Annotated in this window: 49 protein-coding genes, 1 tRNA gene and 1 pseudogene; 38 read left to right on the forward strand and 13 right to left on the reverse strand. The window is 65.8% G+C overall.

From position 1 onward, the window contains the following. Positions 1-293: 293 nt before the first annotated feature. Complete coding sequence (locus V8201_RS17550; protein WP_336546088.1) at positions 294-2,138, reverse strand: ABC-F family ATP-binding cassette domain-containing protein; 1,845 nt, start codon at positions 2,136-2,138, stop codon at positions 294-296. A gap of 146 nt (positions 2,139-2,284) precedes the next feature. Then, entirely contained in the window at positions 2,285-2,848 is a 564-nt protein-coding gene (locus tag V8201_RS17555) for a helix-turn-helix domain-containing protein (protein WP_336546089.1), read from the reverse strand. Positions 2,849-2,943: 95 nt separating this feature from the next. Here V8201_RS17555 and V8201_RS17560 point away from each other — a divergent pair, with 95 nt between their 5' ends. The 4 genes from V8201_RS17560 (at position 2,944) to V8201_RS17575 (ending at position 4,983) form a co-directional block, all read left to right on the forward strand. Beyond that, positions 2,944-3,372 carry a DUF6456 domain-containing protein gene (locus V8201_RS17560; protein ID WP_336546090.1) on the forward strand — a complete coding sequence of 143 codons (429 nt, stop codon included), beginning with the start codon at positions 2,944-2,946 and terminating at the stop codon, positions 3,370-3,372. A gap of 74 nt (positions 3,373-3,446) precedes the next feature. Next, the gene (gene dapF / locus V8201_RS17565) at positions 3,447-4,406 is read left to right on the forward strand and encodes a diaminopimelate epimerase (RefSeq protein ID WP_200870435.1); all 960 of its coding nucleotides are present in this window, start codon (positions 3,447-3,449) and stop codon (positions 4,404-4,406) included. A gap of 63 nt (positions 4,407-4,469) precedes the next feature. After that, entirely contained in the window at positions 4,470-4,652 is a 183-nt protein-coding gene (locus tag V8201_RS17570; protein ID WP_037535114.1) for a hypothetical protein, read from the forward strand. A gap of 94 nt (positions 4,653-4,746) precedes the next feature. After that, a complete protein-coding gene (locus tag V8201_RS17575) occupies positions 4,747-4,983 on the forward strand; it encodes a hypothetical protein (RefSeq protein ID WP_336546091.1) in 237 nt (78 codons plus the stop codon). Here V8201_RS17575 and V8201_RS17580 read toward each other — a convergent pair whose 3' ends face one another. Beyond that, positions 4,984-5,682, reverse strand: a complete 699-nt coding sequence (locus tag V8201_RS17580) for a PAS domain-containing protein (RefSeq protein ID WP_051583509.1) — start codon at positions 5,680-5,682, stop codon at positions 4,984-4,986. It lies immediately after the preceding gene. Positions 5,683-6,042: 360 nt separating this feature from the next. On the opposite strand from V8201_RS17580, the gene V8201_RS17585 reads away from it, so the two are divergent. From V8201_RS17585 to V8201_RS17675, 19 genes are all read left to right on the forward strand, one after another. Beyond that, the gene (locus tag V8201_RS17585; RefSeq protein ID WP_336546092.1) at positions 6,043-6,453 is read left to right on the forward strand and encodes a type III secretion system chaperone family protein; all 411 of its coding nucleotides are present in this window, start codon (positions 6,043-6,045) and stop codon (positions 6,451-6,453) included. After that, on the forward strand, positions 6,450-7,769 hold the full coding sequence (locus V8201_RS17590) for a DNA-packaging protein (protein WP_336546093.1): 1,320 nt from the start codon (positions 6,450-6,452) through the stop codon (positions 7,767-7,769). Before V8201_RS17585 ends, V8201_RS17590 begins: the two co-directional genes overlap by 4 nt. A gap of 131 nt (positions 7,770-7,900) precedes the next feature. Then, positions 7,901-9,004, forward strand: coding sequence for a phage portal protein (locus V8201_RS17595; RefSeq protein ID WP_336546094.1), 1,104 nt, complete (start codon positions 7,901-7,903; stop codon positions 9,002-9,004). Beyond that, entirely contained in the window at positions 9,001-9,303 is a 303-nt protein-coding gene (locus V8201_RS17600) for a DUF6127 family protein (protein ID WP_037535118.1), read from the forward strand. The genes V8201_RS17595 and V8201_RS17600 overlap by 4 nt, the downstream gene beginning before the upstream one ends. Continuing rightward, complete coding sequence (locus V8201_RS17605; RefSeq protein ID WP_336546095.1) at positions 9,300-9,671, forward strand: HK97 family phage prohead protease; 372 nt, start codon at positions 9,300-9,302, stop codon at positions 9,669-9,671. The genes V8201_RS17600 and V8201_RS17605 overlap by 4 nt, the downstream gene beginning before the upstream one ends. Before the next feature lie 32 nt (positions 9,672-9,703). Next, positions 9,704-10,705 carry a phage major capsid protein gene (locus V8201_RS17610; RefSeq protein ID WP_336546096.1) on the forward strand — a complete coding sequence of 334 codons (1,002 nt, stop codon included), beginning with the start codon at positions 9,704-9,706 and terminating at the stop codon, positions 10,703-10,705. Positions 10,706-10,741: 36 nt separating this feature from the next. Then, positions 10,742-11,215 carry a head-tail connector protein gene (locus V8201_RS17615; RefSeq protein WP_336546097.1) on the forward strand — a complete coding sequence of 158 codons (474 nt, stop codon included), beginning with the start codon at positions 10,742-10,744 and terminating at the stop codon, positions 11,213-11,215. Further along, complete coding sequence (locus V8201_RS17620) at positions 11,212-11,622, forward strand: hypothetical protein (RefSeq protein ID WP_336546098.1); 411 nt, start codon at positions 11,212-11,214, stop codon at positions 11,620-11,622. Before V8201_RS17615 ends, V8201_RS17620 begins: the two co-directional genes overlap by 4 nt. Before the next feature lie 133 nt (positions 11,623-11,755). Continuing rightward, positions 11,756-12,163 carry a phage major tail protein, TP901-1 family gene (locus V8201_RS17625; RefSeq protein ID WP_271299961.1) on the forward strand — a complete coding sequence of 136 codons (408 nt, stop codon included), beginning with the start codon at positions 11,756-11,758 and terminating at the stop codon, positions 12,161-12,163. Next, the gene (locus tag V8201_RS17630) at positions 12,160-12,474 is read left to right on the forward strand and encodes a gene transfer agent family protein (protein ID WP_081793105.1); all 315 of its coding nucleotides are present in this window, start codon (positions 12,160-12,162) and stop codon (positions 12,472-12,474) included. The genes V8201_RS17625 and V8201_RS17630 overlap by 4 nt, the downstream gene beginning before the upstream one ends. After that, positions 12,471-12,671 carry a phage tail assembly chaperone gene (locus V8201_RS17635; RefSeq protein WP_271299963.1) on the forward strand — a complete coding sequence of 67 codons (201 nt, stop codon included), beginning with the start codon at positions 12,471-12,473 and terminating at the stop codon, positions 12,669-12,671. The genes V8201_RS17630 and V8201_RS17635 overlap by 4 nt, the downstream gene beginning before the upstream one ends. Then, positions 12,664-13,257: a tail tape measure protein gene (locus tag V8201_RS17640; protein ID WP_336546099.1), complete on the forward strand. Its 594-nt coding sequence runs from the start codon at positions 12,664-12,666 to the stop codon at positions 13,255-13,257. Before V8201_RS17635 ends, V8201_RS17640 begins: the two co-directional genes overlap by 8 nt. 12 nt (positions 13,258-13,269) lie before the next feature. Beyond that, positions 13,270-15,534, forward strand: coding sequence for a phage distal tail protein, Rcc01695 family (locus tag V8201_RS17645; RefSeq protein ID WP_336546100.1), 2,265 nt, complete (start codon positions 13,270-13,272; stop codon positions 15,532-15,534). After that, the gene (locus V8201_RS17650; protein ID WP_336546101.1) at positions 15,531-16,328 is read left to right on the forward strand and encodes a phage/gene transfer agent baseplate hub protein; all 798 of its coding nucleotides are present in this window, start codon (positions 15,531-15,533) and stop codon (positions 16,326-16,328) included. The genes V8201_RS17645 and V8201_RS17650 overlap by 4 nt, the downstream gene beginning before the upstream one ends. A gap of 4 nt (positions 16,329-16,332) precedes the next feature. Next, on the forward strand, positions 16,333-16,722 hold the full coding sequence (locus tag V8201_RS17655; RefSeq protein ID WP_336546102.1) for a peptidoglycan endopeptidase: 390 nt from the start codon (positions 16,333-16,335) through the stop codon (positions 16,720-16,722). Beyond that, entirely contained in the window at positions 16,722-18,878 is a 2,157-nt protein-coding gene (locus V8201_RS17660) for a phage tail protein (RefSeq protein ID WP_336546103.1), read from the forward strand. Before V8201_RS17655 ends, V8201_RS17660 begins: the two co-directional genes overlap by 1 nt. Then, the gene (locus V8201_RS17665; protein ID WP_336546104.1) at positions 18,875-19,381 is read left to right on the forward strand and encodes a DUF2793 domain-containing protein; all 507 of its coding nucleotides are present in this window, start codon (positions 18,875-18,877) and stop codon (positions 19,379-19,381) included. The genes V8201_RS17660 and V8201_RS17665 overlap by 4 nt, the downstream gene beginning before the upstream one ends. 114 nt (positions 19,382-19,495) lie before the next feature. Then, on the forward strand, positions 19,496-20,617 hold the full coding sequence (locus V8201_RS17670) for an OmpA family protein (protein WP_336546105.1): 1,122 nt from the start codon (positions 19,496-19,498) through the stop codon (positions 20,615-20,617). A gap of 174 nt (positions 20,618-20,791) precedes the next feature. Then, a complete protein-coding gene (locus V8201_RS17675) occupies positions 20,792-22,093 on the forward strand; it encodes a UDP-glucose dehydrogenase family protein (protein WP_271299970.1) in 1,302 nt (433 codons plus the stop codon). Here V8201_RS17675 and ygfZ read toward each other — a convergent pair. Further along, positions 22,072-22,800 carry a CAF17-like 4Fe-4S cluster assembly/insertion protein YgfZ gene (gene ygfZ / locus V8201_RS17680; RefSeq protein WP_336546106.1) on the reverse strand — a complete coding sequence of 243 codons (729 nt, stop codon included), beginning with the start codon at positions 22,798-22,800 and terminating at the stop codon, positions 22,072-22,074. The genes V8201_RS17675 and ygfZ overlap by 22 nt on opposite strands. Before the next feature lie 71 nt (positions 22,801-22,871). Between ygfZ and pyrC the strand changes: the two genes are divergently transcribed. After that, positions 22,872-23,909, forward strand: a complete 1,038-nt coding sequence (gene pyrC / locus V8201_RS17685) for a dihydroorotase (RefSeq protein ID WP_037531716.1) — start codon at positions 22,872-22,874, stop codon at positions 23,907-23,909. 10 nt (positions 23,910-23,919) lie between these two features. On the opposite strand, the gene V8201_RS17690 is transcribed toward pyrC, so the two are convergent. Next, a complete protein-coding gene (locus tag V8201_RS17690; protein WP_336546107.1) occupies positions 23,920-24,663 on the reverse strand; it encodes a DUF1134 domain-containing protein in 744 nt (247 codons plus the stop codon). 162 nt (positions 24,664-24,825) lie between these two features. Between V8201_RS17690 and V8201_RS17695 the strand changes: the two genes are divergently transcribed. After that, positions 24,826-24,915 (forward strand) — tRNA-Ser (locus V8201_RS17695). Positions 24,916-25,522: 607 nt separating this feature from the next. On the opposite strand, the gene V8201_RS17700 is transcribed toward V8201_RS17695, so the two are convergent. Together V8201_RS17700 and V8201_RS17705 are read right to left on the reverse strand one after the other, a co-directional pair. After that, positions 25,523-27,631 (reverse strand): DEAD/DEAH box helicase, encoded by a 2,109-nt coding sequence (locus tag V8201_RS17700; protein ID WP_336546108.1) that lies wholly within the window; start codon positions 27,629-27,631, stop codon positions 25,523-25,525. Next, positions 27,631-28,560, reverse strand: a complete 930-nt coding sequence (locus tag V8201_RS17705; protein WP_336546109.1) for a HamA C-terminal domain-containing protein — start codon at positions 28,558-28,560, stop codon at positions 27,631-27,633. The genes V8201_RS17700 and V8201_RS17705 overlap by 1 nt, the downstream gene beginning before the upstream one ends. Before the next feature lie 36 nt (positions 28,561-28,596). Between V8201_RS17705 and V8201_RS17710 the strand changes: the two genes are divergently transcribed. From V8201_RS17710 to V8201_RS17725, 4 genes are all read left to right on the forward strand, one after another. After that, positions 28,597-29,163 (forward strand): hypothetical protein, encoded by a 567-nt coding sequence (locus tag V8201_RS17710; RefSeq protein ID WP_336546110.1) that lies wholly within the window; start codon positions 28,597-28,599, stop codon positions 29,161-29,163. 200 nt (positions 29,164-29,363) lie between these two features. Next, positions 29,364-30,023, forward strand: coding sequence for a hypothetical protein (locus tag V8201_RS17715; RefSeq protein ID WP_336546111.1), 660 nt, complete (start codon positions 29,364-29,366; stop codon positions 30,021-30,023). A gap of 89 nt (positions 30,024-30,112) precedes the next feature. Further along, complete coding sequence (locus tag V8201_RS17720) at positions 30,113-30,937, forward strand: hypothetical protein (RefSeq protein WP_336546112.1); 825 nt, start codon at positions 30,113-30,115, stop codon at positions 30,935-30,937. A gap of 21 nt (positions 30,938-30,958) precedes the next feature. Continuing rightward, positions 30,959-32,272 carry a hypothetical protein gene (locus V8201_RS17725; protein ID WP_336546113.1) on the forward strand — a complete coding sequence of 438 codons (1,314 nt, stop codon included), beginning with the start codon at positions 30,959-30,961 and terminating at the stop codon, positions 32,270-32,272. Between the two features lie 38 nt (positions 32,273-32,310). Here V8201_RS17725 and V8201_RS17730 read toward each other — a convergent pair. From V8201_RS17730 to V8201_RS17740, 3 genes and pseudogenes are all read right to left on the reverse strand, one after another. Continuing rightward, positions 32,311-32,478 (reverse strand): annotated as a pseudogene (locus V8201_RS17730) (cation efflux transmembrane domain-containing protein); the annotation flags it as partial. A 660-nt stretch (positions 32,479-33,138) separates the two neighbouring features. After that, positions 33,139-33,855: a hypothetical protein gene (locus tag V8201_RS17735; protein ID WP_336546114.1), complete on the reverse strand. Its 717-nt coding sequence runs from the start codon at positions 33,853-33,855 to the stop codon at positions 33,139-33,141. Positions 33,856-33,948: 93 nt separating this feature from the next. Continuing rightward, positions 33,949-34,806 (reverse strand): pPIWI-associating nuclease domain-containing protein, encoded by an 858-nt coding sequence (locus tag V8201_RS17740; RefSeq protein WP_336546115.1) that lies wholly within the window; start codon positions 34,804-34,806, stop codon positions 33,949-33,951. Between the two features lie 573 nt (positions 34,807-35,379). Here V8201_RS17740 and V8201_RS17745 point away from each other — a divergent pair. Further along, positions 35,380-35,874, forward strand: coding sequence for a metallophosphoesterase family protein (locus tag V8201_RS17745; RefSeq protein WP_336546116.1), 495 nt, complete (start codon positions 35,380-35,382; stop codon positions 35,872-35,874). 317 nt (positions 35,875-36,191) lie between these two features. Then, on the forward strand, positions 36,192-37,442 hold the full coding sequence (locus tag V8201_RS17750; protein ID WP_336546117.1) for a type II restriction endonuclease: 1,251 nt from the start codon (positions 36,192-36,194) through the stop codon (positions 37,440-37,442). Here the strand turns inward: V8201_RS17750 and V8201_RS17755 are convergent. Both V8201_RS17755 and dcm read right to left on the reverse strand, forming a co-directional pair. Continuing rightward, the gene (locus V8201_RS17755; RefSeq protein ID WP_336546118.1) at positions 37,434-37,937 is read right to left on the reverse strand and encodes a very short patch repair endonuclease; all 504 of its coding nucleotides are present in this window, start codon (positions 37,935-37,937) and stop codon (positions 37,434-37,436) included. The genes V8201_RS17750 and V8201_RS17755 overlap by 9 nt on opposite strands. Continuing rightward, a complete protein-coding gene (gene dcm / locus V8201_RS17760; RefSeq protein ID WP_336546119.1) occupies positions 37,930-39,165 on the reverse strand; it encodes a DNA (cytosine-5-)-methyltransferase in 1,236 nt (411 codons plus the stop codon). Before dcm ends, V8201_RS17755 begins: the two co-directional genes overlap by 8 nt. 274 nt (positions 39,166-39,439) lie before the next feature. Here dcm and V8201_RS17765 point away from each other — a divergent pair, with 274 nt between their 5' ends. The 7 genes from V8201_RS17765 to V8201_RS17795 are packed head-to-tail and all read left to right on the forward strand — an operon-like array spanning position 39,440 to position 49,188. After that, entirely contained in the window at positions 39,440-40,429 is a 990-nt protein-coding gene (locus tag V8201_RS17765; RefSeq protein ID WP_336546120.1) for a helix-turn-helix transcriptional regulator, read from the forward strand. Beyond that, a complete protein-coding gene (locus V8201_RS17770) occupies positions 40,429-42,045 on the forward strand; it encodes an ATP-binding protein (RefSeq protein ID WP_336546121.1) in 1,617 nt (538 codons plus the stop codon). The genes V8201_RS17765 and V8201_RS17770 overlap by 1 nt, the downstream gene beginning before the upstream one ends. Next, positions 42,042-44,801 carry a Z1 domain-containing protein gene (locus V8201_RS17775; RefSeq protein ID WP_336546122.1) on the forward strand — a complete coding sequence of 920 codons (2,760 nt, stop codon included), beginning with the start codon at positions 42,042-42,044 and terminating at the stop codon, positions 44,799-44,801. Before V8201_RS17770 ends, V8201_RS17775 begins: the two co-directional genes overlap by 4 nt. Beyond that, positions 44,794-45,780: a PD-(D/E)XK motif protein gene (locus V8201_RS17780; RefSeq protein ID WP_336546123.1), complete on the forward strand. Its 987-nt coding sequence runs from the start codon at positions 44,794-44,796 to the stop codon at positions 45,778-45,780. Before V8201_RS17775 ends, V8201_RS17780 begins: the two co-directional genes overlap by 8 nt. Beyond that, entirely contained in the window at positions 45,764-47,830 is a 2,067-nt protein-coding gene (locus V8201_RS17785; protein ID WP_336546124.1) for an AIPR family protein, read from the forward strand. Before V8201_RS17780 ends, V8201_RS17785 begins: the two co-directional genes overlap by 17 nt. Before the next feature lie 37 nt (positions 47,831-47,867). Next, positions 47,868-48,287, forward strand: a complete 420-nt coding sequence (locus tag V8201_RS17790) for a hypothetical protein (protein WP_336546125.1) — start codon at positions 47,868-47,870, stop codon at positions 48,285-48,287. Next, on the forward strand, positions 48,280-49,188 hold the full coding sequence (locus V8201_RS17795) for a tellurite resistance TerB family protein (RefSeq protein WP_336546126.1): 909 nt from the start codon (positions 48,280-48,282) through the stop codon (positions 49,186-49,188). The genes V8201_RS17790 and V8201_RS17795 overlap by 8 nt, the downstream gene beginning before the upstream one ends. A gap of 730 nt (positions 49,189-49,918) precedes the next feature. On the opposite strand, the gene V8201_RS17800 is transcribed toward V8201_RS17795, so the two are convergent. Then, on the reverse strand, positions 49,919-50,959 hold the full coding sequence (locus tag V8201_RS17800) for a DUF3987 domain-containing protein (RefSeq protein WP_336546127.1): 1,041 nt from the start codon (positions 50,957-50,959) through the stop codon (positions 49,919-49,921). Between the last annotated feature and the right edge of the window lie 82 nt (positions 50,960-51,041).

The following is a 51,041-nucleotide window of genomic DNA, read 5'->3' on the forward strand; positions in this document are numbered from 1 at the left end:
CATCCTCGACTCCTCAGCCAGACGATGCCCCGTTCTACACCTTCCCGGTCCAACCAGTCTCCCGAAACTGTACACCTTCGCGGGAGCCCAGGGTCGCAGAGATTACACGCCGTTACTCTGCTTGACCCCGGGTTCCTGCATGCGCAGGAACACGGGTGCTTGGGCAAGCGACGCCGGCTTTCGTCACGGCCTAGCAGGGTCTCCGGCCGCGCTGCCACACCCGGATGAACGCGACGATCGCGCCGTCAGCGATCGCCGGGAGCTGTCGCAGCCTTAACGCCCGTCGTGCCCCCTCACGCCGCCTCCAGCGCCTCGGTCGCCTCCAGCCACGTCGCTTCCGCCGCCTCGATCTGCGCCTGCACGTCGGCGCGACGCTTCATCAGCTCGCTCATCGCCAGTTTGGCGAATTTGGGCTCGGCGGTCTTGGGATCGAACATCGCGCGGTCGATCGCGTTGCGGTCGGTGGTGAGGCGGGCGATCTCCGCCTCGCAGTCGCGGATCGTCTTGCGGCGGGCCTTGTCGGCGTCGCGGTCGAACGGCTTGGCCTTGGCCTTTTTCGCCTTGGGCTCGTCCTGCTTGTCGCCGGCGAGCACGAAGGCGATGTAATCGTCGAGGCTGCCGTCGAATTCGCGCGCGGTGCCGCCGTCGACCAGCACCAGCCGGTCGGCGGTCATCTCAAGCATGTGGCGATCGTGGCTGACCAGCACGACCGCGCCGGTGTAGGAGTTGAGCGCCTGGATCAGCGCCTCGCGCGCATCGACGTCGAGGTGGTTGGTCGGCTCGTCGAGGATGAGCATGTGCGGTGCGTCGCGGGTGATCAGCGCCAGCGCGAGCCGCGCCTTCTCGCCGCCCGACATCCGGCCGACCTTGCCGACCGCCTTGTCGCCGGAAAAGCCGAAGCGGCCGAGCTGCGCGCGCACCGCGGCCGGGCTGGCGCCCTTCATGATCCGCGTCATATGTTCGAGCGGCGTATCGTCGGCGTCGAGCTCCTCCACCTGATATTGGGTGAAATAGCCGACCTTCATCTTGCCGCTCGCGTTCATCGCGCCGTCCATCGGCGCCAGCTGCGCGGCGAGCAGGCGGGCGAGCGTCGTCTTGCCGTTGCCATTGCGCCCCAGCAGCGCGACGCGGTCGTCAGGATCGAGCCGCATGTTGAGCCGCTTGAGGATCGGTGTCTCGGCATAGCCGACGCTCGCCATGTCGAGCGTGATCAGCGGCGGGCGCAGCTCGCTGGGATCGGGGAAGTCGAACGACAGCGTCGGATCGTTGGCGAGCTCGGCGATCGGCTGCATCTTGGCGAGCATCTTCTGCCGGCTCTGCGCCTGTTTGGCGGTCGAGGCGCGCGCCGAGTTGCGTGCGACATAATCCTGCAGCTTGGCGCGCTGCGCATCCTGATTGGCTTTGGCGGCGGCGAGCTGCGCCATCCGTTCGGCGCGCTGCCGCTCGAAACTGTCGTAGCCGCCGGCGTAGAGCGTGATCTTGCCGTTCTGCAGGTGGAGGATGTGATCCACGACATTGTTGAGGAAGTCGCGCTCGTGGCTGACCACGACGATCGTCGCCTTGTAGCCGACGAGGAAGTCCTCCAGCCACATCACCGCTTCGAGATCGAGGTGGTTGGACGGTTCGTCGAGCAGCAACAAATCGGGCTGAGAGAACAGCAGCGCGGCGAGCGCGACGCGCATCTTCCAGCCGCCCGAGAAGCTGTCGAGCGGGCGCTGCTGCATCTCTTCGTCGAAGCCGAGGCCGAGCAGGATCTGCGCGGCGCGCATCGGCGCGGTATAGGCGTCGATCGCGATCAGCCGCTCGTAGACGTCGCCGAGCCGGTCGGGGTCCTCGCTCGTCTCCGATTCGAGCATCAGCGCGGCGCGCTCGGTGTCGGCGGCGAGCACCGTCTCGAACGGCGTCGCGGTGCCCGACGGCGCTTCCTGCGCGATATAGCCGAGCCGCGCGCCCTTGGGCATGTCGGCGGTGCCGTCGTCGGGTTCGAGCATGCCGGCGATGACGCGGACCAGCGTCGACTTGCCGGCGCCGTTGCGGCCGATCAGGCCGACGCGACTGCCCGGCGGCAGCGCCGCGGTCGCGCCGTCGAGGATCGTGCGGCCGCCGAGGCGCACGGTGATGCCGTTGAGGTTGAGCATGGCGTGCGCTGTAGCAGATGTTGCGTTGCAGCTAAAGCGGTGCGGGCGGACCGGCGTGCGGTCGGGAGCGGGCCCGCTCCTGGGCTTTCCGTCGCGGCGGCCGGCGCTTCGACAGGCTCAGCGCGAACGGCATCGCTACCGAATCGTCACAGCGCGCGGATCAGGCGGGCGGCCTGCGCCAGCCAGGGGGGCGAGGGGATCGCGGTCGGGCGGGCGTTGGGGGTGAGGGGGAGGAGGAGCAGGGCGTCGCCGTCGCGGCCGATCAGGCGGGCGAAGAGGAAGCGGCCGGCGGCGACGGGGACGAGCACGTCGCGGTTGAGCGCCTCGCCGAACCGGTCGGGCGTGCGCAGCTCGCACCAGATCGCGTCGCCGGCGCGATAGTCGCCGACGCTGCCGTCGACCGAGATCGCGATGCTGCCCGCGGACGGCTCGGGCGGCACCAGGGTGAGCGACTGGCGCGGCGCATGCGCACCGTCGGCGTCGAGCGTCGCGGCGACGGGCAGGGTGGCGCGATCGGGCAGAGTGACGAGATCGGCGGGCGCGACGCCGAGCGCGGCGGCGATGCGGTTGAGCCAGGCGACCGAGACGGTGCGCGTTCCCGTCTCGAGCCGGCCGATCGTCTGCGCCGTGGTCGGCGGGATACAGGCCCGTGCGACCGCATCGAGCGTCATGCCCTTGGCACGGCGGACTTCCCGGATGGCGGTGATCATCGAACGCCCCTTTTTTTAACCGATGTGGTTATTCACCTGTCCTACAAAGCTGACGTTGTGGCAAGAGACCGGCGACTCGGCAATAGGAGGACAGGATGCGGGATCTGGTCGATCAGGTGCTGGCGAGCGGGCGTCACGTCACAGTGAACGTCACCGAATCGCCGCTCGGCTGGCTGCGCGCGCGCGGGCTGGTCGATGTGCGGCAGTTCGAGGCGGGGGAGCGGTTGCGCGACGATTATGAGACGGCGGCGCTCGGACCGCGGGTGACGATGCGCTGGGCGGATCGCGTTGACGGCGGCGGCGAGGGACTCGACCCGACCCCCGCGCAGATCGCCGCCAAGCGCCGGTTCGATGCGGCGCTGGCGGCGGCGGGGCGGGGACTCGCCGACGTCGCGTGGCGGGTGATCTGCGCGGGCGAAGGGCTGCCCGCCGCCGAAAAGGCGCTCGGCTGGCCGGCGCGCGCCGGGCGGCTGGTGCTGACGCTCGCGCTCGACCGGCTGGCGGATCATTATCGTTTGCCGTGAGCGGCCCGGCGGGTGTAACGGCGCCGCCAGAGAGAACATAAGCGGCCCGCAGGGTCGCAGCGGGAATGGATGTGGTGCGCTTCGACTTCGTCAAATGCCATGGATCGGGCAACGACTTTCCGCTGATCGACGCGCGCGGCATCGCCCTGCCGGCGGCGGAATGGGCGGCGGTGGCGCGGGCGCTCGCCGATCGGCGCGGGCCGGTCGGCGGCGACGGGCTGCTGCTGTTCCGCGACGCCGGCGACGGCGCCGACTTCGCGATGACGATGCTCAACTCCGACGGCAGCGAGGCGGAGACATGCCTCAACGGGCTGCGCTGCGTCGCACGCATGGGGTTCGAGGCGCTGGGCATCGATCGGGCGACGGTGCAGCTCAAGACCTCGCGCGCGACGGTGGCGCGCGACGCGGCGCTGGCGCCCGACGTCTATACGATACGCGAGACGGCGGGGCCGGCGGATCTCGACGCCGCCGCCTGGCCGCTGCACGGCGCGGGCGGGCGGATCGTCGATGCGCCGGTGGCACCGCTCGGCTCGGACCGGCACTTCACCGCGGTGGCGATGCCCAATCCGCATCTCGTCGCCTTCGTCGACCGGATCGACGAGGCGGAGCTGGTCGCGATCGGCGAAAGCTGCGAAGCGGCGCCCGACTGGCTGCCCAACCGCGCCAATGTCTCGTTCGTCGAGCTGCGCGACGCCGACGCGGATACGCAGGCGCTGTTCGTGCGGACGTTCGAACGCGGCGTCGGGCTGACCGACAGTTGCGGCAGCGCGATGGCCGCCTCGGCCTTCGCCGCCTGTCTGACCGGGCGGCTGGCGTATGACGCGGCGATCACCGTGTTCAACAAGGGCGGACTGGTGCGGGCGCAGGTGGCGCGGGATGCGATGGTCAGCCTGTCGGGCAATGCGACCTGGGAATGGCGCGGCTCGGTCAGCGTCGACACGGCGCAGGCGCGGGCGGGCGACCTGACGGTCGCGGCGCATTGCGACGCCGAGATCGCCGCCTGGGCCAGGCTCGCCGATGCGGCGAGCCGTTGATCCGGCAGGGCGCCGAAACGTTATAGGAATTGCGATACGCGGTATCGCCGGAAAGCGACGGACATGCGCGACGACACGAACTACTTCTACGCACGGGCGGAAACCGAACTGGAACTGGCCCAGCGCGCGACCCATCCCGAAGCGGTGCGGGCCCACTATATCATCGCCAATCACTATCTCGATCGCTGCTACGGCGGCGGCGAGCCGACGGCGGACGCGGGCAGCGAGGACGATGCGGCCGATTGACCGATGAACCCTTGCCCGCGCCAGTCGTTCAAGGATGCGGACGAGGGCGGCAATCATGGATGGCGGCGACGACGGCAGTAACGGACGGGACCCATTGCGCCTTCGGCAGGAGGCGAAGCTGCAACCGCTCGGCCAGGCGCTGCGCGCGACCTATGACGCCGAGAATCACGCGACCCTGTCGAAGGACGTGACCGGATTGATGCTCGACCTGGCGCATGTGCCGTTCGAGCCGCATGAGTTCGAGCCATTGATCGCGCCGCTGCGGCCGCCGCTGCCGCGCAGCTGGCTGGCGCGGATGCGGCTGGCGCTGCGCCGGCGCAAGGCGCGCTGATCACGCCTCGACGGGCATGCCCTGCGCGACCGAGAGCAGCGAACCGAAGATCGTCTCCAGCATCGCCAGCGCCTGCGGGCTGAGGCGGATCGGCGTATCGTCGGTGATCGGCCCGGGGCGTTCGAGCTCGATGAAACCGGCATTGCCGAGCGCGAGCAGCCAGCGGCGCGCGAGCAGCCAGTCGACGGTGATCCGCCGCGCGATCTCGCCGCCGTTGATCGCGCGGGCCTCCGCCTCCGCGACATAGGCGCTGAGCATGATCTCGGTGGCGGGATTGCCCATCAGCGCCTGGCCGAAGGCGCGCTTGCCGTGGCCGATCGCGGTCAGCAGCATCCGCGCCATCCGCCATTGCGCCTCGACCGCCGACGGCGAGACGTCGGGTTCACGCAGCGGCTGGCAGGTCACCGCCAATTGCCAGTCACCCTGTGCACCGATCCGCGAGACGTGGAGGTTGACCCACAGGATGCTGCCGTCGGCCCGCGCATGGCGATGGGTGAAGAATCGCGCCTCGCCGCTGTCGAGGATATGGCGGAGCTGGCGTTCGCCGGCGGGGCGATCGGCGGCGGCGAGCGTGTCGAGGACGCTGTGACCGATAATCGCGCCACGCGGCAGGCTGAGGATCGACTCATAGGCCGAGTCGATGTCGACGACGGTCAGATCCGAGCGGATCAGGCCGTGCGCCGCGGGTCCCAACGCCATCCTCATAAAAAATCATTTCGGTTTAATCGGTTATGATCGTGCGTCATGCCGTCTCTGCCGTTCCCGCCGGAAAGCTGACCGTCGCCCGCACCGATCCGCCCGCGCGTGCCGTTGGCCGTCCTCTCCGCCTGTATCTGCAATGAAACCGATTGTGACACAATTAGTTGGACAGGTCGATCAAAGATTGTGAGCGTTCACAATAGGTCGTGATCCGACAAAACCTATCTGGTACAAAATGCTTGACATCGTCACGCTGTTCGAGTACAAAACAGGAACGATGAGGAATTGCGGGCGGGGCCGCGGCATCGGGCGACACCGTCCGGCGCCGCGGCCTTTCGTTTGCGGAGCGGGAGGCGGGCGATGGCGCGAGGCAGGGCGGCGGGCGGTCGGCAGCGGTGGACGCCGACACGGACGTCGGTGTTTCTCGACCGGATTGCCGCGGGGCAGGATGCCGCGGCGGCGGCCGAGGCGGCGGCGGTCGACGTGACGCAGGCATATCGCCGGCTGCGTGACGACGACGGCTTCGCCCGCGGCTGGCGGGCGGCGACTGAGGCCGCGCGGCTGCTCGTCGAGACGCAGATGATCGCGGCGATCCTCCACGGTGACGGCGGCTTCGATCGCGATGCCGCGATGCGGCTGGTGCTGGCGGGGCGCCGCGCCCCGGCGGGCGATGCAGCGCCGGCGGTGGCGACGCGCGAGGAGACCGATGCGCTGATCCTCGACCGGCTCGCCAAGGTCGCCGGGCGGTCGCGGCAGGGCGATGCGGCATGAGCGGGGCCGCGGGGGATATGGTCGCGGCGCTCGCCGCTCTGCCGGAAGCGGAGCGGCGGTGGGTGATCGGGTCGCTGCCAACCGCGGCGACGCGCGAGCTGGCCGAACGCTGGCAGGGCGGCTGGGCGCGCGCCGGGCAGGTGGCGCCCGACGGCGATTGGCGGATCTGGCTGATCCGTGCCGGGCGCGGCTTCGGCAAGACGCGCGCCGGGGCCGAATGGGTCAGCGCGGTGGCGCGCGATCCGGCGGCGCGTATCGCGCTGGTCGGCGCGACCGCGGCGGAGGTGCGGCGGGTGATGATCGACGGGCCGAGCGGCCTGCGCGCGGTCGCCAAGACGCAGCAGGTGCCGAGCTATCGGATCAGCCACGGCGAATTGCGCTGGCCGAGCGGCGCGCTGGCGCGCGTCTATTCGGCGGATGCGCCCGATCAGCTGCGCGGCCCCGAACATAGCGCGGCCTGGTGCGATGAACTGGCGAAGTGGCGGCGCGGCGATGCCGCATGGGACAATCTGATGATGGGGATGCGGCGCGGACCGGCACCGCGCGTGGTGGTGACGACGACGCCGCAGCCGACCGCGTTGATGAAGCGCCTGCTGCGCACCCGCGGGCTGATCGAGACGCGGGGCGCGACGCGCGACAATCCGTACCTGCCGGCGCGCTTCGTCGCGCAGGTCGAAGAGGCCTATGGCGGCACCGCACTCGGCCGGCAGGAGCTCGACGGCGAGTTGATCGAGGATCTCGGCGGCGCCTTGTGGACGCGCGGCGGGATCGAGGCGTGCCGGGCGGAACCGCCGTCGGCGCTGGTCCGCACCGTCGTCGGCATCGATCCGCCGGCGGGCGGCGACGGCATACCGGGCGACGCCTGCGGCATCGTCGCGGTCGGACGCGACGATGCCGGCATCGGCTATGTGCTGGAGGATGCGAGCCTCGTCGCGCGGACGCCGGAGGAATGGGCGCGGGCGGCGGCGGAGTGCGCGGCGCGGCATCGCGCCGACCGGGTGGTGGCGGAGGCCAATCAGGGCGGGGCGATGGTGCGATCGGTGCTGCTCGCCGCCGACGTGACGCTGCCGGTGGTGCTGGTCCATGCCAGCCGCGGCAAGGTGGCGCGGGCCGAGCCGGTCGCGACGTTGTACGAACGCGGGCGGGTCAAGCATGGCGGGCGCTTTCCCGCGCTTGAGGACGAGCTGTGCGGGCTCGTCGCGGGCGGCGGCTATCATGGGCCGGGCCGGTCGCCGGACCGCGCCGATGCGCTGGTATGGGCGCTGAGCGAGCTGATGCTCGGCCGGCGTGCGCAGGCGGGGGTGCGGGGATTGTAGCGCTCCGGCGCGGGCAGACCAACGCAGGCTTGTCCGTGTGATCCTGGGCTCCTGCCTTTGCGGAAGCACGGACGTTTTACGCGCGCGTCGGTCGGCGACGTTTGCGCTCCTATCGATGGCGGGAGACGATCATGCGGTTGTTCGGACGCAAGCCGGCGCGCGAGGGCGCGCGGCCGGCGCTGTCGCGGGCGGCGACGGGGGTGTCGGTCGGCGACTGGCCGCGCTCCTATGAGGCGCAGGTGCGCGACGGCTATGGCGGCAATGCGATCGCGCAGCGCGCGGTCAAGCTGGTCGCGGAAAGCGTCGCGGCGGCGCCGGTCGTCGCCAGCGCGCCGGCGCTCGCCGCGCTCGTCCAGGCGCGGACCGGCGGCCAGGCGCTGCTGGAGAGCGTCGCCGCGCAGATGCTGCTGCACGGCAATGCCTATGTCCAGCTGCTGCGCGATGGCGAGGGCGAGGTCGCCGCGCTCTACGCCTTGCGGCCCGAGCGGGTCACCGCCGAGCTCGACGCGGCGGGCTGGCCGACGGCGTACGTCTATCGCGTCGGCGAACGGCGGACGCGGCTCGATGCCGAGGGTCCGCGGCCGGCGGTGGTGCATCTGCGCGGCTATAACCCGACCGACGATCATTACGGCATGGGCTGCCTCGGCGCGGCGGCGGGCGCGGTGGCGGTGCACAATGCCGCGGCACGCTGGAACAAGGCGCTGCTCGACAATGCGGCGCGGCCGTCGGGCGCCCTGGTCTATGATCCGCAGGATGGCGCGGCGCTGTCGCCCGACCAGTTCGCGCGGCTGCGCAGCGAGATGGAGGCGGGCTTCGGCGGTGCGGGCAATGCCGGGCGGCCGATGCTGCTCGAGGGCGGACTGCGCTGGCAGCCGCTGTCGCTGAGCCCGGCGGATATGGACTTCGTCGGCCTCAAGGCGGCGGCGGCGCGCGAGATCGCGCTCGCCTTCGGCGTGCCGCCGATGCTGCTCGGCCTGCCCGGGGACGCGACCTATGCCAATTACCGCGAGGCCAATCGCGCCTTGTGCCGGCTGACCGTGCTGCCGCTCGCCGAGACGATCCTCGCGGGCCTGGCGCAGGGCCTCGCCGGCTGGTTCGCGGACGCGCGCCTGCGCGTCGACCTCGATCGCGTGCCGGCGCTGAGCGAGGACCGCGAGCGGCTGTGGGCGAGCGTCAGCGCCGCGAGCTTCCTGACCGACGACGAGAAACGCAAATTGGTGGGAGTGGAACGATGAGCGAGGTTCTGGCGCAACTGATGGCGCAGGCGGCACGCGAGGGCAGCAATCTCGCGACGATGCGCGCGATCGCCGAGGAGGCGGGCGAATTGTCGGCGATGCGCGCGTTGAAGCGGCTCGGCCTCGCCGACGAGGAGGCACGCGACGATCTCGCCGCGCTGCGCGAATTGCTGGCGACGTGGCGCGACGCCAAACGATCGGCGTGGAAGGCGCTCGCCGGCTGGCTGATGCGGCTGGCGGGGGCGCTGCTGCTCGCCGGCTTCGCGGTCAAGCTCGGCTGGCGGACGTGGCTCGAATGAGCGCGCTGCGCTTCGCCGGCTATGCGGCGCTGTTCGATCACGCCGATCGTGCCGGCGACGTGATCCGCGCCGGCGCCTTCGCGCGGCCGGAGCGCGTGCCGCTGCTCTGGCAGCATCGCGGTGCGCCGATCGGCCGGATCGCGGCGATCGGCGAGGATGCGCGCGGGCTGCGCATCGCGGGCGAGATCGACGATGCCCGGCTTGCCGCTCTGGTGCGGGCGCGGGCGGTCGACGGGCTGTCGGTCGGCTACCGGCCGCTGCGCATCGCGCAGGGTGCGCGGCGCGAACTGCTGCGCGTCGCGCTCGCCGAGGTCAGCCTCGTCGCCGTGCCGATGCAGCCGGGCGCGCGGATCGATCGGGTCGGCTGACCCGGCACAGGGTTTCTGGAGGGAGAATGACGATGGACGTGGTCGATCGGCCGGCGTTGGACGGCGCACGCGTGGCGCCGGCGGACGGGGCTTTCGAAGGCTTCGTGCGGCAGGGCACGATATTGGAAACCAAGGCCTTCACCTCGGTGAGCGACGAAGCGGGCGGCTATGCCGTGCCGCGCGAGATCGATGCCGAGATCGCGCGGGTGCTGACCCAGGCCTCCCCCATCCGCGCGATCGCCAAGGTGGTGACGGTGGGATCGGCGGGCTATCGCAAGCTCATCACCAGCGGCGGCACGCCGTCGGGCTGGGCGAGCGAGACCGGGCCGCGGCCGGAGAGCGCGACGCCGGTGTTCACCGAACTCGCGCCGCCGATGGGCGAGCTGTACGCCAATCCCTCGGCGAGCCAGGCGATGCTCGACGATGCCGCGTTCGACGTCGAGCTGTGGCTGGCGGGCGAGATCGCCGCCGAATTCGCGCGGGCGGAGGGTGCGGCGTTCGTCGCCGGCACCGGCGACAATCGCCCGCGCGGCTTCCTGACGCAGCCGGTGTCGACCGCGAGGGATGGTGCGCGTCCGCTCGGCACGTTGCAATATCTGCCGTCGGGCGCGGCGGGCGATTTCGCCGGCGCGGCGGACGAGCGGCTGATCGACCTGATGCAGAGCCTGCGCGCGCCCTATCGGCAGGGGGCCTGCTGGGTGATGAATGCGAGCACGCTCGCGCGCATCCGCAAGATCAAGACCGGCGACGGCCATCCGCTGTGGCAGCCGGGGCTGGCCGACGGGCGGCCGGCGAGCCTGCTCGGCTATCCGGTGATCGAGGCGGAGGACATGCCGGATATCGCCGCCAATGCCGCGGCGATCGCCTTCGGCAATTTCACCGCGGGCTATCTGATCGCCGAGCGCGGCGAGACGACGATCCTGCGCGATCCCTATTCGAACAAGCCGTTCGTCAGCTTCTACGCGACCAAGCGGATCGGCGGCTGCGTCGCCGACAGCGAGGCGATCAAGCTGATGAAATTCGCCGCCGCCTGAGCGCGGCCGCAGCGGGATGACAGGGGAGGGGGGCATATGGAAGCGGCGATCACCGCCGCCGCCGCGGCGGCGGCGGACTATCTGCGGATGGCGGCGGCGGACCGCGTGCTGGTGCGCGCCGCCGCGGCGGCACTGGCGCTGGCCGAGGCATTCTGCGGGCAGCGGCTGATCGAGCGAAGGTTCGATCAGCCGGTCGTCGCATCGCCCGACTGGCAATTGCTCGACGAGGCGCCGGTGCGGGCGATCGTCGCCCCGGTCGACGGAGTCGCGCTCGACATCGATCGTGGCGGGATCGGCTGGGTGCGCGCCGCGGCGACGGGGACGGTGTCCTATACGGCAGGGCTGGCGGCGGACTGGGCGACGGTGCCCGCGCCGATCGCGCAGGGCGTGGTGCTGCTCGCCGCGCATCTGTTCGAGCATCGCGACGGACGCGGCGAGCCGCCCGCCGCGGTGGCGGCCCTGTGGCGGCCGTACCGGCGGCTGCGGCTGGCGACGGCGGTGCAGCGGTGAGCGCGGCGGCGGTGTTGCAGGCGGCGGCGCTGGCGCAGCTGTCGCGGCGGATGCGGGTGTTCACCGCGCCGCCGCTGCGCGCCTCGCTGCCGCGCGTCGTGCTCGACGACGCGGTGCTCGCCGCGGCGGATGCGGTGGGCGTGAGCGGGCGGATCGGCACGATCGGCGTCACCTGCACCGACAGCGGCGAACAGCCCGACCGGCTGCGCATGCTGGTCGAGCAGGTCGAGACGGCGATGGCGGCGATCCCGCCCGATCTCGGCGCGGGCTGGCGGCTCGCCGCGCTGACGCTGACCCGTAGCCGCATCGTCCACGGCAAGGAGGTGCGCGGCGACGCCCGTTCCGAGCGGGGCGAGCAATGGACCGCGACCTGCCTGTTCGCGGTGCGGATGTTCCGGATCAACTGATCGGGACCGCGCAGAAGCGCGTTTGGCGGCGCCTGCCCGCTCCCCCGCCCCGCCTCCCAGTCATGATGCCGATGGGAGGCGGGGCGGGGGAGCGGGCAGGCGCCGCTCTTTCTATCCAACCAGGAGACGTACGATGGCGGTGGAACGGGGCAGTGCCTTTCTGCTCAAGATCGGCGACGGCGCGGCGGCGCCGGCGTTCGCGACGGTGGCCGGGCTGCGGACGACGCAGATGAGCGTCAACGGCGAGACGGTGGTGATCACCAACAAGGATTCGGGCGGCTGGCGGCAGTTGCTGTCGGGCGCCGGGGTGCGCAGCGTCAGCGTCTCGGGCGCGGGCGTGTTCACCGGATCGGCGGGCGAGGCGCGGATCAGAGCCAATGCGCTCGCCGGGACGATCGACGATTACCGGCTGAGCTTCGAGGGCGGCGACAGCATGACCGGCCGCTTCCTCGTCACCAAGCTCGACTATGCCGGCGATTTCAACGGCGAGCGATCCTATACGCTGAGCCTCGAAAGCTCCGGCCCGGTGGTGGCGGCATGAGCGCGGCGGCCAATCCGGCGCGCGGCGAATGCGCCGTGCGGGTCGATGGATGCGAGCTGGTGCTGCGGCCGTCGTTCCAGGCGTTGGTCGCGGCGGAGCAGGAGCTGGGCTCGCTGTTCGACCTCGTCACCCGCGCCGCCGACGGCAAGCTGGCGATCGGCGAGCTGGTCGCCCTGTTCTGGCATTGCCTGCGCGAGCCGCCGGCGGGGATGACGCGCGAGACGCTGGGCGAGGCGCTGGTCGCGCTCGGGCTCGCCCAACTGACGCCGGTGCTGCGCCACCTGCTCCACCAGATTTTGGCGGGGCGATGAGCGGTTTTACGGCGGCGGCGGTGCGGCTGGCGGGTGCGGCGGGGGCGATCCTGGGGTGGAGCCCCGACGCCTTCTGGCGCGCGACGCCGGCCGAACTCGCGGCACTGGTCGCGGCGATGCGGGACGGCGGCGGGGCGGCGACGCCGCCCGACGCCGCGACGATCGCCGCCTTGCAGGAGGCACATCCGGATGGATGAGGTGGAGCGGATGATGATCGGCGTGCGCGCCGACACGACGGGGTTCGCGCGCGACGTCGAGGCGATGCGGAGCACGCTCGAGGATAGTCTCGGCGCGGGGGCGCAGCGGGTCGGGCGGACGATCGAGGCGGCGCTGCTGCATGCGGCGCGCAGCGGCAGCTTCGGCTTCGAGGAATTGAAGGGCGTCGCGCTGGCGGCGATGGCACAGATCGCCAAGGCGGCGCTGCACGCCGGCGTCGGCGCGCTGTTCGGTGGCGGTGGCGGTGGCAGGGCGCCGGCGGGCGGCGATGCCGGCGGGTGTTTCGGCAACGGCGGTCCCGATGTGTTGGGATCGCTCCTGCAGCGCGGCTGGCCGGGGCGGGCGACCGGCGGGCCGGTGACGGCGGGGCGCGGCTATATCATCGGCGAGCGCGGTCCCGAGATGTTCGTGCCGACCGCGAGCGGACGGATCGAGCCGGCCGCGGCGGCGCCGCGCGACGTCCGCGTGACGATCCACGTCCAGACCGCGCCGGGCGAGGCGCCGGCGGCGATGGAGCGATCGAGCCGGCAGGTGGCGCGCGCGGTGCGCGCGGCGCTGAGCGAATGAGGGGGTGGGCGGATGGCATTCTGGCTATGTACGACGCCGCCGGCGGCGGACGCCGTCCTCTCGCGCTTCGACGGGCGCTTCTGGACGGTCGACTTCCCGCGGCCGATGATGGCGGCGGTGACCAATCCGGCGGCGGATGCGCTGCGCGTTGATCTGGTGTTCCAGACGCGCGGCGACCTCGCCGGGCTGATCTGGGCGGCGGAGGACCGGTTCGATCACCCCTTGCTGCGCTATGCGACGGAGCGCGACTTCCGCGGCTGCCGGCTCCGCTTCCGCTGGCGGTCGCAGGGAATCCTGCCGCTCGACGCGGTCAACGGGCCGACGCTGACGATCGAGGGGCGCGACGCGGCGGGGCAGGCGGCGACCTGGTACGTGCGGCTGTGGAATTATGCCACGGGTACGCCCGAGGATGCGGCGGTGACGCTCGACTTCGCCGATCTCGCCGGCGGGTTCCGGCTGCCCGACGATGCGCGGCCGGTATGGGCGGGCGATATCGACAGGCTGTTCGTATCGATGGTGCCGCCCGGTTATGACGGCAGCGACGCCCTGCTGCCCGCGGCGGCGGAGGGCTGGGTCGAGCTGAGCGACATCGCCTGCGACGGGCCGGGTGCGGTGATCGGGCTCGGCGACGTGGTCGTGCCCGAACACGGCTTCGCCGTCGCCAGCGGGTATGACGACAGCTATCACCTCACCCCGGCCCGGCTGCTGCGCAATGCGCTGCACCTCGGCTATCGCGGTGCGATCACGCATTATGTCGGGATGAGCCATTATTTCCGGCTCGAACCGCTCGGCGCCGGGCTGTACGTCAGCCTGCGCGGCGGGGTGATCAACGCCGCCTGCGCCGCCTGGCATCGCGATTTCGCCGAGCGGGCGCAGCGGTTCGGCTATGCGCTGATCTGGTCGCTGAGCTACGAACTGCTCGACGCGCATTGCTGGAGCGACTGGAAACAGCGCGCGGCGGACGGGACGCCGGCGCAGACCGGCTGGACGCCGCCGTCGGCGCTGCTGTCGCCGGCGCATGACGGGGCGATGCGTTATCTGCGCCAGGTGGCGACGGCGTTCGTCGGACTCGGCGTCGCGGCGGGGCTGGCGCCGCACTTCCAGGTCGGCGAGCCGTGGTGGTGGCTGATGGCGGACGGGCGGCCGTGCCTGTACGACGCGGCGGCGGTGGCGGCCTTCGCGCCGGTTGCGATCCCTTCGGTGCGTGCGCCGCTCGATGCGGTGCAGCGCGCGACGCTCGATCGCGCGGGGGCGGCGCTGGCGGCGTCGACCGCGGCGCTGGTCGCGCAGGTGCGGGGCGCGTTTCCGGGCTGTCGCACCTATCTGCTCGCCTATCTGCCGACGGTGCTCGACGGTGCGGCGCCGGACTGGGCGCGTGCCGCCTTGCCGGTCGGCTGGGCGGCGCCGGCCTTCGACGTGTTGCAGCTCGAAGATTACGACTGGGTCACCGCCGGCGACGGCGCGCTGACCGCGCGCGGCGTCGCGGTGGCGCAGGCGCGGCTCGGCTATCCGCCGGCACAGCAGCAATATTTCGCCGGCTTCGTCGCCGAGGCCGCGCAGGCGGCGGCGCATTGGCCACGCATCGAGGCGGCGGCCCTAGCGGCGCGGGCGCGCGGCGTCGCGGCCGTGACCCTGTGGGCGCTGCCGCAGGTGATGCGCGACGGCTTCGTCCATTTCGAAGGGGAGGATGCGATGCAGGATTACGACGATATCCTCTTTCCGATCGCACTCGGCCGCGAGGCGGCGGTGACGCCGGCATTTTCGACGACGATCCTGACCGCGGCGGGCGGCGCCGAGCAGCGCAACGCCGCCTGGGCGGAAGCGCGCACCAGTTACGACGTCGGGCCGGGGGTGCGCAGCGAGGCGGACATCGCCGTCCTGCTCGCCTTCTTCCGCGCGCGGATGGGGCCGGCGCGCGCCTTTCGCCTGCGCGATCCGTTCGATGCCGAGGGGCAGGACGAGCCGCTCGGCAGCGGCGACGGCGTCAGGCGGCAGTTCGCGCTCGTCCGCCATTATGGCGCGGCGGTCCGGCGGATCGTCCGCCCGGTCGCGGGCAGCGTCCGCGTCGCGATCGACGGGGTGGCGACGCAGGCGTTCAGCCTGGCGGCGGACGGCATGCTGCTGTTCGACACCGCTCCGGCAGCGGGCTCGCGCGTGACGGCGAGCTTCGTGTTCGACGTCGTCGTGCGCTTCGCCGAGGATCATCTGCGCGTCAGCCGCACGACCTTCCTCGCCGGTGAGGCGGTGTCGGTGCCGTTGATCGAGGTGCGGACGTGAGCGCGCTGTCGTGCATCGCCTATTGCTGGCGGATCGAGCGGCGCGACGGGATTTCGATCGGGCTGACCACGCATGACCGCGACCTGACGATCGACGGCATGACCTATCGCGCCGCGCCGGGCATGACGCCCTCGGCGATCGAGCGCCATGCCGGGCTCGAGGCGGATACGATGGACGTGCGCGGCAGCCTGACCAGCGCGGCGATCGGCGAGGCGGACCTGCTCGCCGGGCGCTGGGACGGCGCATGGGTGCGGCTGTTCGCGGTCGACTGGGAGATGGGCGCGATCGTCGCGCCGCTGGGCGCCGGGCGGATCGGCGCGGTCGAGCTGGGCGAGGACGGCTTCACCGCCGAACTCGCCGGCGCGAGCGCGGCGCTCGACCGTGCGGTGGTCGAGGAGACCTCCGCCGCCTGCCGCGCCGAACTGGGCGACCGGCGTTGCCGCGTCGCGATGGCGGCGCGGCGCCGGTTCGCCCGGGTGCTCGCGATCGCCGAGCGGGTGGTGACGCTCGACGCGGCGGAGCCGGTCGCGGGCGCCTATGCCGGCGGCGTGCTGCGCTGGTTCGGCGGCGCGAACGGCGGGCTGGTGCAGGCGATCGACGCCTCGGCGGGATCGACGGTGACGTTGCGCGCGCCACCGGTCTTTGCGGTCGGCGAAGGCGTGCTCGTCGAGCTGAGCGAGGGATGCGACAAGCGCTTCGCGACCTGTGCCGGGCGCTTCGCTAATGCGGCGAACTTCCGGGGCGAGCCGCATCTGCCGGGCATGGACCTGCTGACGCGCTATTCCGGTGGCTAGGGGCGTGGCGGTCGCGGCGGCGGCGCGGGCGCTGGTCGGGGTGCGCTTCCGCCTGCATGGCCGCGATCCGGCGCACGGGCTCGACTGTATCGGCGTGATCGCGGCGGCGCTGCGCGGCGCTGGTTGGCGGGGCACGGTGCCGAGCGGCTATCCGCTGCGCGGTGGCGATCCGGCGCAGGTCGCGGCGCGGTTCGACAGGGTGCTGGCGCGCGGCGACGGCGCGGCGACGGGGGACGTGCTGCTGTTCGCGACCGGGCCGGCGCAGCTGCACGGTGCGGTGCGAGTCGCGGGCGGCATCGTCCATGCCGATGCGGCCCTGCGCCGCGTGGTCGAGCGACCGGGCCGGCCGGACTGGCCGTTGCTCGGCGCCTGGCGGTACGAGGGGGAAGGGTGATGGCGACCTTGGTGCTGAGCACGGTCGGGCGAGCGTTGGGCGGGCCGATCGGCGGCGCGGTCGGCGCAATCCTCGGCCAGGCAATCGATGCGCGGCTGTTCCGCCACGCCGCGCGCGAGGGGCCGCGGCTCGCCGACCTGTCGGTGCAGACGTCGAGCTACGGCACGCCGCTGCCGCAATTGTTCGGGACGATGCGCGTCGCGGGAACGGTGATCTGGTCGACCGACCTGATCGAGACCCGCAACAGCCAGCGCGGCGGCAAGGGGCGGCCGGCGACCAACACCTACAGCTACAGCGCGAGCTTCGCGGTGGCGCTGTCGGCGCGGCCGATCGTCGCGGTGCGGCGGATCTGGGCGGAGGGCAGACTCCTGCGCGGCGCGGCGGGCGACTGGAAGACGCAGACGGGCTTCCGGTTGCATCCCGGCAGCGAGGACCAGCCGGTCGATCCGCTGATCGCCGCGGCGATGGGGGCGACGCCCGCCTATCGCGGTATCGCCTATGCGGTGTTCGAGGGCTTGCTGCTCGCCGATTTCGGCAACCGCATCCCGTCGCTGACCTTCGAGGTGGTCGCCGATGCGGCGGCGGTGCCGAGCGGGACGATCGCCGCGACGATCGCGCCCGAGGTGACGGCGCAGGGCGGGCTGCCGCTCGACGGCTTCGCCGCGGCGGGGGCGAACGTGCGCGGTGTGCTCGAGACGCTGGCGCTGCTCGACGGCGGCTGGTGGCGCAGCGACGGCGCGCGGCTGGTGCGGCAGACCGACACGGGTGCGGCGGTGCCGATCGCCGACGCGGGGCTGGCGGCGGGCGGGCGGACGCCGCGGCGGCGCAGAACGGTCGCCGCGCTCGCCAGCGTGCCGCGCGAGGTGGCGGTGGCGCATCACGACCCGGCGCGCGACTATCAGGTCGGCGTGCAGCGCATGCGGCGGCCGGGACCGGGCGAGCGGATCGATCGCGTCGAATTGCCCGCGGTGATCGACGCGACCGCGGCGAAGGGCGTCGCGGCGGCGCTGCTCGCGCGGGGCGAGATCGAGCGGACGCGGCGGCAGGTCGCGCTCGGCCGGGAGGGACTCGGCATCGCGCCGGGCGCGATCGTCGCACTCGATGGCGAGGCGGGGCGCTGGCGGGTGGCGAGCAGCAGCATCTCGGGCGTGCTGACGACGTTGACGCTGCTGCCGATCGGTACGGTGCCGGTGGCCGGCGCGGCGAGCAGCGGCGCCTGCCTGCCGGCGGCCGATCTGCCGATCGGGCGCACGGCGCTCGCGGCGGCGGAGCTGCCCGGGCTCGGCGAGGCGCCGCTGACGCTGCCGCGGCTAAGCGTCGTGGCGTGCGGCAGCGGGCCGGGCTGGCGACAGGCGACGTTGCTCTACAGCCTCGACGAGGGCGCGAGCTGGAGCGCGGCGCCGGCGAGCGCGGCGCCGGGGATGATCGGCACGGTCGACGTGCCGCCCGCCGCGGCGGCATCCGGCCGGCTGGCCGACCGGCAGAGCGCGGTGGTGGTCACGCTGCTGCGCGACGACATGATGCTGGGCGATGCCGATGCGGTGATGCGCGGGCAGGGCGGCAATCTCGCGCTGGTCGGCGACGAACTGATCCAGTTCGCGACCGCGACGCCGCTCGGCGGCGGGCGCTGGCGGCTGACCGACCTGATGCGCGGCGTGCGCGGCAGCGAGGCGGCGATCGCGACGCATCGTACCGGCGAGCGATTCGTGCTGATCGAGCCCGACGCGATCACCGCGATCGCGCTGCCGGCGGCGGCGATCGGCCGGCGGCTGCGGCTGCTGGCGAGCGGCGTCGGCGATGCGGCGCCGGTGGAGACGGCGGTGACGATCACCGGCGCCTCGGTCGCGCCTCCCGCGCCGGTGCTCGGCTCCGTCACCGTCGAGGCGGACGGCGGCATGACCGTGCGCTGGGTCCGTCGCAGTCGTGCCGGATGGAGCTGGCGCGACGGCGTCGACGTGCCGCTCGGCGAGGAGAGCGAAGGCTATCGCCTCGCCTGGACGACATCGGCAGGACCGCAGGCGGCCGTCACCGACGCGCCCGCCTATCGCTTCACCGCTGCGGCGCGGCCGCCGGCCGGGACGAGCGTCACGGTCGTCCAGCTGGGGACGCTCGCCGTCTCGACACCATTGACGATCATCGTGGGAGACACGGCATGACCACCATCGACCAGAGCGCCCGGCTGGCCTTGCCCTTCCTCGCGCCCGGCCAGGCGGGCAAGGAGCTTACCCACAACGAGGCGCTGGTGCGACTCGACATGCTCGTCCAGCCGGTGGTGGCCGGCGCCGGCGGCAACGTTCCGCCCGCCGATCCGCGGCCCGGCCAGTGCTGGATCGTCGGGGCGGCGCCCGAGGGGCTGTGGGCGGGGCAGGCGCAGGCGCTGGCCGGCTGGACCGGCGACGGCTGGCGTTTCGTCCGGCCCGCCGAGGGCTATGCCGCATGGAACGCTTCGACACGTCAACCGATTGTTTACCACGATGGCGCGTGGCACGATGGCGACGTCTGTGCCGGTCGGCTGGTGATCGGCGGGGAAACCGTCGTCGGCGCGCGCGGCGCGGCGATCGACGACCCTGTCGGCGGAACCATCGTGGATAACGTGGCCCGGGAGGTTTTGACTAGGATTCTCAGTGCTTTGCGACAGCACGGTCTGATCGCGCGGTGAAAATGAGTGTGGGATTCCTGCAACAGGTCCCGGCTTTTGCATTCTTGCGTGGAAACCAACCCTCGGATAGTGAGTTTGCCCTGTCCGTAGTGACACTCAAGAAAGGGGACTTCTATGCGGAAGCTTGCCGTCGTACTGGCACTGGCATCCACCGCGCTCGCCACTCCCGCCCTCGCCCGCGACAAGTCGTGGTACGTTGGCGTCGAAGGCGGCGCGATGATCGTCGAAGACATCAACTATGACATCGGCGCCGTCTCGCGCGCTGCTACCGTCGACCACAACTATGGCTACGACGTCGATGGCGTGATCGGCTACGATTTCGGTGCATTCCGCGTCGAAACCGAAGTCGGCTACCGTTCGGCGACCGTCGACGGCTACAGCTCGACGCTGACCACCCCGGCGTACACCGCCGCTGGCCTGGGCAACGCGGCTGCCGGTTCGTACGACTATGCCGGCGGCAAGACCTCGGCGCTCAGCTTCATGCTGAACGGCCTGCTCGACTTCGGTGACGATGACGGCATCCAGGGCTTCGTCGGCGGCGGTGTCGGCGTCGCTCGCGTCAAGGCGAACTACGCGCTCAACACCCGCGGCAACTTCGTCGACGATTCGGACACCGTGTTCGCGTGGCAGGGTCTCGCCGGCGTCCGCGCTCCGCTGACCGACCACATCGACGCGACGCTGAAGTATCGCTTCTTCAACGCCGACAACGTCAAGCTGGTCGACGTGACCAACCGTCAGTTCGACGGTCGCTTCCGGTCGCACAGCATCCTCGGTGGCGTGACGTACAACTTCGGTACGCCGACCCCGCCGCCGCCGCCGCCGCCGCCGCCGCCGCCGCCGCCTCCCCCGCCGCCGGCTCCCGAGCCGGTCGCTCAGGCTCCGGTCTGCTCGCCTGGTCCGTTCATCGTGTTCTTCGAGTGGGACAAGTCGGACGTCACCCCCGAGGCCGCGTCGATCCTCGACAACGCCATCAGCCAGTACCAGAGCTGCGGCAACGCGCAGGTCATGCTGGCGGGTCACACCGACAAGTCGGGTTCGGCCAAGTACAACGTCGGCCTGTCGCAGCGCCGCGCGGACTCGGTGAAGGCGTACATGACGTCGCACGCCATCCCCGCCGGTGTCATCTCGACGGAAGCGTTCGGCGAGAGCCGCCCGCGCGTCGACACCGCCGACGGCGTTCGCGAAGTGCAGAACCGTCGCGTGGAAGTCACCTACGGCCCGGGCGCCGGTCAGTAAGACCAGCTCCTTTCGTAGGACTACAGATCGGGAGGTCGGCGCGAGCCGGCCTCCCTTTTTGTTGCGCGCATCCCGCGATGGGACGTGCGTCGCGGCGGCGGTTGCCCGAGGCTGGCAATCGCGCCGCGTTTGGTTAGAGACGGTGCCACAATCTCATCCGCCAAGAGGATATCGATGCGTATCACGATGATCGGTTCGGGCTATGTCGGCCTGGTGTCCGGGGCCTGTTTCGCCGATTTCGGTCATGACGTGATCTGCGTCGACAAGGACGAGGGCAAGATCGCCGCGCTCAAGGCCGGGCGCATGCCGATCTACGAGCCGGGGCTCGAATCGCTCGTCGCGACCAACGTCGCCGCGGGTCGGCTGACCTTCACCACCGATCTTGCCGCCTCGGTCGCTGGCGCGGATGCGATCTTCATCGCGGTCGGCACGCCGTCGCGGCGCGGCGACGGCCATGCCGACCTCAGCTATGTCTTCGCCGCCACCGAGGAAATCGCCGCGGCGGTGACCGGGCCGACCGTCGTCGTCACCAAGTCGACCGTGCCCGTCGGCACCGGCGACAAGGTCGAGGCGATCCTGCGCGAGAAGCGGCCGGAGATCGACGTCGCGGTCGTCTCCAATCCGGAATTCCTGCGCGAGGGCGCCGCGATCGGCGACTTCAAGCGCCCCGACCGGATCGTCATCGGCACCGACGACGAGGCCGCGCGCAAGGTGATGCGCGGCGTCTATCGCCCGCTCTACCTCAACGAATCGCCGATCCTGTTCACCGGTCGGAGGACGTCCGAGCTTATCAAATATGCGGCCAACGCCTTCCTCGCGACCAAGATCACCTTCATCAACGAGATCGCCGATCTGTGCGAGGCGGTCGGCGCCAACGTCCAGGACGTCAGCCGCGGCATCGGTCTCGACAATCGCATCGGGGCCAAGTTCCTCCATGCCGGCCCCGGCTATGGCGGCTCGTGCTTCCCCAAGGATACGCTGGCGCTGCTCAAGACCGCCGAGGATTTCGAGAGCCCGGTCCATATCGTCGAGGCGGTGGTCAAGGTGAACGACAGCCGCAAGCGCGCGATGGGCCGCAAGGTGCTGCACGCGCTCGGCGATGCGCCCAAGGGCAAGACCGTCGCGCTGCTCGGCCTGACCTTCAAGCCCAACACCGACGACATGCGCGACGCGCCGTCGATCGCGATCGCGCAGGCGCTGAGCGATGCCGGCGTGACGGTGCGGGCCTATGATCCCGAGGGGATGGAAGCGGCGGAGCGGATGATGCCCGAGCTGGCCTTCTGCAAGGATGCCTATGAGGCGGCGACCGGCGCCGACGCGGTGGTGATCGTCACCGAATGGGATGCGTTCCGCGCGCTCGACCTGCCCAAGCTGGCGTCGATCATGGCCGCGCCGGTGCTCGTCGACCTGCGCAACGTCTACCGCCGCGACGAGGTGGAAGGCGCCGGTTTCGCCTATACCGCGGTGGGCCGCTGATCCTCGGCGAGCGCCGCGGCCAGCCAGTCTGGCCGCAGCGCATCGCCTAACGCCTCGACCCGGCGATGCTCGATCATCAGGCCGAGGTTGGGGTAGGTCGTGCGCGTACGCTCGCCGGCGGCGGTGAGCGGCGCGACGACGAGGCGGCGGTTGACCTTGGCGCGATGGTGCATCCGCGCCGTATTCTCCTGTCCGATATAGCAGCCCTTGGCGAAGCTGACGCCATTGAGCTCGCGCGCATTGCATTCGAGCCACAGCGTCTCGCCATTGCCGAGCTCGGCGACGCCTTCGACCACGCCGAGCGCCAGGCGATGCGCCCGCCAGCCGCGCGCCGGCTCGCCCGCGGGCGCCAGCCAGCGGCGACCGAGCGCGGCGAGGCGCGGATCGGCGACACCCGCCGCACCATCCGGCGCCCAATGGACGGCGCGCGTCTCGTCGCGCGCGATGACGATCGGCCGCCGCAGCCGGTAGAGCGTCAGCCGGCGGATCAGCGCATCGGCGGCGTCCCGCTCGACGTCGAGCAGCAGATCGTCGCCATCCGCCCAGACGAGGAAGTCGAACAGCGCCTTGCCCTGCGGCGTGAGCAGCGCCGCCCAGACCGGCAGCGCGCCGCCGATGTCGTTGGTGACGAGTCCCTGGAGGAAGCCGCGGACATCGGGGCCGGCGAGACGGACGAGCGCGCGATCGCTGAGCGTGGTGGCTTGCATGCGGCTAAGCTAGTGACGCCGCGGGCGTCATCAAGCTGGCGGTGCGGCCGGACGACCGATAGGGAGGCGCAATGACCGACCGCCTGACCATCCGCCGCCCCGACGACTGGCACGTCCACCTGCGCGACGGCGCGATGCTCGATGCGGTCGCGCGCTATACCGCGCGGCAGTTCGCGCGCGCGATCATCATGCCCAACCTGACCCCGCCGGTGACCGACCTGGCCGCGGCGATCGCCTATCGCGAGCGGATCCTCGCGGCGCTCGGCGGGGCGACCGATTTCACGCCGCTGATGACCTGCTACCTCACCGATCACGCCGATGCGGCGATGATCGCGCGCGGCTATGCCGAGGGCGTCTTCGCCGCGTGCAAACTCTATCCTGCGCATGCGACGACCAATTCAGCGCATGGCGTCACCGATATCCGTGCGCTCACCGACGTGCTCGAGACGCTGCAGCGGATCGGCATGCCGCTGCTGATCCACGGCGAGGTGACCGATCGCAGCATCGACATCTTCGATCGCGAGGCGGTGTTCATCGATCGCGTGCTGACGCCGCTGATCCGCGATTATCCCGCGCTCAAGATCGTCCTCGAACATATCACCACGGCGGAGGCGGCGGCGTTCGTCGCCGAGGCGGCGCATCCGATCGCCGCGACGATCACGCCGCAGCATCTGGTGATCAACCGCAATGCGATCTTCGACGGCGGGCTGCGTCCGCATGCTTACTGCCTGCCGGTCGCCAAGCGCGAATCGCACCGGCTGGCGGTGCGCCGTGCCGCGGTGTCCGGCAGCCCGCGCTTCTTCCTCGGCACCGACAGCGCGCCGCACGTCGTCGGCGCGAAGGAATCGGGCTGCGGCTGCGCCGGCATCTTCAACGCGCCCTATGCGCTCGAAACCTATCTCCAGGTGTTCGACGAGGAAGGCGCGATCGACCGGTTCGAGGGCTTTGCCGCCGAACATGGCGCGCGCTTCTACGGCCTGCCGCTCAACACGGGCACGGTGACGCTGGTGCGCGAACCGGTCGCCGTGCCCGCGCGCATCGGCACAGGCGACACCGCCGTGGTACCGTTCCACGCGGGCGAGACGCTCGGCTGGCGGCTCGAGCGATAGGCCGCGCCGCTCAGAAGGGGAGCCAGCGCGCCTTGCGGGTGATCTTCATATAGCCGACGTTGACGCCGGCACGATAGCCGACGCCGAGCCGGATCGGGATCAGCACGATATTGCCGCGGCGCAGATAGGTCGCGGCGAACCCGCCGACGAAATACAGCCGCCCCTCCGCCGCCGGGAAACGGTGGAACAGGTCGGCGGTGTCGTAGAGATTGTAGACGAGCACGAACACCTTGTTGGCGTCGCCGCCGGCGTCGAAGCCGATCGACGGCCCGGTCCAATAGACCGGCTGCTGTCCCTCGACCTTGTGGCTCATGATCCCCGAGCCGTAGCGCAGGCCGACGATGAACGCGCCCGACGCCTCGCGCCCGGCGATATAGGCATTGGGTTCGCCCTGTTCCTTGAGCACCTTCTCGAGCAGCCCGGCGAGGCCCGCCGCTCCCTTGCCGAACACGTCCTCGCCCGCGGCGAGCAGGTCGTCGCGATGATAGGTCTCGGCCGCCCGATTGACCGCCTCGACGCGGCCGCGTTCCTGCACCGGGGTGGAGGAGGGTGCGGCATCGAAGCCGGGTGCCGGCGACGCCGGTTCGACGGGCGGATCGGCGGGGCGCGGGGCGGGGCGCGCCGCGGTCCGTGGCGGTGCCGAAGTGGCGAGATCGCCGTCGATCGCGCGATTGGGATCGATCGTCGTCACCTGCGCCGACGCACTCGCCGCGAGCAGCGCCGCCGCCGTCATCGCATATCCCAACCTACGCATGCCAATCCCCCGCGACCAAACCGCCGCGGACGGGTTAACCATCGACGCGCTTGCCGGGCAATGAACGATTGGCGGATCGCCGCGAAATTACGCCCGGCCGTGCACGCGCGCCCAGTTGATCCGCCCGCCGCGCCTCGCTATAGCGCCCACTCTGCCGCATCCGGAGACGTGGGTGAGTGGCTGAAACCAACGCTTTGCTAAAGCGTCGTACGGGAAACCGTACCGAGGGTTCGAATCCCTCCGTCTCCGCCACTATTCCCCTCGGAAACGACAGATTTCGGCGGATTTTCTGATCAATCAGCTTTGTGTTCCCTCACATGTTCCCACATTTCGGTGCGACTGCAAGCGGCTAAGGCTGAACGGGGGCGAACTTGAAGCTGACCAGCCGCCATCTTTTTACCGATCTAGTCGCGATGCGGCTTGCTCGTTTGTTGGTGCAGAATGCATCTGCGGCGACCTAGGTCTTCGGCTGCCATTACGGACAGTAGGTTAAGTGCCGGCGAGGCGATCGAGGCGAATCAATCCACATCATAGACGGAGCAGATTTATCGTGGCTCCGAAGGCTATGTCGTTAGCGGAGTGGGTGTAGCGACTACTCTCGGCTAAGATCGCTATCAACAACGGCCTCCGTGCCAGCTGGGCAGCCCACCCCCGGGGGCACGTTGTGCAGTTTGGCCAGCATCAAGCCTAGATGGTTCCATCTCAATCCACTTTGCGACCGGGTAGCGAAGTTGAAAGTACCTAAGCCAAAACCAAAGGCGATGGTGAGGAGCGGACAGGCCGCTTTCGGGCAGCGGTTAGGCTAAGCTGCCGTCCGTTAATAAGGTGGGCTAAGGCATGAAGGGAAGGGGCTGCAGAGCTACGCCGCTGTCGAAGACGTGTCGTCCGGCGTTATGCCATGAAAGAAGAACTTGAGGATGTATCGGTCGAACGCCGTCAGGCCTTCAACTTTGAGTGCGACGTCGAGACCCTTGCTGCGGAACAGATCCAGCGCGCTCCTGAGGTCGAGATCAGGCTGCGAGAAATCCATGTAGCGGGCTTTGTGCAGCTTGCGCGAGATCATCCGGGGAAGGCCGTACTCCTCCAGATTGTGCACGGCCGGAGGCAGGAACGCATGGCTCACCTTTCCAAGGAAGCCACCGATGTCAACGGAGGGGTTCACAATCATCTTGTGAAGTTCGTTAACGTCACTCAGAAGAGCAGATAGCTTGAACGTGACCGTCCTCTCGAGCTGGAAGAAGGCTTCGATTTCGATACCTTCGCCTGACACCTGCCTGAGCATCGTCGGCATGTCGGTCGTCCAATTGGCCGCAAGGGCCTTGACCACCGCGACCACGCGACCATGAGGCGCGTCCCATCCCGAGGGCTTGAGGGCAATCACTTTGTAGAGCATTCGCTCCCAGTCGGAGGGATTGCCCGAGTTCAAGTAGCCGAAGCCTTTCCAATCGTCGGGGTTATCCTTCATGTCACTGGCCGTCTTGAGCAGGAAGTCCGCGTCGCTGTCTTGAAGCAAGTTGTCTCTCTTGATTCGCGCGAGGTTGTCCGCACCAACAATGTCTGAAAGCTGACGCTTATACTCAATAATTCTCTCAATCTGGCGCTCGGTGAGACTTTCACGGTCTTGAGTCTCGTCCAGGCCTCCCAGAAGCGTATCCGGGAACTCGATCTGGAGTTGCGTATCCTCCTCCTTCGGCGGCGAGTCCAGAAGGTAGATGTGGCCTACGAAGTGCTTGAACATTCGACCGCCTCGACCGATGATGTTCTTATACGTGAAATCCTTCAGGTTGTTCTGTCCGAGCTTGCTCTTCCAAATCACAACGTTCTGCGCGGATGTGTTGACGCCTTCGATAATCGAAGACGTCGAGATGATGCTGTCGAACCCCTTGTCGTGCTCGAACAGCAGGACCTGAAGCTGGCTGAGACACCTGTGCATCCGGCCGTTGTGGACGCCGACACCCCGCTCCACGAGGTCGGCCAGAACCCAGTCCCGCTGATAGTTCTCTCGAAGCCAGCGTGCGAAATGGCTGGTGTGAAGTCGATCGACCTTGTCCAGTCGGGCCACGACGAGATCGGCGATCCTTCTTATCTCCGCGTAGGTCCCGGCGTAGATGAGCGACTTCTCCTTCCGCGGCGAGATGATCGACAGCAGGGCCTCGGACTTCCTCTGCGCGTCGCCGCCGATCTCCTTGTAGATCTCGTGCTTTTCGAGAAAGACGGTGTTGAAATCGAGTAGCTCCAGGAACTCCATGTCGCGCGTGAAGACGTTGTCCTGCAGCTTCTTAATGTTCGGCGCCAGGTAGTAGCGCTGCTCGGATCGACGAGACAGCTGAACGATTGCCTTGATGAGTGACGGTGCCCGCTCCCTGTCGTGGGCGATGCTCGCCTTGTAGAACTCGTCGATGACTAGGAGATCGATCTTCTTCAGCTTCTGAATGTAGCCGAAGGCGCGCTCCTGCGGAAAGATCAGGATGTTCCGCGCTTCCAGTGGGGCGTCAGGCGCGGTGATGATGCCGTATTGCCGCGCGAACTTCTTGTACAGGCGACGTCGGGTCTCGTCCATCAACGCGATCGTAGGCACGATGATCACGACGGTGTCCGGTCGCTTCGCCGCGATGAACGCGTCGATGATGAAGCTCTTTCCGAAGCTGGTCGGGGCGCTCACGGCTATGCTCCTGCCGTCGAGAAGCTTTGACAGGACCGTGGACTGCTCGCGATGCAGCGTGGCGGTCCGGTTGCCGACGTCGACCGCGAACGCCTCATGGACGAACTTCTGATCCCATGAAGCAGTCTCGAGCTGCAGATAGGGGAAGAGCCCCGCCGTCCGGATCAGCTGGTTCAGGACCTGAGGGTAGGGAGTCCTGCTACGGTCCAGATCGCCCAGAAGCCGTATCAGCATGTTTCGCGCGGCGAGGTCGTTGCCGCCTTCGATGAGGTCGTTCACCTCGGAACATGCGGCGAAGACCTCCATTACGCCGCTCCCTTGAAGTAGGAGACCGCTCCCAGGAAGGTCTCGACAACCGCCTTCTTGTCCGGAACTGGGAAGAGGATCAGATGGAACTGGATGTCGCCGTACCTGTGGACCCGGGACGACCCGGATACTTGCCTGGAGAAGTAGGCTTCGGCCCTCTCCCTATGCTGGGCGGAGATCGCGTTCCGATACTCGTTGGAGAGCTGAACGCATTTAGCTGTCTCGGCGCACTGGTGGAGAATGAGGATCGGAACGTGGATTTTCGGCTTCAGATGATCAATCGACACCTGGCTGCTGAGCGCTGCCTTGATCTTCGTCCGCAGGGAACCGGATAGCACCAGCCGGTCGAGATCCGACACGTTGGTAATAATGGCATTTTCTTTCTTGAGCTTGCCCGTGTCGAGGCTCGCGTAGACCGAGTTCACCACCGCATCCAAACGTGCGTCGACGATGGAATTATAAAATTTTGCTTCACCGAACCATAGCGTGAAGTCTTGGCCATCCTCGCTGATCACGATGTGGACGCTATCGGCGCCTTTCGCATTGTCCTGGACGTTCTGCTTGTAGAATATCTTGGGCACGACTGGCAGCGCCCCGAAATGATTTTTCATTATTCCGTAGAGGAAGACCTCAGCGATCTCGCTTCCCTGACCAACCTCGTCCTTGTCAGTGAGCCTGAGATTCCGAGCGGCAGCCACAAGTGCCGAGTGGCTCTGATCCGCTAAGGCAAGTCTTTCCCGCTCCGAGAGCGCGGTTTGGGCGATATTGTCCCATAGATAGCTCTGGAAACGACTGCTGAGCCATTTCCCGTCCTCGAAGTCGTTCACCAAGCTCAGGACGCGCTTGTTCAACATGACCTTCAACTGGGCGACATCCGTGATCCTCGACAGTGAGTCGTCTATGACGGTCTCGAAGGCGATGCTGGTCATCCGGCGGAACGCCTCTGACCAAGTCGAAGGAAGACAATGAAGCGCGTGTCTAAAGGATTGACCACCTGCTGCATCAAGATAAGCGCCAGCCCCCGATCGCCTGATCTCCGGCTCTCAAGAAAAAGACTGGGTGTCAAGCATCTTAGGTGCGGCCACTTGCATCGCTTTTCCTCATCGATGTCGTCCGGCAAGTTCGCGACAGGCGCCGTTCCGGAACAAACATCGAACACTCCATGGGTCAAGCTTCGGCTGCGGACAATTGGGGTTGGTATCGCCGTTCGGAGGATCGCCGCCGCTGCAGGCTTTGATGTTCCCGCCTGGGGCCTGAAACGATTGATCGCCAAAGTTGGAAAGCGAAGCGGCAGCCTGAGTAGCGGCTTCTGGGTCAGCGCCGGTGCGAAGCGGGCGGCAGCTCTCGACCAACTCAAGACATTTGGCGTCATTGATGCGGCCGACAGCTTTTGCCAGGATCCGCCATTCGATCGCTGCTGCCAATGTAAAGTCGCCACCCACCATGCGGAGCTTTGCCATCTGAGCGTCATGCCCCGAACGGAATCCCGGCATAAATTTTTTTCGATCCAGATTCGAGCGTCGGCGATCTAGAAAATCGCCAAGTGCCGCTTGCAACCCCGAGGCCGCCACCCCAAATCCGACGGAGGAGCCGATTGCCCGGGCTGCAAGCGACCCTAAAGGCGGCATACGACCAAACGACACCACGACAATGGCGACTTCTTTCGCCGGCGCATGGTGGTCATGAAGCGCTTGTGATCACCAGAAAGCCGCCGGCCTGAAGGAAGGATCGCATGACCATTCACAAAGATTGCGCGGATCATCTGCGCACACACTATGCGGCGCTTACCGGCGGCAAGCTGTCGTCCGGCCACGCACATGAGCTAGTCGCCGCCTTTTTCGGCTATGGAACAGGCTCGGCGCTCAGGGCAGAGACGCAGCGCCCGCTGGACCTGCTGTCGCAGGCGGACATCATGATCCCCGATCTTCCGCTGCTCGACATCCGGCGTGCAGCGCTTTCCGGCCTGCCGGAAGATCTGCCGGCCAACGACGTCATCGTCGACCTGCTGGTCGAACATCTCGAGGCATCCGGACAGTTCACGGGAACCGTCTGGCTGACGCGCGATCTGGTTGATCACATCGGTGCGGATTTCATTCGGGACAATGCCTTCACGATCGAGGATGCACTGTCTGGGGAGATCGCATCGACCAACGCCTTCTTCGACGAGCTCTACCCTGACGAGGTGACGGTCGAGCACGGCGACGATGCACTGATCGCCACCGTCGACGGCCATCTGAACGGCGAAAACGACCAAGACCGTGCTTTCCACGGCGACTCTATTGCGTTTGAATCCGTGGTGACCTTCGACCGGGTTGCCGGCAGGACTGGCTATTCGAATCCCAGCTTCGCCACGACCGGCGAGGTGGACGATTCTCGCTATTACGACGACTAAGGTTCCTGAGGCGGCCGACCGTAGGGCTGGCCGCCCCCTCGTTTGAAGTCAGAGATGCAGCTGGGGCCTTACACCTGATGACAACGTTGATGTCCTGGATTTCGTATTCAGATACCGGTGAAGCGCCGGACCTGCCGCGAGCCGTGTATTTGGTGTCGGACAGCAAAATCACATGGGGTTCTGCCGATAAGCGCTGGGAAGCCGGACGCAGTATATTCTCCACGAGAACCGAACCCCATCTTTTTGGATTTTGCGGAGATGTCGTGCTCCCCGCATTGATCCTGGGACAGATCGTAAGCGCGATCGACGCCGAGATACTGTTCGAGCCGATCGCAACCGCGCAGGAGCGACAGGCGCTGATCTTCGAGACCGTGAAGCGAGCCATTGCGAGCCCAGTCAACACCCCGACGCTAGATTTTACGATCCATCATCTGTTCCGGGGCCAGCCTTGGCCGAACACGTCGTTCCGCGCTTGGAACATGCAGTTCGACGCCACCGTTCGCACAACGCAAGCTCACGAGGTGCCGATACCCACCTGCACCGACGTCATCGGTTCAATCGGTTCAGCGAAGTCGGCAGCAAAGGCTCACCGTGATCGATGGGAGCAATCGGATGCTGCGGGACGAAGCAGAGCGCTCCTCGCCTCGTTCTGCGATGCGATCAGATCTGGAGATGACCCTCTTTCCGGAGGCACCCCGCAGCTCGCCGCCCTGTACACGCGCGATACGCCGCGCCAGATCGGAATGGTGTTCGACCAAGGCCGCTACTTCAACGGGCTCCCCGTTGAGATAACGCCGACGCTTGAACGAATTGAATGGCGCAATGAGCTCGGCGAGGTCGCTGATCCGGTGACGGGAAAAGCTTCGCCAGGTGCCCGTCGGTTCGGGCGCCCGAACGCCCTTGCAACCGAATGACCGGCCTGTTCTGGAGCCCAAATGACGTTCGATGAAACGATAGAGGCTTTTCGCCGCGGCGATTTTGAGATCGATATGCCGCGCATCGAGATGGTCGCGGGCGATCGCCGAATGCAGGGGCCAGGAAGCCTTCGTCAGAATGCGAGAGGCGACATCGAACTCAAATGCCATGTCGCCTTCAGCGACCTTCAGCCCATGATCGATATGATCAACCGATCGATGAGTTCGGAAGCCGGCGCCCTCGTGCCAGAAGACAATTACCATCTCGCCACGGCAACCGATCCCGCCAGCGCTGCTTGGGATCTCGGCCGGATCTTGACCTACCACTCGATCTCGCTGCCGACGGCCTCAGGGACGATCCGGGCGGTTCCCAAAACGCTGCGCAGGCAAGAGTCCACGCGGAATACAGCGTCGATCCTGGCGCTATACTTTTTCGAACAGGACAAGCGCGACTGGGAAGGTCTGATCGGCGGGCCACACGCGATCAAGATCAATGATACCGATTTGCACGTCACATTTGAGGATCTTACGGGCGAGCAGATAAAGGTCGTAGCGAAGTATGATTTGCCATTCCCACCAGGGTTCGAACGGCGTTTGATCGAGGCGATGCAGTTTGTGGTCGGTCAGTCGCTCAACCCGGCTATCGTCGATGAGGTCGTGTCGTCGTGCCGAACGCTTTCGCTCAGCGGGGCCCGGCCTGACATCCGTCGCGTACCAGCCTACCCGCCGCTGGCAACGAACACCGGCCTGCACAGCAAGCACCTGGTCGAACTATTGCGGTGTTACCTGCAATATCTGGCAGATGCCCCCGACGAAGACATCTGGAGCGCGTCGTCGAGCTTTCTCTCACTGGTACGTCGCTCGAGCGAGAGCTCGATCGACGGGTGGCTCATCGGGATTTGCGTCGCTGTGGAGGGCCTGGCCGGCCTTATAGAATTGGCACCGTCCCCGTTGGCAACCGAATTGGAAGATTTTCAAAAGGCCACGACGGTCTGGATGGACGACAAGGGCATATCCGCAGGCAATCGGCAACGTATTGTGGGTCTAATCGGTCAGCTGAGCGCTATCCGGCCGAGAGATCGCATGATGAGCCTGGTGCCAGGTGGTTGGCTCATCGAGGATGACATCAAGACGTGGACAAAGGCACGAAACTCAGCCGTGCATACCCGAAAATCAAGCGCGGCAGACGTCGAACGGGACAGCTTTCAGAAGCGCGTCGACCAGCTTCATCGTATCTACAGATTGCTCCACACCATCATCTTCCACGTTATCGGCTATACCGGGCAATATACCGACTACGGCGAACGTGGGTTTCCCGACCGCGTGTACCCCTAGCGTGATGAGCGTCGCCCTAGGCTATTGGCGTCTCGCAACCCATACAATAACAGGAGCTGATTGCCTGTATCGACCAAACTGTCGATGCCTTCAGACACCATGGCTGACGAGCCAGTATATGCCGCGCCCAAAAATTTCGCGACCGCTATGCCCGCGTTAGCAGCGAGGGCAGTATAGAGGGTGAGCTTGGAAGCGTGAGCGCCCATGGCAGCACAGCGGGTATGTCAGGTTTTCTGTTCCTACAATTGTCGCGTTCACCGTTGCTCCATAGATTGGGGCATGACCGAGATCGGCTGTAGTACCATGCTCCTACGGGGCAAGACAGATGCAAAGGGGATCGACAATTCGACAAACTGAGCTGGACAACTCTCGGCAACTATTGGCAGGCAACCTGCCTTTCCCGATTATCCTGCGAATGGCAGCAATGTCCCACCGCGGTCTGTTCGCCCGATGCTCAGAGATCGGTGAACGACTGAAAGTTTTTTTTGAGTTGCGCGCGGGGTGCGTAAGTTCGAGTCCCGACCCCGTTACCGCGGCGCGAAGGGAATGATCTTCTGGTGGAGCAGCCATGACAAGAGACCGGTCGGTTGCGGATAGCCAGCTTCTAAGCAATTGGCTTAGGAAAGCTGCCGTCGCCGGTTGGGTGCCGAGCACGGCAGCTACCGACCAAGTCAGGCCTTTCCGTGGCGGATCCTGCAATGGCGGTTCAAGCCCGAACCGGCCGTTTGCTTCCGCGCCCATGACCTACTCTTTTGCCAGCCATGCAAACCGCGTTGCACGGAATGCCAGCAAGACAGTCGGCGCCAAACGCCACCCATACAAAAGCAGACCTGTGCGATCCACTTCTTCCTCGGCCTGATTGCTGCTCAAGAGATCAGCGCGTTGTGCACGTAGATCGGAACGAGCTTCATGTTGATGCCATCCAAACTCACGGGATAGTCGTTTCTGATGAGCTTGCTCGCCGTTATTTTCACCTGCGCCCCGGAAGCGAACAGAACCTCATTTTCGTGACCAAGGTTAGTGCCGCCTCTTCGAAAAACGAACACCGTAGTCGTTGGATTGTGGGCTTCGAGCACGAACAGATCGATGCGACCGCCATGATAGGCTTTCCCCTTGTGCTCGGCATTTCTCAGCGCAACGTCCGGACAGAAGCTCGTCGACAAGGGGCGGCTCGTCACTAATGGTGACGGCAACGCCGACACTCCGGCGTGGAACAGGCATTGCCCATGCGTAAGAACCTGCCCAATCGCAACGATATCGCGAGACACGGCATCTAAGTCGCAGGTCGACAGCGATTTCTGATAGTCTGCGATATTTCTTGGGGTGGTCGAAGGCATCGCATGTCGCCACGCCTTGTACTCGTAGGACGCACTGAGCGTGTCGTTGATGTAGTTGCGAAGAGTTTGGTCCGTGCCCTCGTTGGCGATGTGGACAGCTGCGTCCATCGAACTGCCGATGATGGCCCTCGGCCTTGTTTGAACCCTATACGGCCGCCCATGCTCCAAACTTTCTTCAAGCGTCGATTCCCTCGTCTCCCATAGCGTGAGAGCGGGGGAGTAGATGTCGATCAGGTTCAAACTCACTGCAAACTCCCTGCGCCCCGAACGGCGGACGATACTCGATAGGCGGCCGGCCCCATGCGATACGCGCAAGGCCGCGCCTGGTGGTCGCGGCAGCTATTCGTAGAAGCTGCTGGCATCTACCGTAAGCTGGATCGCCTCCGCGTCGATGTCGAGCGGCTTGGCTGCTGCCGCAATGACCTTCGCTTTGTAGGGGTAGCTGTCGTCTGAGCGCATGCCGATGTCGTTCGCAACATCTGAGTTTGAGCCATATTGCAGCTCCACCTCGACTTCGCCGGTGACGCGGTACTCGATCTCGCCCGCATCGAGCCGCCCCACTTTGATCTGGTCGATTATGTGCCCGTCGACGCGCGTATGCGTCGAGAGTTCGTCGAGTTCTTGGATCGTCTCGAGGATTAGGTTTTCGAACACCGCGTTGTGCAGTGAAGTGCTAACCGCACCCGTGATCGAATGGCGGGCGTTGGCAGCATCTTCGAGCAGCGCATGGATTTCGGTCAACACTTTGTAGAGCATCTCGCGCACCGCGCTGCCCTTATAGACCACCGTCTCGGAGCGGACGTGCGTTGCCTTGTGCAGCTTGTCCATCGCGGCGAGCAGCGGCTTCGCGATCGCGCCGGCATCTACCTTAAGTGTTTCCTTCACAAAGTCGTTGGGAAGTCCAGCTTGGACAATATACCGCGCGCGTTGGCTGCGGGTGACGGTCTTGGTATCCGCGGCTTGTTCGAACCAGATGCAGCGCCGCACCTCGTCGTCCGGCGCTAGATCATGCAGCACATGAGTCGCCAACTCGCGCAACGCGCTCGCCACGAGATTGCCGCGGATCGGGTTCGTCTTGTCGCGGCCGGCCCTGATCGCGCCCTTGCAGATCTTTTTGAGGAACCGGTCGCGCGGGACGAGATTGATCAAACCGCGGCGCGCGCTGTCGACATCTTCCCAAGCAATGCTGTTTGCCATCGATTTCCCCTTTGCCGCGATTCCGGCACTTAGATCGCTGCATAGCATGCAATGGTGGGCATTGAGCGGCTAGATCAGAATGTGGGGTGGGGGCAGTCGCTGGCTGATCCGTGGGCGAATGCCTCGGATAGGGTATTCGCGGCCAAATTTTGGCCCGCCTAACAATGTCCGCTTCGAGCGGAAGCTGGCGTTCGTCGGGGCTTATACGAATGACGGCTCTGTCCCAATCCTCGCCGTTCCGCCGGGCCGGTGGGCACCGTCGCGCGACATGAACCGATGACCGAAGTTGCGGCGGCGAAAGCTGTCCGCGAACGGCTGGGATTGGGTCTAACCCGCCGCGTAGCCGCCGGCCGCAGTCGCTGCTTATCGAATGCGTGGTCTGATGACAAAGTGAGGCAAGAGCCGCGCAGTGACGCTTGCCGCCGGACTTGACATCCAATGGAAATGGCGATCTGCGATTTGCCGAGATCAAGTGGTCAGCGCTTGCGTGGCCGCCATGCAGGATGAGCCCGAGCACGTCATCCCCCGAAGGTTTGGCCGTGGCAAATGTGCCGATTGTTGAGGGGTAGTCAGGTGACGCTGTTTTTTGTGGCTGATATGCACTTCGGCTCGCCTTATCGAAGCTATGCCAAGCCTCGAGGCTTTGCGACGACCGGCGCCATGAATGCAGCGATTGCCGAGGCGTGGCGGTCGCGCGTGACGGAAGAGGACACTGTCTGGATTCTCGGCGACGTGGGCGACCTCGACAGTCTGGCTCCATTGCCTGGAACAAAGCACCTAATCTTCGGCAACGACGACACACCCCGGGCGGCGTTCAGGGATAGTGGGCTGTTTGCAAGCCATGCCATGTCGCACGTTCTGGAGACGGGGTGGGGATCAATCCTGCTGATCCACATCCCGAAAGCGGCCAAGAGAAGCGACCTGCCTGTGTTGCACGGCCATACTCATGCCGCGCCCGACGAGCCTGATGCTCGCTTCGTATCTGTCTCAGTGGACAAAACCGGATGGGGGCCGATCAGCCTTGAGGAAGTAGTCGAGCGATTCAAGGCTCGTGCCGCTGGCTGCTGACTGTGCGAATGAGATCCACACAGGGCCGGCTAGGATAGCCGATGTGGCATATACAATGGCCCGGCGATGCTGAATCTTCGCGAACTCGTTTGCCGTGGTTTGCGCAGGAGGAGTTAGATATTCCTCTTGAGTGTCACGGTAGGATATAGTTTCTGCGAGCAGCATCATCGGTACGGCATGTCTTCGAAGACAAGGCAATTTGGATGCACAGCACTCGGCACCTGTATGCCCTCACTGCCAACAAGCTGGTCGGCCGAACGTTTGAGGCCTGCTGTCGCCGTTCTCGGTGACACGCAACAATTAAGAGGTAACCGAGAATGAAGGCCGGGTCGCTGTCCCAGAATTTCGCCGGTGTGGGGGTGAAGAGGGTCACTGCTACCGAGATCGACCCGACCGTATCCCGCGGACATGAGTTCCAAGGAGTCGACAGCTTCCGGGCTTTCCTCGGGGTTCCGGCGGAAAAAATCAGCGTGCCGGTCAAATATGTGTGGCTGTCTGACGAGGAGCCGCCCCTTGTGGTGCCTTTGGCCGGCACTTGGTACGATAGCCGGCGGGGCAAGGGACATCGTGGTGGGGAGTACCGCCTCTACTATCCGGCAGCTGCCGAGGAGGTGGTCTACCGTGCTCGACAGGGCGACACGCTGTTCCTGTGTATGGGCAAGGACGAGTCGTTGCTCGCGTTGCTCTGCGCAAGCGGCAGCTCAATCGAGCAGCAGCTTCTCTGGCTGTTCGGCCTCGATCTCGGGGGCAAGGATCTTGTCCAGCGCGACCTTCGCAAGGAGCAGGGGCGCACCGTCGACCTTGCCGCCCGATACGTTCTCGAGCTCGCCGATATTGAGGTTATCGCCAGCGCGGATGAGTGGCTGGAGCGGCTCCTTAAGGAATTTCCGGCAGGCCTTCCTCCGACGCGGAAGTTCTCCGCCTTTGCACGCGGTCTCGCCGACGTCGATCCCCGTGCCGACCCCGATCAAGCGCTTCTCACATGGATGGACGTTGAGGAGCGGCTGTTCATGACCTATGAGCGTCACATCGTCGGCGAGCGCCTGCGGCAGGGCTTTGTTGTCGACGGCATTGCCGACGTCGACCGGTTCGTCCGCTACTCGCTCGAAGTCCAGAACCGGCGCAAGTCGAGGGCGGGCTATGCGCTCGGTCACCATGGGGAGGCGCTGCTCGAGGTCCATTCCATCCCGCACAAGCGCGAGGCAACGACGGAGAAGCGCAACGGGCCCGACTTCCTATTCCCTGACGAGACGCGGTATCACGATATGCAATGGTCCGCCGACCGGCTGCTGATGCTGGGCGTGAAAACCAGCTGCAAGGATCGCTGGCGTCAGGTGCTGGCGGAAGCCGACCGTATCGAGCGCAAGCACCTGCTGACGCTCGAGCCCGGCATATCGCCGACCCAGACCGACGAGATGCGCAAGGAGAAGCTGCAGCTGGTTCTGCCGCGTCCGCTCCACGGCTCATATCGCCCGGCACAACAGGCTGAGCTCGCCGGGGTGGCCGACTTCCTCGAACTTGCCAGAGCAATGGGAGCGGAGGCGCAAGGTCCGCTCATGCTATTGTGACGGCTTGTCCTCCGTGTTCGGCGGCAATGCAGACGACACCCGTCGCTCAACGCCGATGCTGCGATAGCGCTCCTCACCCCTGAGAAAGCTGTCGCAGGCGGCGAGCACCTCCTCGAGCGGCCGGCGCTCGCGCCCTTTCAGCGTGCATTCCCAGACCTCCGCTACGCGCCAGTCCTCTTCGCGGAGCTGTTCTAGGACCTTGGCATCGCGCCGGATGTTCGCGCCGATCTTCTCACGCCAAAATTCCGCGCGCGTCTTCGGCCATTTGAATAAATGGCAGTCATGACCGTGCCAGAAGCAGCCGTTGGCGAAGATCAGCGCCTTGCGGCCCGGGAAGACCAGATCGGGCTTACCGGCAATAGTGCGGCCGTGAAGGCGATAGCGCCATCCCAGCGCATGCAGTCCCTTCCTGAGCAGCATCTCGGGGCGTGTGTCCTTGGCCCGGATGCCGGCCATCATCCGGCTGCGGACTTCCGGCGCGACGACATCAGGCAACCTTGCGCTGCCGCACCGGATCGTTCTGGAGCTCGAGTGCCTTTCTGAGCCATGGCTCCATATAGCGCGCTATCGCCTCGACCTTAGGCACGGCGACCGCATTTCCAAATTGGCGGTAGGCTTGGGTGTCGGAAACCCTTTCGGGAATGAACCACTTCCGTGACCCATGCTCGAAGCCCATCAGGCGAGCGCACTCCGTTGGGGTCAGCCGGCGCGGCCGCGTTCCCTTCTGCTCGATCAGGATCTCGGAACCATCTTTGTGGTAGCGCGCCGACAGTGTCCGTGTGACGTCGTCAGGCCCGAACATGCTGTACCCGAAGCCGTTGCCCTTGCTTTCGTGCTTCCGGCGATAGTCCTGCAGATACTGCCAGAGCCGCGGCGTCAGCGTGTATTTGGAGTCGATCTCGTTATGGGACTGCAGGATTGATCCAAGCGTCGGCCACTCCGCCTCGGGCGGCAGCGTCTGGTCGAAATCGTCAAAGCTGAAGCCGACGTCGTCGCGGAAGCCGACGATAAAGATGCGCTCACGCTTCTGCGGAACCCAGGGCGCCGAGCTGATGACCCTGAAGTCTATCGTGTATCCGAGCTCATTCTCGAGTGCCCGCCGGATAACCGCGAAGGTGTGTCCGCCGTCGTGTCGCTGGAGGTGCTTCACATTCTCGAGCAGAAAGGCGGCCGGGCGATGGTAGCGCAGGATGCTTTCGATCTCGAAGAAGAGGTTGCCTTGCTTCTCGTCGTCGAAGCCGTGCTTGCGGCCTAGCGACTTCTTCTTGGAGACGCCGGCAAGGGAGAAGGGCTGGCACGGAAAGCCAGCAAGCAGCACATCGAACTCGGGAATGAGCGACGGCTTTGCACCATAGGGGCGGATGTCACCGGCCATGACATGGTCGTCGCCGTCCGGAAAATTGCGGCGGTACGTCTCCTGCGACCACTTGTCCCATTCGCTGGTGAAAACGCACTTCCCGCCCAGAGCCTCAAAACCGAGGCGAAGGCCACCAATGCCAGCGAAAAGATCGATGAAGCGAAACGCGGGAGGCGCCGTGCGTTGCCTCATCCTCGCCGACGCCAGCTGCCGCACCCGATCCTCAACCAGCTTGGGCACCTTGCACTCGCCGGAGAGATATCGCCGGATTTGACGCCCGGTCAGCCCGAGCTCATCCTCGGCATCCGACATCGACAGTCCAGAGCGGCTAAAATCTCCCGCAAAATCGCCGCCCGCATTGCTCATTCATATTTTCCTGTCAAATGCTCGGCCCGTCTCTGGGTCGGTTTCAGACAGGATGGCAGCAGGCTTCCCGAGAGGCAAGTCTGTTCTATCGATGTTCGCATTTTCGTGTGTCATAAGCCGCGGATATTCGGCGCCAGGTACCCGATTTCGCTGTGTGATAGCGCGACGTCGCTCCGAGATGATGCGAATCCGTAATGTTTTTTTTAGGCCAGCGTTTCTATCCTATTGTGTTCTCTTGTCGGGAACGACAGTTTCGGTCGCCGGGGGGAGAATGTTGGGGGAAGTCGCCAAACCGAGGATGGGCAAGCTGCGGCGCGCGCTCACGCTCGTACATTTGCTGGCGGAGTCAGGCGAGGGTCTGACTCTGGACGAGATCGCGCAGGCGCTCGACGTCAACCGTCGCACCGCCGAGCGCTTGCGCGACGCGTTGCGAGATGAATTCGATATTGAGGCACGTGTCGATGACCGGACAAAGCGCTTCTTTATCCGTGACCGTCTCGGCAGGGCCTATACGCGGCCGAACGCCGAGGAAGTCGCCGCACTCGAGATCGAGGTCACCGCGCGGCGAGTCGAAGGGGCCGGGCACGCGAAGGCGTTGGAGCACCTGCTCCACAAGGTGAAGTCGGCATTCGACGACAGGGAAAAGCGACGGCTGGCGCCGGACCTCGATGCACTGGTCCGACTGCAGCGAAGCCGGATCGTTGCGGGACCGCTGCTCGATGCCTCTCCCGAAACGCTCGGCATTATCCAAGGCGCCATCCTCGGCGGTCAATGTGTCGAGTTCGACTATACGACCGATAGCGCACCCGCCCCGGCATGGCGCAGGGTTATCCCTCACGGACTCTTGCACGGACCGGCAACCTATCTGATCGGAAAGATGCCGGACCGGGAGCAGGAGCCGGTCTTCTTCCGCGTCGACCGGATGAGCGCTGTCCGGATTTCGGAGCGTGTCGGCTGTGCGCCGGACGATTGGGATCTCGATGGATGGCTCGCCCGCAGTTTCGGGATCTGGCGTGAGGAGCATCACGACATCCTGCTGCGAGTGGCACCTGCGGCTGTTGCGCGCGCACGCGCTTGGCGCTTCCATCCCGGCCAGAGTTTTGAGGAAGACGGAGACGAGCTGCTGGTGCGCTTCCGAGCCGGAGGCCTGCGGGAGGTCGCCGAGCATCTCTTCACATGGGGTGGCGACATCCGGATCGAGGCGCCCGAGGCGCTTAGGGCGGTCATGCGCGAGCGGGTGCTGCTCGCTCTGGGCTCGATCTGATGCGTACGACCGGATTTGTCGCACCAATGGCTCAAAGCGAACATGCTCCACCGGAATCGGAGCCGGCTACCGGCGCGGGCGTGCGGCCGGACACAGGTTTGAGGGAAGAAGCGGTGCTGGACGACAGGATTTCCCGGGTGAAGACAGCCGATGCGACGCCGCATGCCGCATCCCTGATCCAGAGCCTGCGGGATATCGGCTATTCGTGCGAGACGGCGCTCGCGGACATCCTCGACAACTCGATCACCGCCGGCGCGAAGCGGATCGAGATCCTTACTGATCTGTCCGCGGCCGACGCTGCGATCGGTATCCTCGACAATGGCAGTGGCATGACCCCGGAGCAGCTCATTGAGGCGATGCGTCCCGGATCGCGCAATCCTCTTGACGACCGGGACGCAGGCGACCTCGGGCGATTCGGCCTAGGGCTCAAGAGCGCCAGCTTCTCCCAATGCCGACGCCTGACGGTGCTCACGCGCAAGGCAGGCGTGACGGCAGGTGCAACCTGGGATCTCGAACTGGTCGCCCGTACCAACCGCTGGGAGATCGAGCTTCACGACACGCTGAACGGCCAGCCTTGGGCAGACCGTCTCGAGGCGGACGGGACGCTTGTGATATGGCGTGATCTCGACCGCCTCGGCGGCGGAATTGAGGGCAACGATGCCGGCCGGGCTGCCCATATCAACCGCGCGATCGCCCAAGCCGAGCGGCACCTCCGGCTCGTCTTCCACCGGTTTATGTCCGACGATCGGCCTCCGCTCGAGCTGTGGCTCAACGGCCGCCGCCTCGAGCCGGTCGACCCCTTCGGCAGAAGCTTCGCGGGCCATCAGGCAGACCGTGCCGACCGCCTCGACATGGCGTTCGGCTCTGTCGAGTTCCAGTGCTTCACGCTGCCCCATCACAAATCCGTGACGCGGAGCGAATGGGAGGATCTCGGCGGACCCGAGGGGCATCTCCGCTCGCAGGGCTTCTACGTCTATCGCGGCCGGCGCCTCATCATCACCGGCAGCTGGCTCGGTCTCGCGCGTCAGACCGAGCTGACCAAGCTGTGCCGGATCCGTGTCGACATCCCCAATACAATGGACTCGGAGTGGAAGATCGACGTCAAGAAGGCCTCGGCGCAACTTCCTCCCGCAGTCAGGGAGCGGATGCGCAATCTGGTCGAGCGGCTGTCGCTGACCTCGAAGCGTACCTACCAGCGACGTGGCCAGAAGCTCGTCGATACCGAATATATGCCGCTGTGGCGCCGCATACAGCGCGACGGGGCGATTATCTATCGTCCCGATGTTGCCCATCCGGTGCTCGCCGACTTCTCCGCGCGGCTGCCGGCTGACCTGCAGAACGAGTTCGCGAACATCGTTGGCGTGCTTGGCTCAACCGTACCGGTTGCATCGCTTCATGCCGACTTTGCGGGCTCTGCAGAGGAAGTCCAGGCCGATGATGCCGACGATGGGGTCCTCCGTCAGCTCGCCGGAGCCATGGTCCGGACGCTGCAGCAGCAAGGCCAGACCACTGAAGAGATCCTCGACCAGCTCCACCCAATCGAGCTGTTCCGGACCAACTGGGACACGGCCAGCGCCGTGATCCGCGAGATTGCAGACCAGGGAGAAGGTGAATGAGTGACGCCCTCGAGCTCCTCGAGGAGACGGTTTCGCCGATGGTCCTTCGCGAGAAGGACCGTACGGCCGCCAGCATCCGCGCAATGATCGACCAGATGCGTTCTCTTCCCCTGTTCGGGGAAGTCTCGGACGAACAGGCCGAACGGCTTGCGCGGCTTTTGGAAGAGCGCAACGGCATCCATATGGGCGTCGGTGCGATCGTCGATACGCCCGAGTTCAGGCCTTGGCTTCACGAGGCACGCGCGCAAATCGATCCGCACTACTGGAGCCGCTACAAGAAGCTGCTCCAGTCGAAGCGACTCCCGGCCGATGTGATCACCTCCACCGACACAATTACCGACAGCATCCTCGACCGGATGGGAAATCCTCGGGAGCAGGGTCCTTGGGACCGGAAGGGCATGGTCGTCGGTCACGTCCAGAGCGGCAAGACGCAGAATTATACCGGCCTGATCTGCAAGGCTGCAGATGCCGGTTACCGGCTGATCGTGGTCATTGCGGGCATTCACAACAACCTGCGCAACCAGACCCAGATGCGTATCGACGAAGGGTTTGTCGGCCGGGACACCGGACGTCTCGAGAAGAAGGAAACCAAGGATCGCCCGCGCGCGATCGGCGTCGGACGGTTCGACGATCGCAAGCCGCCGGTCAGTCTCACGACCACGCTCAAGGACTTCAACCGGGCCACCGCAACCACCAACACGAGTCAGATTGCGTCCTACGCGGTGCCGGTGGTGCTGGTGATCAAGAAGAATTCCGCGACGCTCGCCAATCTGGTTGACTGGCTCAAGGAGCACAGCACCACGCATGGCAGCGACATGGTCGATCAGCCCATGCTGCTCATCGACGATGAGGCCGACAACGCCTCGATCGACATCAAGTACGGCAAGGGCGAGACGTCGAGGATCAACGGCCAGATCCGCGAGCTGCTCGCGATGTTCCGACGCAGCTGCTACGTCGGCTACACCGCGACCCCCTTCGCAAATATCTTCATCGATCCGGACACTGACGACGAGCTCAAGGGGCAGGATCTGTTCCCGCGCCACTTCATCTTCGGCCTTGATGCGCCGACCAATTATTTCGGGGCGCGCAAGGTATTCATCGACGGCATCCCCGATGAAGAGGACGTACGTCCCGACCATATTCGCTACATCGGCGACAATGGCGACGTGCTCCCCGTGAAGCACAGGATCGATCATGTCCTTACCGCGCTTCCCGGCAGCATGCTCGACGCACTGCGATCGTTCCTCGTCGCACGGGTCATCCGGAATCTCCGGGGGCAGGCAGGACAGCACGCCTCTATGCTGGTCAACGCCTCACGCTTCACCGGCATCCAAGGCCTCATCCGCAACCGGCTTCACCAGAAGCTCAAGGAGATCGAGGATGCGGTCCGCGTCGACGGCGGCCGCGTGGATGCAGCGGAGCTTAATGAGGAAATCGGCGCGATTCATCGCTGCTGGGAAGACGAATATGCCGACGCCGGCGTGACTTGGGACGTGGTCCGGGAGGGCCTGCTGCCGGTGATCGCTTCAGCACAGGTGGTCGCCGTCAACGCGGCCTCTCCGGCGGGGCTCGATTACGAGGGCGGCGGCGCTGGGCAGACCGTGATTGCCGTCGGCGGCTTCTCGCTTTCGCGCGGCCTCACGCTCGAGGGCCTGACCGTGTCCTACTTCCTGCGCAGCTCGGTGATGTACGACACCCTGATGCAGATGGGGCGCTGGTTCGGCTACCGGCCCGATTACGAGGATCTCTGCCGCATCTGGATGCCGCCCGAGGCTGCGTCTTGGTATGCCCATATCGGCGAGGCAACCGAGGAGCTTCAGCTCGAACTCAAGCGCATGCAGCAGGCGAATGCGACCCCCGAGCAGTTCGGTCTGGCGGTGCGGAGCCACCCCAGCGCTCTCATGGTCACTGCACGCAACAAGATGGGTGCCGGGCAGAAGCAGGTCATGGTGGGGCTGTCGAACAGCTTCATCGAGACCGTGAAGCTGTCGGCGGCACCGCGGACGCTGCAGCTCAATCGCGTGGCCCGCGACCAGCTGCTCGAAGATCTCGCGTCCGACGGGCATACGCCGGACAGCGCCGAGAAGGTCACCGGCGGGTACCTGCTCCGCGGCGCGCCATGGAAGCATGTCGACTCGTTCCTGCGCTCGTTTGAGAACGAGCGGGAGTCGGTGCTGACCGATCCCCGCCCCGTTCGGAAGTACATTTCCGAACGTGCGCACGACGAACTCGGCGATTGGGATGTGCTCATCGCCAGCCTCCAGCCGGGAGCCGAAAGGACGCCTCGTGATATCGGAGGATGGTCAGTCATTCCGCCGCAGCGCAGCGTCGGCGAGCAGGAACTGAGGCGCGGCGTTCTCGCCATCAGCGGCAAGAAAGCGAGGCTTTCATCCCGCGGGGTCGAGAAGGTCGGGGTCGCCCCCGAAGTCGCGCGGCTGGCCGAGACCGAATACGAGCGCGAGGAACTCGCGAAGAAGGAGAACGCCTCCGCTCGCGAACGCCCGAACTATCCCGACCGAATCTACCGCGCGAAGCGGACGCGCCCGCTGCTGGTGCTCTACAATGTCGAGCTCAAGACCGCGGAATGGTCGGAGGACCTTGCCGCCGCGGTACCGGCGGAGCCTGTTGTTGCCTGGGCACTGAGCTTCCCGATCTCGGCGCGCCCGGACAAGAAGGTCGAGTACATTCTCAACCCGGTCGCACTGCGCGAGCTGTTCGGAGATGAGGATGCCGATGAGGACAGTCTCGATGACTGAGGGAGTCGACCCTTGGGGCGCACTGTCGCCCGGATCGGTGGATGCGCGGCGCGTTGATCCGGATGGCAAGCAGGACTTTTTCTGGATCATCTCCGGCAAGGCCGAGCCCGGGCTGCTGCTTCGTATCGTACCGGGTGTGGTCGAGCCGAAACCCTTGCCGAAGCTCCGCAATCTCGAGCTGAAGTTTCAGGATGTGGCAGGGGGCCGAGCTCTCGTCCTCTTCCTGAAGGATGCCGATCAGCGCGAGCTGTTCGAAAATCTCTGTCTCGATATCGTCCGCGCGGGTGACCCGGCTGTCGACAATGGGGATGCACTGAACCGGGCGGTACGGCGGGCGATGCGCTGGCACCATCTTCTGCGCGGCGGCCGCAGCGATCTTCTGAGCATCGAGGAGCAGCGTGGACTGCTCGGCGAACTGCAGTTCCTGCGGCGGCTAATCGATCTGCTGGGCGCGTTTCCGGCAGTCGAGGCGTGGAAAGGGCCATCGGGAAGCTCGAAGGACTTCGAGCTCTACCGCTGCCTTGTCGAGGTCAAGGCGCGGCGCGGCGCAGCGAAGCCGTTCGTGCAGATCTCCTCCGAGGACCAGCTGTCGGATGTCGACGGGTGCAGTCTTAACCTCGTCGTCTCGGCGGTGGATGCAGCGGTAAAGCCGGACGGGAAAACGCTGACCGATTACGCGCTCGAGCTTGAGAAGCTGTTCGCTGCCGCCGAACCGGAGGCCTATCGGCTCTGGGAGCAGGCACTGATCGATTCCGGTTTCGACTTCGATGACGACTATTCGGACCGGCGCTGGACGCTCGGCAAAACGACCGAGTTCGAGGTCAGCGGCGATTTTCCGCGCCTCACGGCTCCGCTGAAGCCGGGCGTATCCGGGGTCCGGTACAGCATCGCATTGGACGCGTGCGCACCTTTCCAGATCGAGCCGGGAGCGCTCGACGGGCTGATCACTGAGGGGCAGGGGAATGGACGAGCTGAATGATTTCCATCGGGAGTTTCTCGCCGAGGTTCAGGGCGAGGCCGATGCACAGGGGCTGATCACCACCGAAGCCTTTCTCGAGAAGATGGGAGAGATCCTCGACGAGTCGGGTGAACTTTCGTCCTTTGCACAATGCTATCACGAGGGCGTCTTCAAGCGGAAACCACTCCAAGTCGACGCCTTCAGCTGGGATGCGGACGATGACGAAGGCGTTCTCAGTCTCGTCATTTCGGACTTTCATCGTGATGCCGAGTCTGGCTCGATCGGCAAGCCGGATGCAAACCGGCTGCTGTCGCGCCTGGTGCAGTTCGTCATGGCCGCGATCGACCGCGAATATCGCGACGGCCTCGAGGAAAGCAGCCAAGCCTATGCGCTCGCCGACCTGATCCGCCGGTGCTGGAAGAAGATCTCCAAGATCAAGCTGATCCTCGTCACCAACCGGATCAACAAGTCGAAAACCGATGCTCAGCCGGTCGGCAAGATCGGCGAGATTCCCGTCACCTCCAATGTTTGGGATCTCGGCCGCATCCAGCGGTTCATTGAGGCGGGCCAGACCCGCGAGGATTTGGTTATCGACTTTGCCGAGGACTTCGGCGAGGCGATCCCCATTCTGCGCGCCTCATTCGACGGCGCGCCACTGGAAAGCTACATCGCGGTGATCCCCGGATCGCAACTGGCTGCGATCTATGATCGATGGGGTGCGCGCCTGCTGGAAGCGAATGTGCGAAGCTTTCTTCAGGCACGGAACAAGGTCAACCGGGGCATTCGGGATACGATCAAGGACGATCCTGCTATGTTCTTCTCCTATAATAACGGCCTGACCACGACGGCAGACAGCGTCGAGGTTGCGAGTATCGGCGAAGGCCTGTTCCTGATGTCAGCGTCCAACTTCCAGATTGTCAATGGAGGTCAAACGACAGCGTCGATCCACGCTGCGCGCAAACTCGCGGCCGAGCAGCTCAAGGGCGTCTACGTGCAGATGAAGCTGACGGTGGTCCCGCCCGAGAACTCCGAAACGGTGGTCCCGAATATCTCCCAGTTTGCCAACAGCCAGAACAAGGTAAATGCCGCCGATTTCTTCGCCAATCACCCGTTTCACATTCGCATGGAGGAATACTCCCGGCGCATGCTCGCACCGATCGGTGACACCGGCTATCGCGAGCACAAATGGTTCTATGAGCGCGCCCGGGGACAATTCGCGGACGAACGAGGCCGTCGGACCGCAGCGGAGCGCAAGAGCTTCGACGCAATGTTTCCCAAGGCCCAGTTCTTCACCAAGACCGATCTCGCTAAGTTCGAGAATTCCTACCGCTGCAGGCCGGATATCGTCAGTTTCGGCGCCCAGAAAAATTTCGCCGAGCTGGCGAAGACCATCGGGACCGAATGGGGCAAGGACGGAGCACCCTTCGATGAAGTGTGGTTTCAGCGCCTTGTCGCCAAGGCAATAATCTTTCGACATCTCGAGCGCGTGGTACCTGCCCAGCCTTGGTATACCGGCGGTTATCGCGCCAACATCGTGACCTACGCTATCGCCAAGGTAGTGCACGACGCGAATGTCCGGGGACGCGTTGTCGATCTCGACACCGTCTGGCGGCTGCAGCGTGTGCAGGCCGACCTCGAACGCGCGCTGCTCGCCGCTGCCGAAGCAGCCAATGAGGTGATCACCAGTCCGCCCGCGGGCATCAGGAATATGAGCGAATGGGCCAAGAAGCAGGCATGCTGGGCCGAGCTCGCCAAGCGCGCAGTCGTCTACGATCCAAGCTTCGACACCGCCATAATCGACCGCGAGGCGCTGCGGGCGGTGGACCGGGATACTCGTGTTGCAAAGCGGGAACTCAATGGCATCGAGGCTCAGCGCGAGGTGGTAAACCAAGGCGGCAAGTATTGGTCGCAGCTTCTGGCGTTCGGCAAATCGATCGGTAAGCTGCCGCCCAAGGAGGCGGGCATCCTGCAGGCATGTGCGTCGCTTCCCGGCCGGATCCCGACGGAAAAGCAGTGTATCGCAGCAGTAGCGATCGCGGACAGGCTCGAGCAATACTATCCGGCCGCCTAAGTGATGCGGGCGCAATGATGATCTGGAAGGGATGACGATGGACGGCGCACCGCACCTGCAGGCACTTGAGCCGGCACCTCCCAGACGCGAGCTTCGCGACCGGATTGACCGGCTTACGGTCTCTGCGGACGCCAAGGCGTTGCTGGACGAGCTGCTCGATATCGTGATCCATGTCGGAGGGAAGATTATCGCAGCGGGACGCCAGATCGTCGCCTTCATCTTCGATCTGGTCAGGCGCTTCCCGAACACAAGCTTCGGGGTGATCGTCGCACTTGTCATCTCCTCACTCGTCGCATCAATCCCGCTGCTGGGGCTCGTGCTCGGGCCCTTGCTTGCTCCTTTCCTCTTGGCATTCGGCCTCGCGGCCGGAGCGATCACCGACCTCAAGGATGCTCCCCTTCGCGCTCGCGTGTCGGATCTCGAGCGGCATTTCAGCGCGGCGACGTGCGATGCGTGATGTCTCTCCGGGAGAGGCAGGCCTTCTTGCGTCATTCGGGGAAGTTGAGCGCGTGGTTGCGGACCCTGTCCGTTTCAAGCTGCGCCTAGGTATCGGCGAGGACGCCTACGCCTCACTTCGCCTCAAGAAGAACGTCTTCCGACTGTGGGACCTCGTCAGCTGGGGCGGAACCGGAGCCGCCGCTGCGTCCTCGAAGATCGTTGCAACCACGTTCTTTGCTCCCAGCGGATTGGCGGCATTGCTCGGTTTCGGCACCGCCGTTACGCCGGTCGGATGGGTGGTCGCGGCAGCGCTGGGTTCGGCCAGTGCCTGGTACGGCGTGAGCCGACTGCTCGGAAGCGTGGAGGGCAAGCGGGTCGATACGATACCGCGCTTCATCAACACCCCAATTGATGTTCTCGGAATGGCATTGTTCGACCTGATGGGCGCCCTCGCCATCCGAATAGCTGCAGTCGATGGAAAGATCGAGACATGCGAAGTTGATGCGATTGTCGAGCATTTCGTTGCCGATTGGGGACTCGAACGCGCTTATGTGGAGCGGGCGCTGGCAGTGCTCAGCGCTGGCGCGGGGAAGACGTCCATCCGGGAGTTGGCCCGTCAACTTGCGACCTTCCAGAGCCAGAATCCTGATTGCAATACGGCCGCCATGCGGACGACCCTGATAGCATTCCTGAGCGACGTCGCGCTCTCGGACGGCATGTTGGACGAGCGTGAGGAACTCGCGATCGAGGCGGTCGCCGCGATTATGAAAGCGCCCTCCCGCGGTCCCGTCGAGCGATTGCGCAGGGGTACGTCCGACGCGTGGGCTGCGACGTCGCGCATGGTCAACGGAGTTGCCAAGCTTGCCGCTGCGGTCGAACTGCGGCCCGCCGCATTTCGCGGAACAAACAAGCCTGACTGACTATCCGATCGCCCGCAATCGTCATCCGCGGGACGACTTGGTCGGGCTTTTCCGCCACTTTCGAGGCCACCCCGGTATCCTGATGGCTTTCGGCTCATCCTTAAAGAACGCCTTGATGCTGATAACATTTGTGTGCCGGACATATTCTGCATTGCTGGAAACCATGAGCTTCTCGGGCACGAAGAGAGTTCTACCGATCTGCCCCATCTCCTCGATGGCATCGACAGCGACGGTCCACTTGACGGTTGCGAGGAAAGATCGTTAGCCCGCGTGACGCCCTGATCCTGACGACAGCGCTTGCGCAACGCGATTTTTGCCCTGCTAGTACCGGCCTCTTGATGACTGCAGAGCCGAGCTCAGCAGCGGCCGTTCGGCTCGGATGGTTGAGCAGCAGATACTGGGCGGTGGGGCAGGGCAGTCTGAACGGCTGGGATTGGGTCAAAGGGCTGACATGACGCAAATCACGCATTGTCACACAGGATTGCTTGAACTCAACCTCGCAAAAAGCGATCAAACCCCATCCTCTCGGCCTCTCTCTGCCGGACAGGGTTGTCGCTCCCAAAGACGTAAACTGCCGGATCTCTGCCATTCGTCTTGGAAATGCCGGCCGTATCAGCCTGCCGTTGATGGGGTAGCTATGGGGGTAGCTACCCCATCAAGGCCATGGCGACATGGTGGCGGTCAGATACATGTATAAGCATGCTACTGCGAGTGACCGGTGCTTTCGCTATCAGTGCAACGTCTTATTTAGCACCTTGGGATTGACCGTGTAGATCATCTTCGGCTGCCCACCGGTCATAATTCGCTCTGCCGAGAGCCAGTCGTAATCTGAGAGCAAAGCCAAAGCGGATTTAACCCGCTCGGGGTCTTTCAGGCCAGACCAGCCCGGCTTGTAGATGTCGCGCGCCGTGAATGTCCCCTCAAGCTTCTCAGTCTTGATCTTGTGGACGATCTTCATGGCAGTGTCCGTACTGTCCGTTTCCATGGCCGAGTAGATTCGTCGGGCATGCCCTTTTAGGTACATGATCCACAGCTCCGCCATCACCCAGGCGTCGAGGCTGACCGGCCCCACGCCACCACTTGCGAGGTGACAGACCAGTGCAAGGCGCGGCGCCAGACCCCGGTACTTTGAAAAATGTCCTCTCAAGGGGTCGGTCGTATCAAGCTCCGCTACATCCCCCTCCAGCTTCACCCTCCAGGCATCGAACTGGGCTTGCGCCGCCGGAGCAAAGCGGAGGTACGGGATCGCTCCGTTGGTATGATCGGCGTCGCACTCAGCCTCGACCATCTCCGCGTTCAGGCCTGCCAGACGTTCGTAGCAGCTCAGTGCCGCATACCGCGCTGCCTCGTTCCTTCCCCGATCGTTGTTGATGAAGGCGCTGCTCGGCGGGTCCGGCCAGACCAGCAGCTGCAGGCGTTGTACCAGCCCGTCATCATGGCTCTTGAGTGACGACCGCATGTAGTTCAGCAGCCGGTTTGGCTGGGTGGTCCCGAACAGCGAAACGTTCACCGCCTCGATGCGGATGGTACCCCTGATGATCCGGTCGACCGTATAGCCATCGAGACCACCCCAGCCAGTCATGAGGAAGCCACGACCGCTCGCCTTCTCCTCCTGATCAAGCTCGGTGAACATTGTCAGCAACTCGTCACGGTGCACCAGCAGCCCGTCGGGGTTGTCCCGGCAAAGCTCACCCAGCTTTTCAGGCGTGGCGTCATTGGTGATGTACCTGATCTGCCGTGGCGGCTCAGGCTCTTCCAGCTGGCGCAGGATGTCGAGAGTGACGTGCCCCCCGTTTCTTCATCCACCTGGAACTAGAGACCGGCCCTTGGAGGGACGGACGGAATGAAACGGA

The sequence above is a fragment of the Sphingomonas kyungheensis genome (genome assembly GCF_037120395.1).
GTDB lineage: Bacteria > Pseudomonadota > Alphaproteobacteria > Sphingomonadales > Sphingomonadaceae > Sphingomonas > Sphingomonas kyungheensis.

What these genes read in the sequence shown, in the direction of transcription:
- V8201_RS17670 (WP_336546105.1), top strand. Translation starts at nt 19,496, where the DNA reads ATGCGGAAGCTTGCCGTCGTACTGGCACTGGCATCCACCGCGCTCGCC.
- V8201_RS17630 (WP_081793105.1), top strand. Translation starts at nt 12,160, where the DNA reads ATGAGCGCGGCGGCCAATCCGGCGCGCGGCGAATGCGCCGTGCGGGTC.
- V8201_RS17725 (WP_336546113.1), top strand. Translation starts at nt 30,959, where the DNA reads ATGACGTTCGATGAAACGATAGAGGCTTTTCGCCGCGGCGATTTTGAG.
- V8201_RS17605 (WP_336546095.1), top strand. Translation starts at nt 9,300, where the DNA reads ATGAGCGCGCTGCGCTTCGCCGGCTATGCGGCGCTGTTCGATCACGCC.
- ygfZ (WP_336546106.1), bottom strand. Translation starts at nt 22,800, where the DNA reads ATGCAAGCCACCACGCTCAGCGATCGCGCGCTCGTCCGTCTCGCCGGC.
- V8201_RS17610 (WP_336546096.1), top strand. Translation starts at nt 9,704, where the DNA reads ATGGACGTGGTCGATCGGCCGGCGTTGGACGGCGCACGCGTGGCGCCG.
- V8201_RS17660 (WP_336546103.1), top strand. Translation starts at nt 16,722, where the DNA reads ATGGCGACCTTGGTGCTGAGCACGGTCGGGCGAGCGTTGGGCGGGCCG.
- V8201_RS17590 (WP_336546093.1), top strand. Translation starts at nt 6,450, where the DNA reads ATGAGCGGGGCCGCGGGGGATATGGTCGCGGCGCTCGCCGCTCTGCCG.
- V8201_RS17665 (WP_336546104.1), top strand. Translation starts at nt 18,875, where the DNA reads ATGACCACCATCGACCAGAGCGCCCGGCTGGCCTTGCCCTTCCTCGCG.
- V8201_RS17580 (WP_051583509.1), bottom strand. Translation starts at nt 5,682, where the DNA reads ATGGCGTTGGGACCCGCGGCGCACGGCCTGATCCGCTCGGATCTGACC.
- V8201_RS17710 (WP_336546110.1), top strand. Translation starts at nt 28,597, where the DNA reads ATGAAGCGCGTGTCTAAAGGATTGACCACCTGCTGCATCAAGATAAGC.
- V8201_RS17600 (WP_037535118.1), top strand. Translation starts at nt 9,001, where the DNA reads ATGAGCGAGGTTCTGGCGCAACTGATGGCGCAGGCGGCACGCGAGGGC.
- V8201_RS17615 (WP_336546097.1), top strand. Translation starts at nt 10,742, where the DNA reads ATGGAAGCGGCGATCACCGCCGCCGCCGCGGCGGCGGCGGACTATCTG.
- V8201_RS17690 (WP_336546107.1), bottom strand. Translation starts at nt 24,663, where the DNA reads ATGCGTAGGTTGGGATATGCGATGACGGCGGCGGCGCTGCTCGCGGCG.
- V8201_RS17595 (WP_336546094.1), top strand. Translation starts at nt 7,901, where the DNA reads ATGCGGTTGTTCGGACGCAAGCCGGCGCGCGAGGGCGCGCGGCCGGCG.
- V8201_RS17570 (WP_037535114.1), top strand. Translation starts at nt 4,470, where the DNA reads ATGCGCGACGACACGAACTACTTCTACGCACGGGCGGAAACCGAACTG.
- V8201_RS17550 (WP_336546088.1), bottom strand. Translation starts at nt 2,138, where the DNA reads ATGCTCAACCTCAACGGCATCACCGTGCGCCTCGGCGGCCGCACGATC.
- V8201_RS17715 (WP_336546111.1), top strand. Translation starts at nt 29,364, where the DNA reads ATGACCATTCACAAAGATTGCGCGGATCATCTGCGCACACACTATGCG.
- V8201_RS17560 (WP_336546090.1), top strand. Translation starts at nt 2,944, where the DNA reads ATGCGGGATCTGGTCGATCAGGTGCTGGCGAGCGGGCGTCACGTCACA.
- V8201_RS17585 (WP_336546092.1), top strand. Translation starts at nt 6,043, where the DNA reads ATGGCGCGAGGCAGGGCGGCGGGCGGTCGGCAGCGGTGGACGCCGACA.
- V8201_RS17775 (WP_336546122.1), top strand. Translation starts at nt 42,042, where the DNA reads ATGAGTGACGCCCTCGAGCTCCTCGAGGAGACGGTTTCGCCGATGGTC.
- V8201_RS17645 (WP_336546100.1), top strand. Translation starts at nt 13,270, where the DNA reads ATGGCATTCTGGCTATGTACGACGCCGCCGGCGGCGGACGCCGTCCTC.
- V8201_RS17785 (WP_336546124.1), top strand. Translation starts at nt 45,764, where the DNA reads ATGGACGAGCTGAATGATTTCCATCGGGAGTTTCTCGCCGAGGTTCAG.
- V8201_RS17555 (WP_336546089.1), bottom strand. Translation starts at nt 2,848, where the DNA reads ATGATCACCGCCATCCGGGAAGTCCGCCGTGCCAAGGGCATGACGCTC.
- V8201_RS17740 (WP_336546115.1), bottom strand. Translation starts at nt 34,806, where the DNA reads ATGGCAAACAGCATTGCTTGGGAAGATGTCGACAGCGCGCGCCGCGGT.
- V8201_RS17675 (WP_271299970.1), top strand. Translation starts at nt 20,792, where the DNA reads ATGCGTATCACGATGATCGGTTCGGGCTATGTCGGCCTGGTGTCCGGG.
- V8201_RS17705 (WP_336546109.1), bottom strand. Translation starts at nt 28,560, where the DNA reads ATGACCAGCATCGCCTTCGAGACCGTCATAGACGACTCACTGTCGAGG.
- dcm (WP_336546119.1), bottom strand. Translation starts at nt 39,165, where the DNA reads ATGAGCAATGCGGGCGGCGATTTTGCGGGAGATTTTAGCCGCTCTGGA.
- V8201_RS17750 (WP_336546117.1), top strand. Translation starts at nt 36,192, where the DNA reads ATGAAGGCCGGGTCGCTGTCCCAGAATTTCGCCGGTGTGGGGGTGAAG.
- pyrC (WP_037531716.1), top strand. Translation starts at nt 22,872, where the DNA reads ATGACCGACCGCCTGACCATCCGCCGCCCCGACGACTGGCACGTCCAC.
- V8201_RS17790 (WP_336546125.1), top strand. Translation starts at nt 47,868, where the DNA reads ATGGACGGCGCACCGCACCTGCAGGCACTTGAGCCGGCACCTCCCAGA.
- V8201_RS17780 (WP_336546123.1), top strand. Translation starts at nt 44,794, where the DNA reads ATGACTGAGGGAGTCGACCCTTGGGGCGCACTGTCGCCCGGATCGGTG.
- V8201_RS17770 (WP_336546121.1), top strand. Translation starts at nt 40,429, where the DNA reads ATGCGTACGACCGGATTTGTCGCACCAATGGCTCAAAGCGAACATGCT.
- V8201_RS17640 (WP_336546099.1), top strand. Translation starts at nt 12,664, where the DNA reads ATGGATGAGGTGGAGCGGATGATGATCGGCGTGCGCGCCGACACGACG.
- V8201_RS17635 (WP_271299963.1), top strand. Translation starts at nt 12,471, where the DNA reads ATGAGCGGTTTTACGGCGGCGGCGGTGCGGCTGGCGGGTGCGGCGGGG.
- V8201_RS17795 (WP_336546126.1), top strand. Translation starts at nt 48,280, where the DNA reads ATGCGTGATGTCTCTCCGGGAGAGGCAGGCCTTCTTGCGTCATTCGGG.
- V8201_RS17625 (WP_271299961.1), top strand. Translation starts at nt 11,756, where the DNA reads ATGGCGGTGGAACGGGGCAGTGCCTTTCTGCTCAAGATCGGCGACGGC.
- V8201_RS17700 (WP_336546108.1), bottom strand. Translation starts at nt 27,631, where the DNA reads ATGGAGGTCTTCGCCGCATGTTCCGAGGTGAACGACCTCATCGAAGGC.
- V8201_RS17720 (WP_336546112.1), top strand. Translation starts at nt 30,113, where the DNA reads ATGTCCTGGATTTCGTATTCAGATACCGGTGAAGCGCCGGACCTGCCG.